Here is a 53,808-nt window from a genome sequence, read left to right as displayed (position 1 = left end):
ACCGGGTCGTCGTCGTCGAACGACTCCAGGTCGACCGGGGTGCCGACCTCGCTGACCATGACCACCCCGTCGAGCGGCTCCAGCTCCGGGATGTCCAGCGCGCCGAGCGAGCCGTCGCCGCTCTGCAGCAGCTCCAGCACCGCCTCGCCGACGCCCTCCACCGGGGCGGCCTCGTCCTCCTCGGGGGTGCCCTCCCGCCGGGCCACCTCGGCCACCCGGATCAGCGCCGAGACGCTCGGCACCCGGTAGTCCCGCCGCTGGCGCACCGAGATCACCCGCGGGTGCGGGTCGGTGGCCTCCACGCCCTCCGCGCCGCCGAAGCGCTGGTCGGCCTCGTCCGGGTCGATGGACTCGACGTCCCAGGGGGTGACCTCGCCGAAGGCGTCCAGGAGTTGCTCGTCGTACGCGTAGGACGCGTTGTTCAACGCCACGTACGCCTGCCAGACGTCGTCGTCGTCGATGCGGCCCTGCGCGGCGCGGACGGCGGCCAGGTGGTGGCGGGCCGCTTCGATCACGCGCTCGAGGGCGGCGTCCAGCTCACCGTGCTGGTCGGTCATGTGAGTGCAGTCCCTTCACGATGGGGAGGCCCGTGCCCGGCCGGGTGTGCACCGGACACGGCTAGCAGGTGCGGAGGAACCGGTCGAGAACCCGCACGCCGAACTGTAGTCCGTCCACCGGGACCCGCTCGTCGATGCCGTGGAACAGCGCGGAGAAGTTCAGGTCGGCCGGCAGCCGCAGCGGCGCGAAGCCGAAGCACCGGATGCCGAGCTGGGAGAACGCCTTGGCGTCGGTGCCGCCGGAGAGCATGTACGGCACCGGGCGGGCGCCCGGGTCCTCGGCGCGCAGCGCCGCGGACATCGCCTCGACCAGGTCGCCGTCGAAGGTGGTCTCCAGCGCCGGCTGGCGCTGGATGTACTCGATCGCGATGTCCGGGCCGATCAGCTCGCGCAGCTGCCGCTCCAGCAGCTCCGACTGCCCGGGCAGGCTGCGGCAGTCGATGGTCGCGGTGGCCCGGCCGGGGATGACGTTGTCCTTGTAGCCGGCGGCCAGCCGGGTCGGGTTGGCGGTGTTGCGGATGGTCGCGCCGATGATGTTGGCGATCGGGCCGAGCTTGGCGATGGCGGTCTCCGGGTCGTCCGGGTCCAGCTCGATGCCGAGCAGGTCGGAGACCTCCTCCAGGAACGCCCGCACGGTGTCGGTGACCACCACCGGGAAGCGGTGCCGGCCGATCCGGGCGACCGCCTCGGCGAGCGCGGTGACCGCGTTGTCGTCGTGCACCATCGAGCCGTGCCCGGGCCGGCCCTTGGCGTGCAGCCGCAGCCAGTCGATGCCCTTCTCGGCGGTCTCGATGAGGTAGAGCCGCTGGGTGTCGTTGACCGAGTACGAGAAGCCGCCGACCTCGCCGATCGCCTCGGTGCAGCCGTCGAAGAGGTCGCGGTGCCGCTGGACCAGGAAGTGCGCGCCGTAGTCGCTGCCCGCCTCCTCGTCGGCGGTGTAGGCCAGTACGATGTCGCGCGGCGGGCGGACCCCGGTGCGCTGCCAGTGCCGGACCACGGCCAGCACCATCGCGTCGAAGTCCTTCATGTCGATCGCGCCCCGGCCCCACAGGTAGCCGTCGCGCAGCTCGCCCGAGAACGGGTGCACCGACCACTCGTCGGGGTCGGCGGGCACCACGTCGAGGTGGCCGTGCACCAGCAGCGCCCCGCGCCCCGGGTCGGCGCCGGGGATGCGGGCCACCAGGTTGGCCCGACCCGGCGCGGACTCGTGGATCACCGGCTCGACGCCCACCTCGGCCAGCTTCTCCGCCACGTACTCGGCGGCGCGGCGTTCACCCACGCTGGTGTCGTTGTCCCCGGTGTTGGTGGTGTCGATCCGCAGCAGGTCGCGGCAGAGGTCGACGACCTCGGCGGCGGGATCGGGTCGGGCGGAGGCGGCGTCGCTCGTCATCGCATCTTCATACCAGCCGGCCGCGGTTTCGGCGGAGACGCCGCCGGGTACCGCCGGACGCGACCGCGCCCCCACCGCCGCCCGCCACCCGAGGAGGGCACCATGACCGTTCCGCTGCCGCCGCTGCCGCCCGCGCCCGAGGAGAGCTACCGGCCGGGCGGGCGCAGCATCGCCGACATCGTCTCCGGCGAGCATCGCCAGCTGCTGGAGCTGGTGGACCGGCTCACCGGAGCGCAGGACCCGCCGGCGGACGGGGTGCAGGTGCTCACCGCCGCGCTGTCCCGGCACCTGTCCGCCGAGGAGCAGTACCTGCTGCCCGCCGTGCGGGCGGCCCGGCCGGAGGCCGCGGCGCGGGTGGACCGCGAGATCGAGGCCGACGCCGGGCTGCTCACCGCGCTCAAGGAGGCGACCGGTCTGGCCGAGGTGGCCGAGCGGGTCCGCCGGCACGTTGCCGGGGTCGACGCGCTGGTCGCGGAGCTGCGCGAGGTGGCCACCACGGAGGAGCTGATCCGGCTCGGCAACCGGCTGGAGATCGCCGAGGAGGCCGCGCCGACCCGGCCGCACCCGGCCACCCCGGCGACGCCGCCGTGGAACCGGATCGTCGAGCCGGCGGTGGGTGTGGTGGACAAGGTGCGCGACGTGGTCTCCGGCCGGCCCACCTACCTGGCCGACCTGCCCGGGCCGCCCGAGGGATGACCGGCCGTCGGCCGCACCGTCCGGCCGGGCCCGCACATATCGGGAAGCGTTGATCCGTACGGGCCCTTCCCGCAGGCTGCCCGGTGGACCTACCGTCACTTCATGAATCTGGAGCTGCGACACCTGAGGGTGGTCTGCGCGATCGCGGAGACGGGGAGCGTGACCAAGGCGGCATCGACGCTCGGCCTGGCCCAGCCGGCGCTCACCGCCCAGCTCCAGCGCATCGAGCGGACCCTGGGCGGGCCGCTGTTCGAGCGGGACCGCCGCGGCGCCCGGCCCACCGCGCTCGGCGAGCTGGTGCTCGCCCGGGCCCGGGTGCTGCTGCCGGCGATGAAGGGCCTCCAGGACGAGGCGGCCCGGCTGGCCGGGGCCGGCGACGCGCCCCGGCGGTACCGCTTCGGCGGGGTGAACAGCCCGATCCTCGGCCGGCTGGTGCACCGGCTCGCCGCCGAGCAGCCGCAGGCGCAGATCAGCACGTACGCCTCCTGGTCGGTCGACGAGCTGGCCCAGCTGGTGGCCGGCGGCCGCCTCGACTACGCGCTGAGCGGGGTCTGCGGCGACTCCACGCCGTCGGCGGAGTTCGGGCTGAGCTGGCGGGAGGTGGCGGTGGACCCGGTGCTGGTGCTGCTGCCGGAGATCCACCCGCTGGCCGACCGGGACGAGGTGCGCCTGGTCGACCTGCGCCACGAGCAGTGGGTGGCCGCGCCGGGCGACGGGTGCTTCGGCGACTGCTTCGCCGCCGCCTGCGCCCGCGCCGGCTTCACCCCGCGCAAGGTGTACGAGGCCGACGTGCGCGGCTGCGTGGACCTGGTGGACGCCGGCGAGGCGGTGGCGCTGTGCCAGGCCACCTTCCGCCCGGTGGCCGGCCTGGTGACCCGGCGGCTGGCCGGGACCCCGCTGCGCTGGCGGCTGATGCTGGGCTGGCACCCGGACTCCCCCGCCGCGCTCGGCGCCGAACTGGTGCTGGAGACGGCGCTGGCGGCGTACACCGACGCGCTGGCGCCGCACCCGGCGTACCTGGCCTGGCTGCTGCGCAATCCGGACTTCGGGGTGCGCGGCCCGGCGGCGGCCCGGCCGGTCGCCGGGGCGCGCGGGGTGCGAACCGCCTGACGGCGGGTATCTGCCCGGCATGACCGACCTCGACCCCGCCGCCGACGACCGTGAGACGCTGCTCCGGGCGGCCGCCGCGCACACCGCCGCCGCCCAGGACGTGGAGTCCTTCCTGCGCCGCCTGCCGGACGTGCCCGCCGCGTCGGACATCACCGAGTACGCCAACCTGCTCACCCGCGAGCAGCGGCAGCGCGCCGACCGCGAGGCCGCCGCCGACGCCGTCGGTCTCACCATCGGCAGCCTCGAGTCCGACCAGGGCACCTGACCCCGGCCCGACCACGACACGTCGTCGTCACCCGCTCGGGGTGACGACGACGTCGTGCGGTGTCTCAGCGTTCGACGAGGACGTCGTGGCCGAGGTCGAGCAGGGCGTGCCGCCACTCGTCGTCGGCGTTGCCGCGCGGCGGCTTGGCCTCCAGCAGGTTCTGGATCTCGTCGATCGCGTCCTGCATCACCTTGATGTCTTCCGGGGTCAGGTCGACCTTGCGCTTGCTCAGCACCTTGAGGATCTGCCGGCCCGGCTCGGGCAGGTCGAGGTCCGGGTCCGGCCCGAACGACTCCTCCCCGGAGCCGCGGGTCAGCAGCCACTGTCGGAGCTTCTCGGACGGGACGTTCACCTGGGCGTGGAAGTCGTCCCAGAGCACCTCCACCTCGGGCTCGAGCCGCTGCTCTCGTACCATCAGCCCTCCTCTCCGGGCGGCGGCCCGGACGTACCCGGGTCCCCCTCCTCGTCGTCGTCGGTCCGCCGACCCAGCCCCTCCGGCGGCACCCGCACCCGGGCGGGGTTAGCCGTCGGCGGCGCCACGATCGGATCGGTGCGTTCGCTCTCGTCCCGGCTCTCCTCGGGTTCGGTCATGGTCCGCCCTTCGGTCATCGCGGGTGCGAGGTCGTCGCCGCGGTGTAGCCCCGCTCGCCGGCGGTCACGTCGAAGGCCAGCTGGCCGTCGCGGGCGTCCACGGTGACCTTCTGGCCCGGCGAGATCGCCGACTCCAGCAGCATCCGGGACAGGTGGTTGTCGACCTCCCGCTGGATGACCCGGCGCAGCGGGCGGGCGCCGAACTCCGGCTGGTAGCCGTGCTCGGCGAGCCAGTCGATGCCGGCGGTGGTGAACTCCACCTGGATGTCCTGGGCGTGCAGCCGGCGCCGGGTCTCCTCCAGCATCAGCTCGGTGATCTGGCGCAGCTGCGGCGCCTCGAGCCGGCGGAAGATGATCACCTCGTCGATCCGGTTCAGGAACTCCGGCCGGAAGTTCTCCTGGAGCCGGCGCATCAGCCGCTCGCGCAGCTCGTCCCGCTCCTGGTCACCGCCCTCGGCACCGGCGCCGAAGCCGACCGCGCGCTGGGTGCCGGTGATTAGCTCGGAGCCGAGGTTGCTCGTCATGATCAGGACGGTGTTCTTGAAGTTGACCGTCCGGCCCTGGCTGTCGGTGAGCCGGCCGTCGTCGAGCACCTGCAGCAGGATGTTGAACACGTCCGGGTGGGCCTTCTCGATCTCGTCGAGCAGCACCACCGCGTACGGGCGGCGGCGCACCGCCTCGGTGAGCTGGCCGGCCTCCTCGTACCCGACGTAACCGGGCGGGGCGCCGACCAGCCGGCTGACCGTGTGCCGCTCCTGGAACTCGCTCATGTCCACCCGGACCATCCGGTCGGACTCGCCGAAGAGCGCCTCGGCCAGCGCCCGGGCCAGCTCGGTCTTGCCCACGCCGGTCGGGCCGAGGAAGAGGAAGCTGCCCATCGGCCGGTTCGGGTCGGCCAGCCCGGTCCGCGAGCGGCGGACCGCCTCGGCCACCGCGGTCACCGCGTCGTCCTGACCGACCACCTTCTCGTGCAGCTGCCCCTCCAGCCGCAGCAGTCGGTCCCGTTCCTCCTCGGTGAGCTGGGCGACCGGGATCCCGGTGGCCCGGGAGACCACCTCGGCGATCTCCTGCGGCCCGACCGAGGGCACCTGCGAGGTGCCCTCGTCGCCACGGGCCCGCCGGATCTGGTCCTCCAGTTCGGAGATCCGGTCCCGCAGCGTGGACGCCCGCTCGTACTGCTCGTCGGTGACCGCCTGCTCCTTGTCCCGGCGCACGTCGTCGAGCTGCTGCTCCAGCTCGCGCACGTCCGCGGCGGGGGTGCGGGTGCGCAGCCGGACCCGCGCGCCGGCCTGGTCGATCAGGTCGATCGCCTTGTCCGGCAGGTACCGGTCGGTGACGTACCGGTCGGAGAGCTCGGCGGCGGCGACCAGCGCCTCGTCGGTGAACCGCACCTGGTGGTGCGCCTCGTAGCGGTCCCGCAGGCCGCGCAGGATGGCCACGGTGTCCTCGACGCTGGGCTCCGGCACGAACACCGGTTGGAAGCGACGGGCCAGCGCGGCGTCCTTCTCGATGCTCTTGCGGTACTCGTCCAGCGTGGTCGCGCCGATCACCCGCAGCTCGCCACGGGCCAGCGCCGGCTTGAGCATGTTGGACGCGTCCATGCCGCCCTCGCTGCCCGCCCCGCCCGCGCCGACCAGGGTGTGGATCTCGTCTAGGAAGATGATCAGCTCTTCCCGGTGCGCCCGGATCTCTTCGATCACCTTCTTCAGCCGTTCCTCGAAGTCGCCCCGGTAGCGGGTGCCGGCGACCAGGCCGGCCAGGTCGAGCTGGACGACCCGCTTGCCGAGCAGGGTCTGCGGCACGTCGCCGTCGCAGATCCGCTCGGCGAGGCCCTCGACGATCGCGGTCTTGCCGACGCCGGCCTCGCCGATCAGCACCGGGTTGTTCTTCGTCCGCCGAGACAGGATCTCCACGGCCTGCTCGATCTCGTCGGCCCGGCCGATCACCGGGTCGATCTGGTCGTTGCGGGCGAGGTCGGTGAGGTCCTGGCCGTACTGGTCGAGGGTGGGCGTGCCGCGGTCCGGCCTCGGCCCGGCCATCGGGCCGCGTTCGGCGTTGGCGGCCTGCAACGACTCCGGCTGGACCCGGCCGGCGGCCAGCATCCGCCCGGCCGGCGACTCCGGGTTCAGCGGCAGCGCCATCAGGATGTGCTCGGGGCCGATGTAGTTGGCGCCCATCGCCCGGGAGAGCTGGTGGGCGTCGAGCAGCGCCCGCTTGGCCGCCGGGGTGAGCGACAGGTTCGGCGGCACCTCCCCGCGCGGCGCGCCGTCCCCCCGCCCACCGAGCGCGTTGAGCAGGGTGTCCGGGTCCGCGCCGGCCCGGCGGACCAGGTCGCGCAGCGGCTCGCGCTGCAACGCCGCCCAGAGCAGGTGGTCGGTGTCCAGGTCGGTGCTGTGCCGCTGGGCGGCGCGCCGCGCGGCGTCGGCGAGCATCTCCCTGGCGTCGGCGGTCATCAGCCGGGTGATGTCGACCCGGTGCGCGGGTCGGCGCCCACCCTCACCCCGGCCGAAGTACCGGGCCAGGAATTCGTCCCACGGGTCGGAGCCGAAGTCACCGGGTCCCATCATGTCTGTCCTCCGCAGTCGGGCGCGCGGCACGGTCGCCAGGGGCTACCCGGCGGCCGGCCCGACAAACGCCGCACCCGTGCCACGGCGGGGCACCTGCCGGCCCGGGCGGGCCGGCGCCGGCGCACCGGCGGCGGGTGGCACGCTGGCGGCATGGACCCGACGCCGCTGCTGATCGTGGACGCCGCCAACGTGGTGGGCTCGCGCCCGGACGGGTGGTGGCGGGACCGGGCCGGCGCCACCGCCCGGCTGCGGGACGCGCTGGTCCCGGTGGCCGCGGCCGGGCTGCCCGACCGGTTGCCGCCGCCGGTGGAGGTGGTGCTGGTCGTCGAGGGCGCGGCGCGCGACGTGCCGTCCGTGGCCGGGGTGCGGGTGCTCGCCGCCGACCGGTCCGGCGACGACGCGATCGTCGACCTCGCCGCGGCCACCCCGGAGCGCCGCCGGCTGGTCGTCACCGCCGACCGTGAGCTGCGGGAACGGGTCACCACGCTGGGGGCCGAGGTGTACGGCCCGCGGTGGTTGCGGGACTGAGCCGCCGCCCGCCGCGGGTCTCACCAATCGGACTCCCGGCGCTCGCCGTCGACAACCGGTCAGGGAGGCAGGAACACTGACAGGGCGGTTGTTCTCTCACCCAACGGGATAGGCTCTAATGGAGACCTCCCCGCCCCCAGGAGGTTCCGCCGTGGCGAGCGTCGCCGAGCTCAAGGCAGCCATCGATGTCGCTTTGCAACAGATCGGCGACGGCCAGAGCGCCGTGCAGGCCGCCGGCGAGAAGCTGGCCGAGGCGCAGCAGACCCTGGCCGGGGCGCTGGAGGGCAGCGGGCACGAGACCGTCGAGGCGGCCCAGGCCTCGCTCACCCAGGCCAGCCAGGAGCTGGAGGAGTGTCTCGCCGCCACACTCGTCGCGGTCGAGCAGGCGCAGCTCTACGTCGCGGCCCTCTAGGTGCCCGCTATGTCCATTGTGGAGGACGTCGGCGCGCAGGTCCGGGCCGCCGCCGAGGAGCTGCCGCTCGGCCTGCTGGGCCAGGCGTTGGAGAAGTTCGGCCTGGCCGCCGAGCGGCTGCGCTGGGTGCGGCAGGAGTCGGCCAACCCGATGGGGGTGCCGGAACTCTCCGCGGCCACCGAGCACGCCGAGACAGCCAACTACGCGCTGCGCGTGGCCCAGGAACAGCTCGCCGCGTACCTGGCCGCGATCGGGCTGGCTGCCGACGGCGGGCCGCCGCCCCGGGAGGAGCCGCGCAGCCGCCCGCGGCACGACGCGCCCGGCGCGGCGCCGCCGGTGGCCGCCGGCCCCGAGCCGGCCGGCGAGGTGACCCTGCGCCGCTGGTGGGCGGTGCGGGTGGCGGAGCTGACCGGGGGGCGGGAGGGGCCGCCGGACGGGCCGGACGAGCGGGTCGGCGACTCCCGCGAACTGCTGCGCCGGGTGGTGCGCGGGGTCCGGGCCGGCGACCGGGACCGGCTGCACGCCGAGCTGCGCCGGGCGCACGCCGACGTCGGTCTCGGCCTGGCGGCGGTGGCCCCGCCGCTGCTCCGTGACCTGGCCGGCGAACTGCTCGGACACCCGCCCCGCGCGGACGACCTGGGCCGACTGCGCCGCGAGGTGGACGGGCGGGTCCGGGACCTGCTGCCCGGCCTGCCGACGCCGGTGCTGGACACCCTGCTGACCCGGGTCTGCCGGATGCCGCCGCCGCGGCGCGGCGAGCAGGACCAACCGCACGCCGCCGACCCGGCGGTCACCGCGGGGGTGTTGACCGGGGTGCTGCTGGCCCGGCTCGGCCGGGACCTGCCGGCCGGGACCGGGCGGGAGCCGGCCGCCGCCGCGCCGCCCGGGAACGCCCCGCACCGCAACGGCCCGGGCGCCGCGCACCGGTACACCTCGGACGCGCCGCGGCGGGGCGGCCCGGACGCCGCGACCGGCCGGGACCGGCGCCGGGGTACCGATGGCTGACCGGCGCGCCCAACTGGTCACCCGGGTCCGCGAGACGCTCGCCGAGGCGCTGGGCGCCACCCGCACCCGGCTCTCCGCCGCCCAGGCCGACCTGACCGCCGGCCGGGAGCGGCTGGCCCGGATCCAGCGCGCCGCGGCGGCCGTGCCGCAGCGGGTGGGCGCGGAACGGGACCGCCGGCTGGCCGAGATCGACGAACGGCACGCCGCCCGGATCGCCGAACTGGCCCGCCGGGCCGCGGCCGCCGCCGAGCGGGAGTCGCCCGGCGCCGCCTCCGCCGACTGGGCCGGATGGCGGCCGACCCCGCCCGGCCGGGCCGAGCCGCCGGGCGCGTTGCGGATCGGCACGCTGCGCATCCCCGGCGCGGGACCGGTGCCCGCGCTGGTGCCGCTGCTGGACGCCGGGCACGTGGAACTGACCGGCGGGGACCGGGACGGGTGCGAGGCGGTGGTGTCGGCGCTGCTGCTGCGCGCCGTCGGCCGGGCCGACCCGGGCAGCGTCCGGCTGGTCGGCTACGACCCGGAGCACCTCGGCGGCGGGCTGGCCGGGTTCGCCCCGCTCGGCACCGCCGGGCTACTCACCTTCGTCGGCCCGGGCGGGCTGGGCCGGCTGCTGGACGACCTGGTGGAGCAGATCCGCCGGATCAACGAGACCGTGCTGGCCGGCGAGTACGGCTCCCTGCGCGAACTGGCCGCGGCGACCGGCCGCCGCCCGGAGCCGTGGCGGGTGGCGGTGCTGCTCGGCGGGGACGAGCTGTCCCGGCACGAGCGCGGTCAGCTCGACCGGGTGGTCCGCACCGGGGCGGCGTGCGGGGTGCACCTGGTGGTCCGGGGCGTGTCGCTGCCGGACGACCCGACGGTGACCCGGGTGCTGGCCGAGCCGGACGGCGCCCGGGTCGGCGCCCCGCCCGGCCTGCCCGTACGGCTGGACCCGCCGCCGCCGGCGACGCTGGTCACCGAGACCTGCCGGCAGGTGGCGGCGCGGGTGAACGCCGGCCCGGCCCCGACCCCGTTCACCGACCTGCTGCCGCCGCCGGAGCGGATGTGGCAGGAGGACTCCGCGAGCGGGTTGACCGCGCCCGTCGGCGAGGGCCCGGACGGCCGGCCGGTGCTGCTGACCCTGGGCGACTACCCGCCGCACGCGCTGATCGGCGGACCGTCCGGCACCGGCAAGACCAACCTGATCTTCGCCTGGATCGGCGCGCTGGCCGCCCGCTACTCCCCCACCGAGCTGGAGTTCTACCTGCTCGACTTCAAGGAGGGGGTGTCCTTCGCCCGGTTCGCGCAGGGCCGGCGGGACCCGAGCTGGCTGCCGCACATGCGGCTGGTCGGGATCAACGTCAACACCGACCGCGAGTTCGGGTTGGCGCTGCTGCGCTTCCTCGCCGAGGAACTGCGCCGGCGGGCGGACGCGGCGAAGAAACACGAGGTGACCAAGCTGGCCGAGCTGCGCGCGGTGGACCCGACCGGGCGCTGGCCGCGGATCGTGGCGGTGGTGGACGAGTTCCAGATGCTGCTGGCGGGCCGCGACGTGGTGGCCCGGGAAGCGGCCGACCTGCTGGAGGACCTGGCCCGCCGAGGCCGGTCGCAGGGCATCCACCTGGTGCTCGCCTCGCAGGACGTGCGCGGCATCGAAGCGCTGTGGGGCCGGCCGGCGCTGGTCGCCCAGTTCACGCTCCGCATCGCGCTGCCCAAGGCGTTGCGGATCCTCGCCGAGCGCAACGACGCCGCGCAGTCGCTGCCGCGCCACCACGCGGTGGTCAACGCCGAGTCGGGGATGGCCGAGGGCAACCAGGTGGCCCGGATCCCGTCGGCCAGCGACTGGGAGACCTGGAGCGAGCTGCAGCACCGGCTGTGGCGGATGCGCCCGCAGGACGCCGCACCCGCCCGGCTCTTCGACGGCGACGCGATCCCCCGGCTGGCCGACGCGCCGGACTTCCGGGCCCTGACGGCGCCCGAGACCGGGACGCTGCGCAGCCCGGTGGCGCTGCTCGGCGAGATCATCGACGTGCAGGCGCGCTCGGCGACGCTGCGGCTGCCCCGCGCGCCGGGACGGAACCTGGCCGTGCTCGGCACCCGGGTGGACGAGGCGTGCGCCGTGCTGGACGCCGCCGCCCGGTCGCTGGCCCGCCAGCACCGGCCGGGCAGCGCCCGCTTCTCCATCGCCTGCCTGGACCCGGACGCCGACCCGGCGGCCCGGTCGCTCTACGAGGACCTGGCCGACGACGCGGCCTGGTACGACGAGGAGACGGTGGCCGAGCTGATGGCCGAGACGGCCGACGGCCTGGGTGCGCCGGGCGCCAGCGGCACCCCGCACTACCTGCTGCTCTTCGCCGTCGACGCGGCGGCCGGCTCGCTGGGCGCGCGGGTCGGCCGGCGGACCGGGCTGGAGCACCTGCGCCGGATCCTGCACGACGGCCCCGAGCGGCGTACCCACGTGCTGGCCTGGTGGCGGGGCGTGGCCCGGATGCGCGCCGACCTGGGCGGGCCGGCGGCGCGAACCGACCAGATCGGAGCCTGGGTGGCGCTGGACACGCACGGCGGCGAGCTGGGGTCCTCGCTCTACCCGGGCACCGGCGGGCCGGACTGGTACCCCCGCCCCTGGCGCGGGCTCTTCTTCGACCGGGCGGTGCACCGCACCGGCCAGGTGATCATCCCCTACGGACCGTCGCGGTGAACCAGCCGGTGAGCAGTGAGACGTACGCGGCACAGGTGCGGCGGCTGGCCGAGCTGACCGCACGGGTGCAGGGCCAGCGGGCCGAGGCGCACGCCTGGTACGACCAGCAGTGCGCGGCGGCCGATCGGGCCGTCGCCGAGGCCACCGAGCAGGTGCGGCGGGCCGAGCGGGAGCTGGTGGACGCGCGCGAGGCGCAGGAGCGGGTGGACGCCGAGGCGGCCCACCTGTGGCATCAGCTGCGGGACCGGCTCGGCCCCGGGGCGCGGCGGCTGGGCGGCCCACCCGCCCCGACGCCCGGCGCGACGGGCAACCCCGCGCGGCTGCTCGACGGGGTGCGGGAGCTGCTCAACCGCACCCGTCGACCGGGTGACCTGCCGGGCTCGGTGAACCCGCTGCTGGCGCTCTGCGGGGTGGCCGGCGCGACGCTGACGTACGCCCTTGGGGTGGCGGCCCGGACGGTGGGCGAGCGCAACGGCGGCGACCTCGCGGTCGGCATGCCGGTGCTGGCGCTGGTGGTGACGCTGCTCGGGCCGCTGGTCGGCCTGGTGCCGGCGAAGCTGCTGGCCGACCGCCGGCACGCGGTGCTCAGCCCGCGGCCGATGACCGTGGTGCTCGCCGCCGGGCTGGTCACCACCGTCGTGCTGCTGGTCGCCGGCCGCTGACCGGCGCGCGGCCGCCGGTGCCGGGTCACGCGGGGACGAGGACCGCCTCGCGCAGCAGCCGGCGGGCCAGCACCAGCCGGTCGGCGTCGTCGTCGAGGCCGGGCAGCTCACCGACCCGGCTGACCGCGCCGGTGAGCAGGGCACGCACCGCCGGCGCGCACTGCCCGGGCAGGGTGATGGTCCGGTCGAACAGCCGCAACGCGACCGTGTCGCCCTGCGGGACGAGCTGCCAGCGCAACCCGGGCCGCGGGGCGAGCCGGCTCTCCGCGTCCAGGGCGGCGAGCGCGGCCGCCTGGGCGAGCGGGCGGATCGGCGCGGGCCGGGCCGCGGGCCAGGCCCGCTGCCGCAGCCGACCGGCCACCGCAGCCGGGTCGGCGCGCAGCAGCCAGGCGCGCAACGCCTCCACCGTCTCGGTCAGTTCCGGCTCGATGGCGTCCGGGTCGGCCACGTCGACGCCGAACGGCAGGGTGGCGCGCAGCCGCTGGTCCTCGGCGGCGAGCGCGAGCAGCTCCTCGACGAGCGCGTAGCGGGTCAGCGCCCGGACCCCGGCGGTCAGATGCAGCGAGCTGGACTCCTGCGCCTGCGCGCTGTGCAGCCAGCCACGCGGCAGGTAGAGCGCGTCGCCGGGGGTGAGCACCACGTCCAGCGTGGGCGGTCCCTCGGCGGTGGCGGAGACCTCGTCGGCCCGGCCGCCCCAGGGCTGCTTCTCCAGCGGGTCGGGCAGCACCGGCGGGTGGACCCGCCAGTGCTTGCGGCCGTCGACCTGGAGCACGAAGACGTCGTGGGTGTCGTAGTGGGTGGCGAAGCCCTGGCTGCCGGCGGGGGTGAGGTAGGCGTTGACCTGCAACGGCTGCCCGACTGCGGCGCCGAGCTCGCGGGTGAAGTCGATCAGCGCCGGCCAGGTGCGGTGCAGGCCCTGCAGGACGAGGGTGGCGCCGCCGGCGTACAGCTCCAGCACCCGCTCGTCGAGGACCTGGTCGGCGATCTCGGCGCCGGCCCCGCCGCCGCCGGTGAACCGCGCCGCCGGCACCAGCTGACCGTCCTTGGCGATCCGCAGGAAGGGCGTACGAAGGCCACGCCGGCTGAGCAGCTCGTCGGCGTCGGCGGGGCTGAGCAGGTCGGTGAAACCGGCCGGGTTGGGCAGCTCGTCGGCGCGGGAGAGCAGCGGCGTCCGTCCCCAGTGCGCGGCGGCGAACTTGGCCGGCTCGACCGAGACACAGCGGGCCAGGGCGGCGGCGGCGGTCGCGGACGGAACCGCCGGACGGCCGTGGCCGCCCGGCGGGTCGAGGTTCGTCACGAGCGCTCCGTCACCCGGCGCTGCCGTCGGCGCCGCCGTCCTGCTGACCCGGGGTGGCCCCGCCGTCGGCCGGACCCTCCGCGCCGCCGTCGGCGCCGCCGTCCTGCTGGCCGGGGGTGGCGCCGCCGTCGGCCGGGCCCTCCGCGCCCTGGTCGGCACCCTGGTCGGCGCCCCGCTCGGCACCGCGGTCGGCACCACCGTCGGCGCCGCCGTCCTGCTGGCCGGGGGTCGCGCCGCCGTCGGCCGGGCCCTCGAGGCCGCCACCGCCGGTGGTCTGCATGTCGTCGTCGTTGAGTGCCATGGGTGCTCCCTCGGGTGTGCCGCCCCGCCGTGCGCCGGGGTCCGTCGTGCAGCGGGTGGTACCCCACGCTGGATCTTCTCTAACCACACGGTAGACGCCCGGCGCGGCCGGCAAGGGCGGTTCGCGGTCAGCCCGTGCGGCAGGCGGAGCCGTTGAAGGTGAAACCGGTGGGCGTCGGGTTGGCCCCGCCGTGGGTGCCCTGGAAACCGAAGCTGACCGTGCCCCCGGTGGGGACGGTGCCGTTCCAGCTGGCGTTGCGCGCGGTCACCTGGGCGCCGGACTGGTTGACGGTGGTGTTCCAGGCGTTGGTGATCCGCTGGTCGGCGCCGAAGGTGAAGCCGACGGTCCAGCCGCTGGCCGCGGCGCCGTCGTTGCGTACCCGCACGTCGGCGGTGAAGCCGGTGTTCCAGGTGTTCGGCACGTAGCTCACCGTGCAGCCGCCCGGGGGCGGGGTGGTGGGCGTCGGGGTCGGCGTGGTCGGGGTCGGGGTTACGCCGCCGCCGAGCGCCTCGGCCACCGCCTGGTGCGCCGGCTTCGGCGCGTAGTTCTCGTCCCAGATCAGCGCGGCGCCCTGCCCCGGGAAGACGTCGGGGATCCACGAGTAGCGGTCGGTGATGCCCCAGGTGGTGACGCCCGCGCACCGGGTCACCGCGAGGCAGGCGCTGACCACCTTGCGGTAGTCGGCGGCCTGGGTGGCGAGGTTGGCCGCGCTCGGCGGGGTGGGCATCCGGATGTCCAGCTCGGTGATCCGGACGTCCACCCCCAGGTCGGCGAAGCGCTGCAGGTTGCTCTGCAGGTCGCCGGGGACCTGACCGACGATCAGGTGCGCCTGGAAGCCGACGCAGTCGATCGGCACGCCGCGGGCCTTGAAGTCGCGGATCAGGTTCCAGATCGCGGTGCTCTTCGCGTTCACGCCGTCGGTGCTGTAGTCGTTGATGCAGAGCTTGGCCGTCGGGTCGGCGGCCCGGGCGGCCCGGAACGCCTCCTCGATCCAGCCGTCGCCGAGGCGCTGCTGGAAGACGCTGTCCCGGCGGCCGCCGGGGCCCCCGTCGGCGAACGCCTCGTTGACCACGTCCCAGGCGACCACCTTGCCGCGGTAGTGGCCGGCCACCTCGGCGATGTGGTTGCGCATCGCGGCGAGCAGGTCGGTCGCGGACAGGCCGCTGACCCAGCCGGGCAGTTGGGAGTGCCAGACCAGGGTGTGGCCGTAGAGCCGCTTGCCGCCGGCGGCGGCGTAGCTGGCGACCGCGTCGCCCTGGGTGAAGGTGAACTGCCCGCGGTTGGGCTCGGTGGCGTCCCACTTCATCGCGTTCTCGGCGACCACCAGGTTGAACTCGGCGTCGGCGATCTGCCGGTAGGCGGTCTCGGTCAGCCGGTTCGGGTCGATGGCGACGCCGATGTCCCGGCCCTTGGCGTCGGCGAGGGTCTTCAGGGTGGTGGCCGCGTCGGCGGCCTCGGGCCGGGTGACGCCGAGGCCGACGGCGACCACCGTGGCGAGGGCGAGCGCCCCGGCCAGCAGGGCCGGCCGGGTACGGAGACGGTGCGGGTGCATGCGGTCCCTGTCCTTCGTCGGGCCGCCCGAGGGCGGCGAAGTTACGACGTCGGTCGATGGGAGCGCTTCCACATGCTGGCATCCTGGCCGCCCCCCGTCAACCACGCCGCCGTCGCGCCGGACGGCGCGGCGCGGAACGTGGTGGCAGGATGGGCGGGCGGACGCGAGCAGGAGGTGTCGATGACCGAGCCGACCGCGGTGGCCCCGCTGGAACCGGTGACCGAGGACTGGCAGCGCGCGCTGGCGGTGGTGGCCCACCCCGACGACCTGGAGTTCGGCGCGGCGGCGGCGATCGCCCGCTGGACCGGGCAGGGCAAGCAGATCGCCTACTGCCTGGTCACCAGCGGCGAGGCGGGCATCGACGGGATGCCGCCGGAGCGGGCCCGGCAGGTGCGCGAGCAGGAGCAGCGCGCCTCGGCCGCACTGGTCGGGGTGGACACCGTGGAGTTCCTCGGGCTGCCCGACGGCATCCTGGAGTACGGCGTGCCGCTGCGCCGGGCGATCGCCGAGGCGGTGCGCCGGCACCGGCCCGAGATCGTGATCACCACCAACTTCCGCGACACCTGGGACGGCACCTACGCGCTGAACCAGGCCGACCACATCGCCACCGGTCGGGCGGTGCTGGACGCGGTGCGCGACGCCGGCAACCGGTGGATCTTCCCGGAGCAGCTGACCGACGGCGTCGAGCCGTGGACCGGCGTGCGGCAGGTCTGGGCCGCCGCCTCGCCCCGCTCCGCCCACGGGGTCGACGTGACCGCGACGTTCGCGCAGGGCGTGGCCTCGCTGCGGGCGCACGAGGCGTACCTGACCGGGCTGGGCGACGGCAGCTTCGACGCCGAGGAGTTCCTGGAGGGGCTCGGCCGGCCGACCGGCACCCGGCTCGGGGTGCGCTACGGCGTGGCCTTCGAGGTGTTCCGCTTCGACCTCTGGTAGCCGGCCGATGATCCTGCTCGGCACCTCAGGGTGGCAGTACCGCGACTGGCGGGGCCGGTTCTACCCGGCCGACCTGCCCCAGCGGCTCTGGCTGGAGCACTTCGCCGCCCGTTTCGCCACGGTGGAGGTCAACAACGCCTTCTACCGGCTGCCGGAACGGGACACCTTCGCCGCCTGGCGGGACCGCACCCCGGACGACTTCTGCGTCGCGGTGAAGATGAGCCGCTACCTGACCCACATCAAGCGGCTGCGCGAGCCGGCCGAGCCGGTGGCGCGGTTCCTGTCCCGAGCCACCGCGCTCGGCGACCGCCTCGGCCCGGTGCTGCTGCAACTGCCGCCGAACCTGCCGGCCGACCCCGCCGCCCTGGACGCCACGCTGGCGCTCTTCCCGGCCGACGTGCGGGTCGCGGTCGAGCCGCGTCACCGGTCGTGGTGGACCGACGCCACCCGGGCCGTGCTGGAGCGCCGGCGGGCGGCGCTGGTCTGGGCCGACCGACGCGGCCGGCCGGTCGCCCCGCTGTGGCGCACCACCGACTTCGGCTACCTGCGGCTGCACGAGGGGCGCGCCCGACCCTGGCCCAAATACGGACCGGCCGCGCTGGCCTCCTGGGTGCGCCGGCTGGCCGACACCTTCGCCGACGGGGAACCGGCGTACGTCTACTTCAACAACGACCCCGGCGGCGCGGCCGTGCGCGACGCGGTCGCCTTCGCCGCGCTGGCCGGCCGGGCCGGTCGGCGGGTGAGCCGGGTCCCGACAGCGGCGGAGGCCGCCGGCCCGGACGGCGGGCCGGGGCCGGCCGGGGCCTGAGCACGCGAGCGGCCCGCCCCACCGGGTGGAGCGAGCCGTCGTCGGGGCACCGGTCAGGGAATCATCCGGGCCATGTCCTTGGGCATCTGGTCCCTCACGTCATCCCACTGCCCCTGGGTCGTCACGTGCCGGCGCAGGGAATTCAGCACCACCTGCACCAGATTTTCGATGCCGCCCTCGATGTCGTACTGGAAGCGTTGCCGGACCTCCAGCAGGAAGTCGTCCCGGTTCAGCTTGACCGGCACGTCCATCGGCTTCCAGCCGTCGAAGTAGATCCCGCGCACCACCACCGGCAGCTGGGCGGCGAACTCCACGCTCTCCTGCACCGGCATCCGGTCCCGCAACAGGTGCAGCACCGTGCGCAGCGCGCAGTAGGACTGGTTGCGTTGCTCCTTCGGCCAGCCGTACGCCTTCTCGATGTCCTTGAGGATCAGGTTGGTCTTCTCCATCGAGGAATCGATTGCCGATTGCAGCTGCTCAGCCATCACTCCACCCCCGTACCTCGGTCTCCCAGCGTCGGTCGTCGTCGCGTCGCGGCGGCCCGACCGGGCCGCGCGGCTGCCGGGTCGGGCTGACCCGGCCGGCTCGCGGCACCCGCCGGGCGTCGCCGGCGGACCCGACGACGTGCAGCACGGCGCCGCGTCGTCGATCCGGTACCACCCGAACCGTCATCTCGAGCACCTCCGTGGTGTCGGTTCCGCGGCCGGCTCCGCGAGTCGACCGCACGCACCGTCGATGCTGCTCGGGGAAGGGGTGAGAGCACGTCACCCGGTCCGGATGAGCCGGGGGTCAGTCGCCCGTCTCGAGCAACCCGACCAGGGTGGCCGCGTTGGTCTGGGCGTAGTCGCGGTAGCAGTTGTTCATCAGCACGTGGGTCTGCTCGGTGGAGTCGGCCAGCTCGCGGAGCTTCGGCGCCCAGTCCTTGAGCTCCCGGTCCGAGTAGCGGTAGCCGAACTTCTCGTGGATGTCCTTGCTGGTCCATTTGTCGCTGTGGCCGTGGAAGCGCACCACCGCGAGGTCCGCGGTGGCGGCCAGCACCGGAGGCACCGACGAGCGGTGCCCCTGCGGCATGTCCACGCAGACGTACGCCAGCCGGTGCTGGCGCAGGAAGGCCAGGGTCTCGTCGGCGTTGGCCCCGTCGAACCAGGAGGCGTGCCGGAACTCGAAGACCGGCCGCAGCGGGGCACAGCGGCGCTCCACTTCGAGCAGGTACTGCTTGTTGTCCCGCTTGATGGTGAACCAGGGCGGGAACTGGAACAGCAGCGCGCCGAGCTTGCCCACCTCGACCAGCGGGTCCAGCGCGCTGAGGAACCGCGTCCAGACCTCCTCGTACGCCTGCGGCGGCAGGTCGTCCGGGTAGAGGTTGCGCTTGTCGGTCTCCGGGCGCAGGTCCTTGTAGAGCGCGGACGTCTTCGTCGGGTGCCCGGTCAGCAGGCTGAACGCCTTGACGTTGAAGGTGAAGCCCGCCGGGGTGCGCTCCGCCCAGAGCCGCGCCGTCCGCTCGGCGGGCGGCGAGTAGTAGGTGGCGTCCACTTCGACCAGCGGAAACTGCCGGGCGTAGTAGGCCAGCCGCTTCTCCGGCGTGTCGGCGCTCTGCGGGTACCAGCCGGAGTCCAACAGGGTCCGGTCGGTCCAGGACGCGGTGCCCACCTTGATGTCACCCATGGGTGGAGTCCACCGCGCCGCGGACCGACCGGCAACCGCTGGGTGCTCAGGCGGCCCGCCGCTCCCGGTTCTGCTTGCACGTCACGCAGGTGGTGGCGGACGGGAAGATCTCCAGCCGCTCGACGGGGATCGCCGCGGAGCACCCCTCGCAGAAGCCGTAGGTGCCCTCCTCGAGCCGGGCCAGCGCGTGCTCGTACTGGGCGCGGCGGTCGAGGATGGTCCGCAGCAGGGACTGCGCGGTGTCCCGCTCGGCCGTCTTGGTGCCGCTGTCGGCCTGGTCGTCGCCGGCCGTGTCACCCACCTCCACCAGCCGCAGCACCTGGCTCTGCAGCACCGCCTGCTCGTACTCCGCGGACAGCTCGTCGTAGCGGGCCTGCAGGGATCGCCGGATCTGGTCGATCTCCGCCTGGGATCGGCCCGTGTCGACCGTGTCGTGGACGAGCATCGCTGCCTGCCTTTCTGGCCTCGTGGTTCCGCCGGGACGCCGGTGCGGTCTGCCCCGGCAACGGTCCGTCTCGCGCGGGCGATCACCCGTGCTCTGTGAGCCGGGCGAATACCCACCCGCCCGAAGGACCAAACCGCCGATTTTCCCGGTGTCACGGCGAGCGTGCCGGACCGCCCGGGCCGCCGCGGCAGGCGTTCGGGACCGGTCAGGCGGACGGCGCCGGTTCCACCAGGGCGGGGCGGCGCGGGTCGTCGACCCGGACCACCACGTCGGCGAAGGTGGCCGGGGCGACCTCCTCGGCGTACCGGGCGAAGGCGGGCAGCGCCCACCGCCGCGCCGGGTCGGTGCGCCGGGACAGCGCGGCCGGGGAGAGCTCCAGGTGGACGGTGAGGTCGAACGGCAGCCCCCCACCGAGCAGCAGCGCGCCGCTGACCAGCACCACCCCGCCGGGCGGCAGCTCGACGTACCCGGCCCGGCTGGCCCGGTCGGTGCGGGCGTCCCAGAGCGACGGCAGCACCCGGCCGGAGCCGCCCGGGCCGGCCGGGTCGAGCACCTCGCGGCGCAGCCCCGCCTCGTCGACCCAGCCCTCGTAGTAGGCGTCCGGGTTGGTCCGACCGTGCTCCAGTCGCACCGAGGCGGGGCGGAGGAAGTCGGCGGCGCGTACGTGCAGCACCGGGCGGCCCAACGCGCGCAGCGGGTCGACCAGCGCGGCGGCCAGCTCGTCGGGGCCGGCCGCCGGGGCGCCGTCGACGGCCACGCGGAGCCGGCCCGGCGGGTCGCCGGCGGCGATCCGGTCGGCCAGCTCGGTCACGAGGCGCTCGGGTGAGATGGGACGGACGCGCACCCGCCCCATCATGCCCCGGCCGGTCAGCCGCTGCGGTCGATGGTGACCCGGGCGTCGTCGGCGAGCCGGTAGCCGACCCCGTAGACCGTGGTGACCAACGGAACGTCCACGCCGACCTTGCCGCGCAGCCGGCGCACGTGCACGTCGACCGTACGCACCCCGGCGTGTTCGTAGCCCCAGACCGCGTTGAGCAGTTGCAGCCGGGTGAACACCCGCCGCGGGTGGGCCACCAAGTGCAGCAGCAGGTCGAACTCGAGCCGGGTCAGCGGCAGCGGCTCGCCGTCGCGCAGCACCGACCGGGAGGAGGCGAGGATGTGCAGGGTGGGGATGGTGGGGATGGTGGGGGCGAGCGGACGGGCCGGCGAGCGGCCGGCCGGCACCGGGTCGGGGCGGCGCTCCACGGTGGTCGCGGCGGTGATCGTGCCCTCCCCGCGTTCGAGCATCTCCCGGGCCGCCTCGAGCAGCCGGCGGGCCGGTGGGGTCAGCGACTCCTCACAGGCCAGCGGGATGTTCAAGGTCACGGTGAGCATCGGCGCCGCGGTGTTGGCGGGGCGGCGCTGGCCGCCGGGGGGTCGACCGGGAACAGCGGGCTGGGACGTATGCCATCCGGCGCGCGACGAAGCGGGGCTGACCGACATGGTCCTCCTTGGCTGGTCCGGGTATCTCCCCACGGCCCGGGACGCCGCTTAATCGATGCTTCCCGGCGCCCGTGCGAGGGTCAAGGGGCGGCTGCGTTGCATGAATGTGACAATTGACGAACACATCGGAGCCGGATGCTCGCTCTGCGTACGAAGCCTGATGATTACAGCAGAGTCGCCAAGTTGACCCGATACGGGGGGTGCCCGCCCGGTTCACATCCGCCGCGAGTCGCCACGTACCGTGGCAACCGAGAGGGGCTCACGTCGTCGGGCACGCTCCCAGATGGACGGCCGCCGTCCCGGCGGTGGGACATGCCGGTCAGCGGGAGTGGTCGATCTCCACGCGGGCCTCGTCGGCGAGCCGGTAGCCGACGCCGTAGACCGTGGTCACCACGGGCGTACGCGCGCCGAGCTTGGCGCGCAGCCGGCGCACGTGCACGTCGACCGTGCGGGCCACCGCGTGCTGGTAGCCCCAGACGCCCCCGAGCAACTGCAGGCGGGTGAACACCCGGTGCGGCCGCTCGGCCAGGAACAGCAGCAGGTCGTACTCGATCCGGGTCAGCGGGACGACCCGGCCGCCCTGGCGGACCACCCGCGAGCCGGCCAGGACGCGCACCGTGTCGGGGTGGTCCGGGAGCGCCCGGGGCGCCGCGGGCGGGTCGTCGTCGGTGGCCGGAACGAGTCGCCCCTCCCCCGACTCGGCGAGTTCACCGAGCAGCTCCAGCAGCCGGGCCAGGCGGGGGCTCGGCGCGCCCGGGGTGAGGTCGACGGTGATGGTGAGCGTCGGCGTGGCGCGCGGGCGGGGCGGCGCGGACCGGTCGCTCCGGCCGGGCGGGTAGGGGCGCGGGGAGATGGCGACGACGGACATGGGGGCCTCCTGCGGCGGCTGGCGCCGGCACGCCCGGTGGGGCGTGCCGGTCAGGACGGCGCCGGCCCGGCGGTCACCGGGGGCGCGAGCGGGGACGGGCGGTGCGGCGGAGTGGGGCCGAGGACCGGCAGGCCGGCGATCTGCCAGGCGGCGAAACCGCCGACCACGTCGGTGGCGCGGTGCAGCCCGAGATCCTGCAGGGCGGCGGCGGCCAGCGAGGAGGTGTAGCCCTCCTGGCAGAGGATCATCACCCGCAGGTGGTAGCCGGTCGCCTCCGGCAACCGGGCCGGGCAGCGCGGGTCGAACCGCCACTCCAGCACGTTCCGCTCGACGGCCAGCGCGCCCGGCACGGTGCCGTACGCGGCCCGCTGGGCGGCCGGGCGGATGTCGACCAGCAGCGCACCGGTGCGGTGGGCCAGGTGTGCCCGCTCCGGGTCGAGCCGGTCGAGCCGGGCCCGGGCGGCGGCCAGGATCTCGTCGATGCCCCGGGAGCCGGCTGGCGGTGTCGGACACCCGGTCGGGTCGGTCTGCGGCATTGTCGTTCCCTCCGGTGGTTGCTGACCGTGCGGAGCGCGGATCGCGGCCGCGGGCCGCGGGCGGCTCACCATGCCACGCCCGCCTCGGCCACCTCGGCCATCACGAGCCGGCCGGCGGCGAGCCGGTAGCGGGTCATCCGGCGTAGCGCGGGACGGTACACGTGGATACTGACCGCCGGCTGGTCACCGCGGTTGGTGACCACGTGCACGTGGCGGGGACCGAAGCGACGGCCGGCCCCGGCGGCCAGGCGGTGTGCGCGCAACCCGGCGCCGCTGACCGTCTCCTCGGTGAGGACACCGGCGGCGACCAGGAACGCGCCGCTGGAGCCGCCGTGGTCGTGCAGGTCGGTGCCCTGCCCGGGCAGCCAGCTCAGCGCCCAGACCTCGTGCTCGGCGTCCCCGGCGAGCCGGGCGTACCACCGACTGAGCGGGTCGAAGCGCCGCGGCACCGGCCAGCCGGTCGGGTCGGCGGACCACCGCCGGGCGACGGCGAGCAGGTCGGCCTCGGGCGGGCGACGGATGGTCACGGCAGGTCCTCGCGGGCTGGGCGGCACGGTCGGGTCCAGCTTAGGCGTCAATCCCTATAGGTTTAGTAGGTTATCCCACTTGTCGGGACGGGGAGACAGCAGCCCGCCGGGCTCAGCGGCGGACCGGTGGGGCCGCCCGGTAGCCTGGGACCGAGGGCCAGCGCACGGTCAGCACGACCGACTCCCGCTCGGCGTACCAGGAATGGTCCACCCCGCGCCCCCACTGCACGTAGTCGCCGGGCTCGCCGAGCACCACCGTCCGGTCCGGCAGCTCCACCCGGAATCGTCCACTCACCAGTACCAGCAGCGCCGTCCGCCGCTCCCCGGTGGCCCACCGCGAGCGGGCCTCACCGGCCGGGTGCACGCCCCACTTCACCTCGACGTCGGTGCTGTGCCGCACCTCGCCCGGCGGCATGAAATGGCCGAGCAGCCAGCCGGCGTTGGTGGCGCCGTCGACGCCCGCGTTGCCCACGTACACCTGCTCGTCCATGCCTCTCCCCGCTCGCCGGGCGAGCAACCTATTAGGCGGCGGTCCGACTAACCTGGACCGGTGAGTGAGGAACTCGACGCCGAGACGCTGGCGTTCGCGCACCGGATGTTCGACCTGGCCCGGGACGGCGCCACCGAGGAGCTGGCCGGCTACGTCGACGCGGGCCTGCCGGTCAACCTGACCAACGACAAGGGCGACACGCTGCTGATCCTCGCGGCCTACCACGCCCACTCGGCGACCGTCGCCGCGCTGCTGGCCCGGGGCGCCGACCACTCCCGGACCAACGACCGGGGGCAGACCGCGCTCGCCGCGGCGGTCTTCCGCAGCAGTACGGAGGCGGTGCGCGCGCTGCTCGCCGCCGGCGCCGACCCGGACCACGGCAACCCGTCCGCGGTGGACACCGCCCGCTTCTTCGACCTGCCCCAGATGCTCGCGCTGCTCCGCCCGGGTGGCAGCCCGACCGCGGCCTGACGCCCACCCGAGGGTCGGACCAGGAGCCGCGGTCGTCGCCGGCGGCGGGGTGCGGCCGAGCCCCGGCAGGACCGGGCCCGGGCCGGTATACAGAGGCGGTGGAGGATCCGCTGCCCGAACAGATGCGCGCCGCCGGCACGGCGCTGCTCGCCGCGCTCGACGAGCCGGCCCGCGCCCGCGCGACCCACCGGTTCGACGACGACGCCGCCCGGCGCTGGTTGGAGTACCGGCCCCGTCCTCGGCCCGGGGTCAGCCTCGCCGACCTCGACACTGCCGGACGCAAGGCCACGCACCGGCTGCTCGCCACCGCGCTGAGCCCGACGGCGTACGCGCAGGCGATGACGATCGTCGCGCTGGAGGAGGTGCTGGACCGGGCGGAGGGCTGGCGCCGCGGCCGGCACCGCGACGACTACTGGGTGGCCGTCTTCGGCGACCCGGCCCGGGACGACCGCTGGGCGTGGCGGGTGGAGGGGCACCACCTCTCGGTGAACATGACGGTGGTGGACGACCAGGTCTCCCCCGCGCCGATCTTCTTCGGCGCCAATCCGGCGGCCGTGCGCTACGCGGGCCGCCCGGTGACCCGGCCGCTCGGCGTCGAGGAGGACCTCGCCCGGGCCCTGCTGGACGCCCTCGATCCGGCGGGGCGGGCCGCCGCGATCATCGCCGACGAGGCGCCCGGAGACATCATCAGCGCCACCCGCCCCCGGGTGGACGCGCCGCTGGTGCCGCTCGGCGTACCGGCCGAGCGGCTCGGGCCGACCGCCCGGGCGCTGCTGGACCAGCTGGTCGCGCTCTACCTGGACCGGCTCCCGCCCGAGCTGGCCGTCCGCGAGGCCCGCCGGCTCTCCGGCGGGCAGCTGCACTTCGCCTGGGCCGGTCCGACCCGACCGGGCCAGCGCCACTACTACCGGGTGCAGGGCGACGACCTGCTGATCGAGTACGACAACACCACCGACGACGGCAACCACGCGCACACCGTGCTGCGCCGCCCGGCCAGCGACTTCGGCACCGACGCCCTGGCCGCCCACCACACCCACTCCCACCCCACCCGCCCGCGGACAGGTTGATCATGAGGTTGACGGCGATGTCGATCTCCGTCGGTGCCGCCAACCTCATGATCAACGGGGCGACGGAGGGGGTCAGGAGGTGGGTTTGTGGGCTTCGATGAGGAAGCGGCGGGCGTGCGCGACGAACGGGCCCTCGGTGCGGATGCGGTGGTGGAGGCGGGCCAGCTGGGGACGGTGGCGCTCGACGGTGAAGCCCGGCACGGTCCAGACCACCTTGCGTAGGAACCAGACCACCGCGGCGATGTCGTGGAAGACCGTACGCAGGGTGGCCTGGCGCAGGTCCACCACCGTCAGGCCGGCCGCCCGGGCGGCGGCCACCGCCCGCTCCGGGTGGCGGGCGGCGGGCGGCGGCAGCGGCCCGAGGATCGCCTCGCTGAGCTCGCGGACCGTGCCGGGCCCGATCTGCTGGGACAGGTACGTGCCGCCGGGGCGCAGCACCCGGGCCGTCTCGGCCCAGTCGGTGCGCACCGGATGCCGGCTGACCACCAGGTCGAAGGCGCCGTCCCGGAACGGCAGCGGGGCGTCCGGCGTGACCGCGACGACGGTCGCCCCGACCGTGCGCAGCGTGCGGCGAGCCACCGGCACGTTCGGCGGCCAGCCCTCGGTGGCCACCAGCAGCCGGGGTGGCTGAGGCACCTCGGCCAGCACCTCGCCGCCACCGGTGTCCACGTCCAGGGCCGCGTCTGCGGCCGCCATCCGGGCGGCCACCAGACGGGCGTACCCCCACGGCGGGCGTTCCTCGGTGGCCCGGCCGGCCAGCCAGTCGAAGGCCCAGCCCTCGACCGGGGCGGCGGCCCCCTCGGCGAGCAGTTCGTCGAAGCTCGGGTCGGTGCTCATCCGGCCAGCCTGTCCGGCCGGTCCGCCCGGCGGCAACGCAATTGCCGCCGGCCGGCGCGGGCCGCAGGACGGAGCCCTACCGACGCCACGACCGCCGGACGGGCCGCCAGGACCGCCGGACGGGCCGTCGCCGGGGCAGAGACGTGGGCGGGCCGTCATGACCGCCGGGCGGGCCCGGTCGCCGGGTCAGGGGCACAGCCAGGTCAGGGGCGCGGGCGGACGATCTCCGCGGTGGAGCCGGCCACTCCGCCACCGAGCGCGTCGAACGTGGTCGCCTCGGCCCGCCGGCCGGCGTCGAACCGGCGCATCAGCCGGGCGCCGAGGCGTACCCCCAACCCGCCGACGGCGAGCGCGACCACCTCGGTCACCAGCAGCACCACCGAGGCGCCCCGCTGCGGGGCGTCCGCACGGATCAGGCAGCCGATCAGGAACAGCCCGGCCATCGCCGTGTTGACCAGGTGGAAGGCGACCGCGGTCCGGCGGGTCCGGTCGCCCGGCACGTCCCACAGGTCGACCATCCCGGCGACCGCGGTCAGACCGGCGGCCACCAGGGCGGCGACCGCCGACCAGTAGCCCACCTCACCGAGGAAGGCCGGGCCGCCGACGACGTCGGTGAGGTCGAAGACGGTCGCGCTGACGAAGAGCCCGTAGGGGAACGTCACCAGCATCGGTTGGATCGGATGTCCCTGCACCCGCAGCCGGCTCTGCATCGGTCCTCCCCTGGTCGGCTCAACCCATGAACCCAGGGTGCTACCCGGGCACCAGCCGGGTGAAACGACGCGCTCAGCCGCCCCGTTGCCGGGAGACCGTGCTGACCAGCCGCTCCGCCACCTCGCGCAGCGGGATGGCGAGCGACGAGGCGGCGGTGCGCAGCACCTCCAGCGCCTCCGGCGCCGGGCAGCCGCGCTGCGTCATGATCACCCCGATCGCCTGCCCGACCACCCCGTCGCCCAGCAGCGAGGCGTCCCGCTCGCCAGCCAGCGCCGCCTGCCGGGCCCGGTCCCGGACCGCGGCCAGCAGCAGGCCGGCGTGCTCGGCCAGCAGCATCGCGGTGAGCTGGTGGCCGGTGGTGAGCGCGTCCGAGGCCCCGGCGTAGAGGTTGATCGCGCCGATCACCTGCTCGTCGACGTCGACCGGGGCGGAGATCACTCCGTGCACCCCGAGGTCGCGCGCCCGGGCGGTCCAGGTCGGCCAGCGCCGCTCGCGGCCCAGGTGCTCGGAGCGGATCATCTCCCGGCGCCGGATGGCCTCCATCGCCGGGGTGTCCGGGCCGTGCCGCAGGTCGTCCAGGCCGGCCAGCCGGGCGTCGGAGGCCGCCACCCCGGCCGGCTCGCCGGCCCGCAGCGCGGTGAAGCCGCACCAGGTGACCCCGGCCACCGCGTCCCGGGCGATCCGGACCAGGGCCGCGAGGGCCTCGTCGAAGTCGTCCACGGCGATCAGCCCGGCGGTCAGTTCCCGCAGCAGCGCGGCGGTCTCCAGCACCCCCAGCGTCTCGACCGCCGGCGCCCGCGTGTCCAGGTTCACCGGTTCACAGCCCCTGCCGCCCCCGTCCGCGTACGCCCAGCCGGTGCTGCCATCACCCGTGTCATCCTCTTGATCTCCCGACTCGTCAGCCCCGGGCTACTACCCGGGCGAACACGGGTCGAAACGGCCTAAAGGGGGCCTGTCCCGGGCGCGTGGACGCGCCGGACGAGGCCCCCTGTCCTCAGCGGGAGGCGGCGCTGAGCCGGCGCCCGACCGAGGCGATCAACCGGTCGAGCTCGGAGCCGAACGGGTTGTCGTGCACCAGGTACGTCCAGGTGGCGCTCGGCCGGACCAGCTTCGACTCGTCCGGCTCCCAGTCCTCGTCGAACTCGGTCTCGGTGAAGGTGGCGATGGTCCGTGCCTCGATCTCCGGGACCAGCGCGTTGAACGCCGGCACGGCCGCGCGGTGGAACTCGTCCAGCGGGTCGAGCCGACCCAGCGCGCGCAGGTGTACGCCTTCGCGGACCTCCGAGAGCTCGGCCAGGTGCTCGGCCCAGAGCCGGTCGAGGTGGTAGAGGGCGATCGACCGGGCGACCCGGGCGAGCAGGTCCTCGTCCATCTCGCCGGCCTTGTCCGGCTCCTTGTCCAGCAGCATCAGCGCCGCCACGTCGGTGGTCAGCAGCCGCTCGCGCCGTTCGGCGAGCGCCTTGCGCTGCTGCTCGATCACCACGCTGTAGCGCCAGGTGTTGCGGTGGATCTCGTGGTTGACCCCCTCGGCGACGCGCTGGGCGTGCTCCACGGCGTAGTCCACCTGCTCGTCGGTGACCAGGCCGTCGGCGTTCATCCGCGGCGACGCCGGGACGGTGTCGCCGGCGTGCCGGACCACCAGGTCGTCCTCCAGGCTGACGAAGAAGACCGAGCCGCCCGGGTCGCCCTGCCGGCCGGCCCGGCCGCGCAGCTGGTCGTCGACCCGGCGGCTGTCGTGCCGGCCGCTGCCGATCACGTAGAGGCCGCCGAGCTCGGCGACCCGGTCCCGGTCGGCCTGGTCGCTGCCGCCGAGCCGGATGTCCACGCCCCGGCCGGCCATCTGGGTGGAGACGGTCACCGCGGCGTACGCGCCGGCCTCGGCGATGATCGCCGCCTCCTCGTCGTCGTTCTTGGCGTTGAGCACCACGCAGGGCACCCCGGCGGCGTTGAGGCCGGCGGCCAGCCCCTCGGACTCCTTGACGTCGAGGGTGCCGACCAGCACCGGCCGCCCGCGCTCGTGGTTGCGCTTGATCTCGTCGATCAGCGCCTCCTCCTTCTCGGCGCGGGTGGCGTAGATCCGGTCGGGCTCGTCCTCGCGGATGCAGGGGGTGTTCGGCGGGATCACCGCGACCTCGAGGCCGAAGAACTCGCGCAGCTGGTCGCCGACCAGCACCGCGGTCGCCGTCATCCCGCACACCTTCGGGTAGAGCGCGATGTACGCCTGCACGGCGATGGTGCCCAGCACCTCGCCCTCGGCGGTGGCGTCCAGGCCCTCCTTGGCCTCCACCGCCGCCTGGAGCCCGTCCGGCCAGCGGCGGCGCTGGGCTACCCGGCCCCGCATCTCGTCGATCAGCTCGACCGAGCCGTCCCGGACGATGTAGTCCACGTCGCGGTGCAGCAGGGCGTGCGCGTGCAGCGCCACGTTGACCGCGGAGAGCTGCTCGACGTGCTCCTCGTCGTACAGGTCGATGCCGAGCTTGGCCTCGACGGCGGCCAGGCCGGCCGAGGTGAAGGCCACGCTGCGGCCGTCCTCGGCCACCGTGTAGTGCTTGCCCTTGCGCAGGCCGCGCACCAGGGCGGCGGCGGTGTGCACCGGGTCCTGCTCGCCGGGCACCGCGCCGGCGAGGACCATCGGCACCCGGGCCTCGTCGATCAGGATCGAGTCGGCCTCGTCGACGATCGCGGTGCGCAGCGCCGGCTGCACCCGGTCGGCGAGGTCGGTGACCAGCTGGTCGCGCAGGTAGTCGAAGCCGGCCTCGCTGACCGAGATGTAGGTGACGTCGCAGGCGTACGCGTCGCGGCGCTCCTGCGGGGTGGACGCCTCGTTGACCCAGCCCACGCTCAGTCCGAGCAGGGTGTAGACCGGCTCCATCCACTGGGCGTCGCGGCGGGCCAGGTAGTCGTTGACGGTGAGCACGTGCACCGGGCCGTTGCCCACCCGGACGTGCCCGTACGCGGCGATGGCCGCGGTGAGCGTCTTGCCCTCACCGGTGGCCATCTCGGCGACCTTGCCGGAGAGCAGCGCCATCGCGCCGAGCAGCTGGACGTCGTACGGCCGCTGGTCGAGGCCGCGGCGGGCGGCCTCGCGGCCGATCGCGCAGATCTCCTCGTAGCCCTCGGCCTTGCCGGCGGCCTCGGTCAGCTCGACGTCGTCGAGCGCCGACAGCTCCTCCTCGCGGGCCTCGATGGCCGGCAGCAGCTTCTCCAGCGGCCCCAGGTCGACCGTGGTCCCCGGGCGCTGGAGGAACCGGCGGAACCTGGTCTTGAACCGTTGCGACACACCCATGAGCGGCAACGGTACGCGACCCGGCTGACCTTGGGCGGCCCGCCCGGCCGCGGGACACGCCGTCCAATTCCCGCGATCTTGCACCCGGTGCCCCGTCGAATGCCACCGAACTGCATGACAAGGGCCGAAACTGCAAGATCGCGGTGGCGGGCGGTCGACGGTCAGCCGGCCAGCACCACCTGGAGCTCCTGGCGGCGGCGCTCGGCGAGGGCGGTGAGCAGCGCGGGCGCCTCGTCGAACGGGACCACCACCGAGACCATGTGCTTGCGGATCAGATCCCCGTACGCGCGCAGCAGGTCGATCGTCTCGGCGGAGAGCCGCTCCCGGTCCCAGGTCGGGGCGAGCCCGCGAGGCACCCGGCCGATCTGCGCGCAGCGCAGCGACAGCCCGTTGTGGTGGAACTCCTCGCCGAGCCGGACCTCGTCCGCGCCGGCCTGGTAGAAGGCCAGGTCGATCACGGTGCCCTGCGGGCGGAGCAGGCGCAGCGCGAGATGCAGCGCCCAGGCCTGGCCCCGGCACTGGAACACCACGTCGGCGCCGCGGTCGCCGGCCGTGTGCGCCCAGCGGGTCTTGAGCACCACCGCCGGGTCGTCGGCCTCCGGGTCGAGGGTCTCCAGCCCGAGCGCCGCGGCGACCTCCCGGCGCTGCGGGGTCGGGTCGAGCACCACCACCGACGCGGCGCCGTGCCGGCGGGCGAACAGGGCGGTGAGCAGGGCGACCACCCCGCTGCCGACCACCGCCACCCGGCGCCCGCGGACCCCGTCGCCGAGCCCGCGCACGTCGGTGCCGTACAGGTCGGCGGCGGCGTGCAGCAGCCCGTTGGCGCAGATCGGTCCCATGTGCGCGACGTAGACGCCGAGCAGCGGGTCCAGGTCGTCGGGGATCGGGACGAACCGCTCGGCGAGCGGGTCGGCGACGTGCCCGGTGCGGTGGCCGTAGGTCATGGCGCCCACGGTGCCGACCCGGACCGCCGGGGTGGCGCTCTCCACCACCTCGGCCACCTGCATGTAGCCCAGCCGGGTCACCGGGTACGGCGTGCTCGCCTCCCCCGGCTGGAAGAGCCCGAGGTCGGCGTCCCAGGTGACGTTGAGGTACGGGTTGGTGCCCTTGACGTAGCTCAGCTCGGTGCCGGCGGAGACCCCGCTGTAGCGCGTCCGGACCCGGAAGGTGCCCGGGCGCAGCTCGGCGGCGTCCTGCTCGACCAGCTCCACCCGGCCGGGACCGGGCACCACCACGACCTTGTCACGCATCGACCGTCACCCCCGTGCTCAGGGTCGCCGGGGTCGCCGGCGCGGCCAGCCGCACCGGCGCTCCGGTGCGGGCCGAGTCGGCCACCGCGAGGGCCAGCCGCTGGGTGCCGAGCGCCTCGGCGTACGGGACCCGGACGTCGTCGCCGACGCCGCGCACCGCGTCGACGAAGGCCCGGTCGACGGCGATCCGCGCGGCGTCCGGGTCGGCCGGGATCCGCCGCTCCCCGTCGCCGTCGCGGACGACCAGACCGTCCTCGGTCAGCGCCAGGGCCAGCCCGTCGGCGAGGATCTCCAACCCGGCCCGGTGCTTCCAGCCGAGCACGCAGGCGGCGGTGAGCGTGCCCACCGCGCCGCTGGCGAAGCGCAGCGCGGCGGTGGTGACCGAGTCGATGTCCGCCCCGTCCACCGGGGGCGGTGTCCCGTCGGCGTACGCGGTCACCTCGCTCACCTCGCCGGCCAGCACCCGGATGAGGTCCAGCACGTGCGCAGCCTGCTCGACCACCGGTCCGCCGGAGCGGTCCCGCTGCGACCACCAGGCGACCGGCGGGACCTTGTCCAGCCAGGCGCCGGCCACCATCCGCACCGGCCGGTCGGCCAGCAGCTGGCGGGCCTGCTCCACCACTGGCAGGTACCGCCAGTGGTGCCCGACCGCGGTGAGCAGGCCGCGCCGGGCGACCAGCTCGGCGATCCGCTCGGCGGTGGCCAGGTCGACCGCGACCGGCTTCTCGACGAACATCGGCACCCCGGCGGCGATCACCGCCTCCTCCGCCGGGCCGTGCGCGAACGGCGGAACGCAGACGTAGACCGCGTCCGGCCCGGCGGCGAGCAGCTCCTCGACGTCGGCGAAGCTGCGTGCGCCGTACGCGCCGGCCAGTTCCGCCGCGGCCGCCGGCGCCACGTCGGTCACCCCCAACAGCTCGACGTCGGTGAATCCGCTCAGCACCCGGGCATGGCGTTGCGCCACCCCGCCGGCTCCCACCAGTCCCACCCGGCACGTGCGCATCCAAGCCTCCCGCCCCGCGGTTCACGTTTCGCCCACAGCACTCCCCCCGGGTGGGCGCAATCAAACGTTCACCGCACGGGAACCCGACGGTGTCCGCTTCGTGATCAGGCTGTCGGGGATGATCCGGTTAGCGCGTGCTGGGAAGTGGGAAAACCAGGCTTGGATTTTCCGCCTCGATCAGGGGGTGCCTGTGCGGAATACGGAATCGACGGTATCGCCGGTGGTGGAGGCGTGGGCCACCTACCGGACAACGTCGGCGGCCGACTGGCCGGCGCGGCTGCTGCTGCGCGCGAAGGGTGACACCCGGGTCAGCGTGGTGCTGCCCGCCCATAACGAGGAGGCCACCGTCGGCGCGATCGTGTCGACCATCCGGGAGCACCTGGTGCACCGGGTGCCGCTGGTCGACGAGCTGATCGTGGTCGACTCCCGGTCGACCGACCGCACCGCCCAGGTGGCCCGGGCCGCCGGCGCCGAGGTGGTCAGCCAGGACGAGATGACCCGGGGACTGCCCCGGCTGACCGGCAAGGGCGACGCGCTCTGGGCCGGGCTCGCCGCCGCCGACGGGGACGTGGTGGCGTTCATCGACGCCGACCTGCGGGAGTTCCGTCCGCACTTCGTGACCGGGCTGATCGGCCCGCTGCTGACCGACCCGTCGGTGGAGTTCGTCAAGGGCTTCTACCATCGCCCACTGGTCGGCACGGCCGGCGTCGAGGCCGACGGCGGCGGGCGGGTGACCGAACTGCTGGCCCGGCCGGTGCTCAACCTGTTCTGGCCCGAGCTGGCCGGCTTCGTGCAGCCGCTCGCCGGCGAGTACGCCGGCCGGCGGGAGGTGCTGGAGCAGGTGCCCTTCGTCTCCGGCTACGGGGTCGAGACGGCGATGCTCATCGACCTGCTGGAACTGATCGGGCTGGACGCGCTGGCCCAGGTCGACCTCGGCGAGCGCAAGCACCGCCACCAGGACACCGCGGCGCTGGGGCGGATGTCGGCCCAGATCCTGCTGACCGCGTGGTCGCGGCTGCAGCGGCGGGGCTGGGCCGTTCCCGGCGCGATGCCCGCCGCCCTGCTGACCCAGTTCCGCCGGGGCGGCTCGGAGGCGCTGCCGAACCTGGAGCGGGAGATCGTGGTCAGCGACGTCTCCATCGAGGAGCGCCCGCCGCTGGCCGAGCTGCGGCACCGGGTGCCGCGTCGACGGGTGGCGGCGGCGTGACGCCCCGACCGGCCGGCGGCCCGCCGGCGACGGTGACCGCCGGCCCCGAAACGGGACGGGGGGCGGCCCGATGAGTCTCACCGTGCTGATGAACGCCGGGCCGTGGTTGTCCGTGCCGCCTCCCGGCTACGGCGGGATCGAGAACGTGATCGCGACCCTGGTGCCGGAGCTGCGCCGGCTGGGCGTCCGGGTGGTGCTCGCCTCGGTCGAGACCAGCACCCTGCCGGTCGACGAGTTGGTCTCGGTCTTCCCCGACGGGCAGTTCTCGCAGCTGCAACGGCCGTACAACCAGGTCTGCGGCGTCGCCCAGGCGCACCTGGGCGGGGTGGTCCAGGCGCTGCGCTCGCGCGACGACATCGACCTGGTGCACGACCACGTGGAGGCGGTCGGGCTCGCCACCCTCGCCGCGATGGGCCCGGACGCCCCGCCGGCGCTGCACACCCTGCACTGGGACCTGGCCAAGCACCCGGCGCTCTACGGCAATCTCGACGGCGGCGACCGGGTCCGGGTCAACGGCGTCTCCGCCTCCCAACTGGCCCGGGCGCCCGAGGCGTTGCGGGCGTACTCGGTCGGGCACGTGCACCTGGCCACCCCGCTGGCCGTCGACGCCGACCGTCGGCCCGCGCCGGAGAAGGGCGACTACGCGCTCATCCTGGGCCGGATCAACCCGGGCAAGGGGCAGGACCTGGGCGCCCGGCTCGCCCGCCGGGTCGGGGTGCCGCTGGTGCTGGCCGGCCCGGTCGGCCCGTACCACCGGCCGGAGGACCTGGCCGCGGCGGGCGACGAGGCCCGGCAGAACCCGGACGTCCGGTTCTTCCTGGACGAGGTGGCCCCGCACGTGGACGGCGACCTGGTCCGCTGGGTCGGCACGGTGGCCGGGCAGGTGCGGGACGACCTGCTGGCCGGTGCCCGGGCCACGCTGTTCCCGCTGCGCTGGGAGGAACCGGGCGGCACGGCGGTGGTCGAGTCGCTCGCGCTCGGCACCCCGGTGGTGGCGACCGCCCGGGGCTGCCTGCCGGAGCTGATCGAGCACGGCCGGACCGGACTGCTCACCACCGACGAGGAGGAGCTGGGTGAGCTGCTGCTGGCGGCCAGCCTGCTCGAACCGGGCGAGTGCCGGCGCGAGGCGGCGACCCGGTTCACCCCGGCGGTGATGGCGCAGGTGTACGTGCGCCTCTACGACCAGGTTCGCCAGCTCACCGCGGCCCGCCGCCTGCAACCGGTCTGACCGGCGTCGCATCCACCGGCCGGGTCCCGCATCGCGGGGCCCGGCCGCGCGTTTGCCGGCACCGGGGGCGGGTAGCCGGGCAGGGCTCAGCCACCGCCGCTCAGGAGGGAGAAGACCTCGGTGACCGGTCCGATGGCGCACTCGCGCGCCCGCCGGAACCCGGCCGACGGCAAGGCCCCGGTGCGCCGGGCCGCCACCGTCGTGTCGTGGGTCTTCGTCCTCGTCGGCCTGCTCGGGTTCGTCCCGGGCATCACCTCGAACTACGGCGACTTGGGGTTCGCCGGCCACCAGTCGGAGGCGAAGCTGCTCGGGGTGTTCCAGGTCTCGGTGCTGCTCAACCTCGTGCACCTGCTGTACGGGCTGGTCGGGCTGGCCCTGGCCCGTACCGTCGCCGGCGCCCGCGCGTACCTGATCGGCGGCGGCGCGATCTACCTGGTGCTCTGGCTCTACGGCCTGGTGGTCGACCACGACAGCGGGGCGAACTTCCTCCCGGTCAACCACGCCGACGCCTGGCTGCACTTCTTCCTCGGCGTCGGCATGATCGCGCTGGGGCTGCTGACCACCCGCGGCCGGGCCCGCCGCTGACGCTTGCTCGTCCAGCGCCCGCCGCCGGCGGTGGTCGTCCCCGGTGACGGCGCCCCTGCCGGTTCCGCCGTGACGGCCGTCGCGCCGGCGGCCGGTCCCGTTTGACTCCGCCCCCGCCCGGGTAGTTCGCAGTCCTGCGGACGAGACTGGAGCGAGGGCGGAGATGTCGAGCCGGATCAGCTGCGAGGTGCGCGACGGGTCGCCGACCGTCGTCCGGCTCGCCGGCGACCTCGACCTGGCCACCATGCGCCCGGTGCACACCGTGCTGGACCGCTGCCTGGCCACCCAGCCCGACGCGCTGGTGGTCGACCTCGCCGACGTCACGGTCCACGACCGGCTCGCGTTGTCGGTCTTCGCCGCCGCCGCCCGGCAGGCCGCCGGCTGGCCGGCCGTGCCGCTGGTGCTCTGCGCACCGGCGCCCGAGGCCGCCGCCTGGCTGGCGGAGTCGACGACCTGCCGGGTGGTCCCGGTCCGCCGGGACTGCGCCGAGGCGGCCCGGGCGGCCGGCGCCGCCGCGTTGCCCCGGCTGCGGGCCCGGCTGGAACCGGCGGCGGGGGCCTGTCGGCGGGCCCGGGAACTGGTCGCCGACGCCTGCGCGCGGTGGAACCTGCCGGAGGCGGCCGGCCCGGCGTCGGTGGTGCTCAGCGAACTGGTCGGCAACGTGGTCCGGCACGCCGGCACCCCCATGCAGGTCACCCTCACCCTGCGCCGGCCCTGGCTGCACCTGGCCGTGGTCGACGGCAGCCGGGACGCGGCCCGGCCCGGCGCCCCGGACCTGCGGGCGGAGGGCGGCCGGGGACTGCTGCTGGTACGCGAGCTGACTCAGCGCTGGGGCAGCGTGCCGGCCGGCGAGGGCAAGGTCGTCTGGGCCACGCTGCCCGCGAATTGACCGTATTTACCGGCTTCGCCTGGTTACATGGGCGGAGGGGCGGGTAGCCACGCCCGTCCTTTGTCGTCATGACGGGGTGAAGAGTCAATGCCCAGACGGGTCACCACGGAACCCGGACGCGACCGGGGCCCGGCCATCCTGGCCCCGGCCCGCTTCGGCGGCTATCCCGGACCGCTGCGCAAGGCGGTCCCGGGCGGCAAGCTGATCCGGTTCCTGGCCACCACCGACCACAAGCAGATCGGGCTGCTCTACCTGATCACCTCGTTCGGCTTCTTCATCGCCGCCGGGATCGAGGCGATGCTGATCCGGGCCGAACTGGCCCGCCCGGGCCTGCAGTTTCTCTCCTCGGAGCAGTACAACCAGCTGTTCACCTCGCACGGCGCGGTGATGCTGCTGCTGTTCGCCACCCCGGCGGCGTTCGGGTTCGCCAACTACATCGTGCCGATCCAGATCGGCGCGCCCGACGTGTCGTTCCCCCGGCTCAACGCCCTGGCCTACTGGCTCTACCTCTTCGGCGGAGTCATGGTGCTGGCTGGCTTCCTCACCCCGGGCGGCTCAGCGGACTTCGGCTGGACCGCCTACTCCCCGCTGAGCAGCGCCGAGCACTCGCCCGGGGTCGGGGCCAACATGTGGGTGATGGGCCTGGTGATCTCCGGGCTGGGCACCATCCTCGGCGCGGTCAACCTGATCGCCACGATCCTGACCCTGCGCGCTCCCGGCATGACCATGTTCCGGATGTCGCTCTTCACCTGGAACATGCTCTTCACCAGCGTGCTGGTCCTCCTGGTGTTCCCGCTGCTCGCCGCAGCGCTGCTGGCGCTGCTGGCGGACCGGCTGCTCAACGCCCACGTCTACGACCCCGGGACCGGCGGGCCGATGCTCTTCCAGCACCTGTTCTGGTTCTTCGGCCACCCCGAGGTGTACATCATCGCGCTGCCGTTCTTCGGCATCATCAGCGAGATCATCCCGGTCTTCGCCCGCAAGCCGATCTTCGGCTACACCGGCATCGTGCTCGCCACCATGGCGATCACCTTTCTCTCGATGACGGTGTGGGCGCATCACATGTTCGCCACCGGCCAGGTGCTGCTGCCCTTCTTCAGCATCCTGAGCTACCTGATCGCGGTGCCCACCGGGGTGAAGTTCTTCAACTGGATCGGCACCATGTGGAAGGGCCAGCTCACCTTCGAGACGCCGATGCTGTTCGCGATCGGCTTCCTGGTGACGTTCCTGCTCGGCGGGCTCACCGGGGTGCTGCTGGCCAGCCCGCCGGCGGACTTCCACACCCACGACACCTACTTCGTGGTGGCGCACTTCCACTACGTGGTGTTCGGCACCGTGGTCTTCGCGCTCTTCGGCGCCTACTACTTCTGGTGGCCGAAGATGACCGGGCGGTTGCTCGACGACCGGCTCGGCAAGGCGCACTTCTGGACCATGTTCATCGGCTTCCACGGCACCTTCCTGGTCCACCACTGGCTGGGCAACGAGGGGTTCCCCCGGCGGTACGCCGACTACCTGCCGACCGACGGGTTCACCGCGCTGAACACCACCTCCAGCATCTTCGCCTTCATCCTCGGCATCTCCACGCTCTTCTTCATCTGGAACGCGTGGAAGTCCTGGCGGTACGGCGCGATGGTGACGGTGGACGACCCCTGGGGCTTCGGCAACTCACTGGAGTGGGCCACCACCTGCCCGCCCCCGCTACGCAACTTCGACCGGATACCCCGGATCCGCTCCGAGCGCCCCGCCTTCGACGCCAAGTACGGCCCGCTCGTCGCCGACCTCGGTCGGGACCTGCCGCAGCGCACCACCAAGCCGCCGCAGGAGTTCCGCGAGGAGCTGCGCCGGGAGGAGTACCTGCCCGAGTCGCCGGCCGCCGAGGGCGCGCACGGCGCGCGGGAGGCCGTCGCGTACCAGCCGGCGCCGCAGTCCGGGGCCCGGCCGGTGGACGTGCCAGAGCCGGAGGAGGTGCGCCGACCCAGCTTCGAACAGACCGACGCACCGGAGGAGCCGCCGCCCGGCGGCCCGCAGCGCCCAGGCACCCGGTGGCGACACCCGCGCGGGCACGGCGACGACAACCCCGAGGACTGACCGGCCGGGGCGTGCGCGAGCGGAGGGGGCCGGCGCATCCGCGCCGGCCCCCTCCGCTCGTTACGGGTGCGCCGGTCAGCCGTCGCGGCCCGGGGCCAGGCCGGCCGCGGTGAGCGAGCGGCGCACCGCGGGCTGCACCCGGGTCAGCCGCAGCGGCACCCCGGTGCGGGCGGCGGCCTCCCGGCCGGCCATCAGCGCGGCGATCCCACCGGCGTCGAAGCCGCCCGCGCCGACCAGGTCCACCACCACCTCGGCGGGCTGGCCGGTGACCGCCGCCAGCATGGCCCGGCGCAGCTGGTCGGCGCCGTCGCGGTCGACCTCCCCGCCGACCTCGACCACCACCCGGTCGCCGTTCTGCTTCACCGAGATCCGGGTACGCCCCGCCTCCGACTCGGCGGCGCCGTTCTGCCACGGCGGCGGCGCGTCGGCGAGCATCGCCTGGCGCAGCCAGGTCAGCGCCCGGGAGAGCAGCCGGGACACGTGCATCTGCGAGATACCGAACCGCGCCGCGATCTCGGCCTGCGTCTGGTTGCCGTAGAAGCGCATGGCCAGGATCCGCCGCTCCCGCCAGGGCAGGCGGTGCAGCAGCCCGCTCACCGTCACCCGGTCGTCGACGGATTCAAGCGCGTTGTCCGACTCCCCCACCAGGTCGCCGAACTCGGCGGAGCTCTCTCCACCGACCGGCGCGTTGAGCGAGGCCGGGCTGTAGCCGGCCGCCGACTCCAGCGCGGCGAGGATCTCCTCCTCCGGGGTCTCCAGCCGCTCGGCCAGCTCCGCCACGGTGGGCGCCCGGGACAGCTCGCTGGTCAGCGCCGCGGTGGCCTGCCCGACCTCGAGGATGAGGTCGCGCAGCCGTCGGGGTACGTGCACGCCCCAGGTGCGGTCCCGGAAGTGCCGCTTGATCTCGCCGACGATGGTGATCGCCGCGTAGGCGGTGAACGAGCCCCGTTCCGGGTCGTACCGGTCGACCGCGTTGACCAGTCCCAGCCGGGCGACCTGCTCCAGGTCCTCCAGCGGCTCCCCCCGCCCCCGGTACCGGCGGGCCAGCCGACCCGCGAAGGGCAGGGCGAACCGGACCAGGTCGTCGCGGGCCTCCTGCCGCCGCTCCGGTGGCAGTCCCTCGATCCGCGCCGCGTACGCCAGCGCCGCCGCGTCGAGGTCCTCAAGACCCCGGTCGGTGGGTGGTGGTGTGGTCGTGCCGGTCTGTCCGAACATCCGCGCCTCCCTCAGGAAGGTCCCCCGCCCGGATTTGGGAAACCGGTCGTGCGCGTGGTCGCACCACGCACCGGGCCGGAAGTGGGTTACGTGACTGGGGTGCCAGCGGGCGCCGCACTGCGCAGCGTGATCAGGCCGTCGCAGCCAGCAGTGTTCCCGCTCCGTAGGTACTCAATCACGGGATCCCGGGTTCGCGAGGATGTTTCGCCGGGCCGGCCTCAACAGACCAGTAGGCCCAGGTGGGTGCCGCTGTCGCGGAGCGCGGCGAGCGCCTCCGGCACGGCCAGTGGCGGCGGCGTCGGCAGGTCGTACGGCTGGGCCCGGAGCACCTCGGTGGCCCGCCGGGTGGGTACCGCGGTGACCGGGTAGCCGCGGGCGGTCGGGCGGTCCAGCGCCCGGCGGCGGAGGCCGAAGCCGGCGACCGCGAGCCACTGCGGCAGCCCGGCCAGCGCCGGCGAGCGCACCCCGGGCGGCTCGGGCAGCACGTCCACCGAGCTGAACCGCTCGCTGCCGGCCAGCCACCACTCCGCCCCCTCGACGCTGCGCCGGGTGGCGTTCTCGCACCAGTAGGGCACCAGCCCGGCCCGGAGCACCTGCCACGGGTCCAGCAGCCGACCGCACTCGACCACCAGCCGGTCGCCGGTCTTGCCGGCGGCGCGCAGCCAACGCCGGTACAGGTCGGCGGTGGCCGCGCTGAGCGCCTCCGGCCGGGGATAGAGCACCCGGTGCAGCGGATGCCCGTGCCGGCCGGTCCACTCCCGGGCATTGAGCTCGAAACCGGACTCCACGCCGTGTTCGGCGTAGCCGGTCGGCGAGGTGACCTCCGGCGGCTCCCAGTGCGCGCCGTCGCCCCCGGCCGACCGGAGCACCTGGCGCAGGGCGTGGCTGTCCGGGTGGAAGTCCACCGGGTCCAGGCCACTGGCCGGGCAACCGACCTGGAAGCTGTGTCCGGCGGCGGAGTCGAGCACCGGCCAGGTGCGCGCGTCGCGCAGCAGCAGCACCGGCGCGCCCGGCGCCAGCCGGTCGGCCAGGAACCGCCGGTACGCCGCCGGCAGGGCCTGCCAGCGGGCCGCCAGCGCCACCGTGGCGCCCGCCAGCGCGCCCCGGCTGGCCGGGCAGTGCACCTGGCGCACGTGCAGGTCTTGGTTGCCGGCGAGCAGCCGGGCGGCGAGCGCGGCGCCGTGGTCCAGCGCGGCCCGCGGCCGGTCCACCGCCCCCTGCGCCCAGTGCACGGTCATCTCGAACCCGGCGGGCAGCCACGGCACGCCCAGCGCGACCGCCAGGTGTGCCGCCGCGCCGTGCGGCGAGCCGATCAGCACGCCCGGGTAGCGGCGCCGCGGGTACTGCTCGACGAACCAGCGGGCCACCCGGGCGGCGTCGACCTCCGCGGTCTGCCCGCAGGTCAGCGCCACCCGCCCGACGGCCCGGTTCGCTGCCGCCCGCCGGATCGGCTCGGGGGCGCCGGCGAACCGGGACAGCGGCCCGACGTGGCCCAGGTCGGCGCAGTCCACCCCGCGCAGTGCCCGGGCGGTGGCGCCGACCAGGATCCGCGCGGCACTGCCGGCCGCCACGACCCGGTCGCCGGACAGACCGGCGCCCTCGGCCGTGAGCCCCTCGTGCACCTTGTGCACCGGCCCCACCTTGCCTCGATCGCTCACCACGCGGCCCGGCTTCCCGTCCCGATGCGGTTCAAACGGGGCATCCCCCACCGGGCGGGAGCAATCCGGTGATCTTCCGGCCCATCGCCGTCCCGGACGGTTGGCTCCGTCCCTGCCCGCGCGTCCCGGCTGGGCCGGCCGTCCCCACTGGGCCCGCCGTCCCGGCCCGGTCGGGCGGGGGTCGTCCGCGGTGGTAGGCCGTGCCGCAGGGTTTCGCGCTGCCCGGGAGGGGCACTCGACGCACCATGCGCGAGGACCACGACACTCCCCCGGCTGCCACCATCACTCCGTACCAGGACGGCCCGTTGCTGGTGCGGGGCGATTTCGCCCTGGTCACCCCGGACGGGCGGACCATCGACGCACGGCGCGGCACGGTGGCGCTGTGCCGGTGCGGCAAGTCGGCGCTCAAGCCCTTCTGCGACGGCACGCACAAGGCCGTCGGCTTCCGGGCCGGCACCGACCGGGAGGGGTGAACCCGGCCGGCAGGATCAGGCGACGGCGGGCAGCGCGGGCGACGCGGCCTGGGCGGGCCCCGCGGCCGGCACCGTGCGCGTCGGCGCCGCCCCGGTGACCGGAGCCCGCAGCGAACTACGACCCGCCGCCCAACGGTCCAGCAGGTGCGCGGCGAAGCGCCGGTCCACCGCCAGCGCGGCGGCCGCGCCGAAGACCACGTCGGGCGCGAGGGCGGGCTCGACCCGGACCAGCCCGCCGCACAGGTCGTGCGCGGCGATCTGCTCGTGCACCGCGTCCGCCTCGACGTGCTCGTCGTAGAACCGGGTAGCCACCTCGTCCAGGCCCAGCCGGCGCAGGCCGTTGCCGTAGCGGCGGTTCGGCAGCGAGGAGGTCATCTCGTAGGCGGCCAGGTGCCCGAGCAGCGCCCCGCGCAGCCGGCGGTGCAGGCCGAACAGCGACATCAGGTTGTTGGTGGCCAGGGTGACCGCCGGCACCACGTCCAGGTGGGCGCCGTACCCGGTGTCCAGGCCGAGCCGACCCATGGTGGTGCGGAACAGCTCCGCGTGCATCCGGTCCAGCCGCCCGTTGCCGTACTCGTCCATCTGGATCTCCACCAGGGCGGCCTTGGCCGGGCCGCCAAGGCGAGGCAGCGCCCAGCTGTGCGGGTCCGCCTCCCGCAGGTGATAGATCGAGCGGTGGATGACGAACTCGCGGAACTGCGCCAGCGTCGCCCGCCGCTGCAACTGCACGGCGAGCGACGGCCCGTCGTCCGCGGCGACCACGTCGGCCAGCGCCGCCGGCACCCCGGCGGGCAGCACCGCCGGCAGCGGGCCGACCAGCCGTCGCACCGCCGCCTCGAACACGCCTTCGGCGTACGACCGCAGCGCCAGCAGCGACGGCTGCCACTCCCAGTCGTCGGCGACGTCGCGCCAGCCCCGGTAGTGCATCTCGTAGCAGAGGAAGAGGGTGAGCTGGAGGTCCTCGTCGGTGAGCGGGTCGGCCGGTTCGAGCAGCGCGGCGAGGGAGTCCGGCAGGTCGTGCGGCGGTCGCCGCAGCGCGTCGAGCACCGTGGCCGAGACGGGACCGCGCGGGTGCGGCAGGGGCGCGGGACCGTACCGGCGATCGGTGGGCTCGGACAACGTGACCTCCAGCGTCGACTGACGATCTCTGTTGCCCTGGGCGCCCGCCGCTAAACGAGATCCTCCGCCTCGACGGCCACCCCGGCCTCCAGCATCCGGTCGCGCACCCGGCGCGCGGCATCGCCGGAGGCGAAGAGGCCGCGCAGGTCGGCGAAGGCCGGCTCGGGCGGGGCCAGCGGCACCGTCGGATCGACCACCGCCTCCAGCACGCAGGGCCGGTCGGCGGCGAGCGCCTCGTCCCAGGCCGCGCCGACCAGCTCCGGCCGGTCGACCCGGACGCCGTGCAGGCCGAGCAGCCGGGCCCAGCCGGCGTACGGCACGTCCGGCCGGCGCCGGGACGGATCGACGTCGGGCTCCCGGCCGCCGCCCATGCCGGACTGGTCGCGGTTGTTGAGCACGAGGACCACCAGCCGGGGATCCCGCCACTGCGGCCAGTGGTGTGCCACGGTGATCAGCTCGGCCAGGCCGTTGAGCTGCATGGCCCCGTCGCCGAGCAGCGCGATGACCGGCTGGTCGGGGGCGGCGAGCTTGGCGGCCACCGCATACGGCAGGGCGCAGCCCATCGAGCCGAGGGTGCCGCAGAGCTGGGCGTTGACCCCGGGAGGCAGCTCCAGGTGCCGGGCGTACCAGTAGATGACCGAGCCGACGTCGACGGCGATCGCCCCGGAGCGCGGCACCCGGGTGGAGAGTTCGTGCAGGACCAGCCGCGGGTTGACCGGTTCGGCCGGCGCACGGGCCCGGTCCGCCGCCTCTGCCCGCCAGCGGTCGACCGAGCTCTCCACGGTGGCCCGCCACCCCTCGTTGGGGTTGTTCGGCACCCGGGCGAGCAGGGCGCGCAGGGTCTCCTCGGCGTCGCCGACCAACGGCACGTCCACCGGGTAACGGGTGCCGATCTTGCGGCCGTCGATGTCGATCTGCACGGTGCGGACCTGACCGGCGATCGGGAAGTAGTCGGTCCACGGGTCGTTCGTGCCGACCAGCAGCAGGGTGTCGCAGCCGCCCATCAGCTCGGTGCTGGCCCGGGTGCCGACCTCGCCGAGCACACCGGTGTGGAAGGGCAGCCGCTCGTCGAGCACCGGCTTGCCGAGCAGCGAGGTGGCCACCCCGGCACCGAGCCGGTCGGCGAGCGCCACGATCTCGTCCGCCGCGCCGCGGCCGCCCTGGCCGACCAGGATGGCGGTGCGCTGCCCGCTGGCGAGCAGTTGGGCGGCGGCGTCCAGATCCACCTCGTGCGGCAGGACCCGGGCCAGCGGCTCGCCGGGCGTGGCCGTGATCACCCCGGCCGCGTTCGGCTGCAGGTCCGGCACGACGGCCTCCTGCAACTGCCGGGCCAGCACCACGCAGACCGGGCTGCGGGTCGCCGCGGCGGTACGGAACGCCTGGTCCAGCACGGCCGGCACATGGTCGGGTGTGCGGGCGTACCGGACGAACTGGTTGCACACGTCGCCGAAGAGCCGGCTCAGGCCGATCTCCTGGTGCGCGCCGCCGAGCGGGCCGGTGATGTCCTCCCCGACGATCGCCACCACCGGCTTGCTGTCGAGCTTCGCGTCGTAGAGCCCGTTGAGCAGCTGCACCGCGCTGGGGCCCTGGGTGGCCAGGCAGACGCCGATGCCGCCGGTGAACTTGGCGTGCCCGGTGGCCATGAAGGAGGCGGTCTCCTCGTGCCGGGCCGGCACGAACGCGGGGTCCCCGCCGGAGGCGTCCAGCGCCTCGATCACCGGCGCGATCGCCTCCCCGGGGTAGCCGAAGGCGCGCGGCACCCGCCACGCCCGTAGCCGCTCGACCACCAGGTCGGCGACGGTGCGCTCAGCCATTGCCCCGCCCCGGGGTGCTCGCGTCGGCGTAGCGGAGCACCGCGCCCACGCCGTCGACCAGCTCGGGGGCCTCGTCCGGGCCGAGCACGGTCAGCTCGGCATCGGTGCCGACCAGGGCGCGCACCAGCGCCGCATCGGCGCGGACCTGCTCCGGATCGGTGACCGACATGGCGGCCAGCTCGCGCGGGTCGGTGGCGATCGCGGTCGGCTCGGGGCCGATCCACAGCTTCCCGTTCGCCGACGGGTCGTCGACGATGAGCATGTTCTCGACCTGGTTGCGCTGCAGGGCGGAGACCACGGCGTCCAGCCCGGCGCCCACGTCCTCCTGCATGCCGAACCGGTCCAGCGTGGCGCTGATCCGCTGGTCGGCCACCTCCGCGATGGTCTGCACGGTGATGTCGTCCAGCAGCGTCTGGTCGGCCCCGCCGGCCCGGGAGCCGGCGTCGGTGCGCACCACCACGTCCTGCCACCGGTCCGGCATCTGCGCGGCGATCATCCCGGTGGCCCGGACGTCGCCGGCCACCACCACCACCTCGGCGCCGACCTTCTCGGCCAGCTGCACGGTCGCCGCGGTGACGTCGCCGGCGTTGTGGTGCCAGGCCTCCATCGCCGCCCGCTGGTAGCGGGACTGGGACCAGCCGCCCGGGTTCACCCGGCGCAGCTGATGGCTCTCCCGCCCCTTGACGTGTGCCCGGCGCGGCACGCCGCCGGCGCTGATCGCCATCGCGTCCGCGCCGGTCCGGTCGGCCAGTACCCGCACCCAGGCGACCTGCTCGCCGCGCTGGGCGAGCAGCGGCATCACGTGCGGCAGCGCGGAGAACGCGGCCAGGTCCCGCAGCGGCGGGGCGGACAGGAACTCGGAGAGCACCACCCGGCCCCGGGTGGCGAAGACGGCCAGCCCGTAGTCGCCGGCCATCGGATCGTGCCCCCGGACCACCCGTTCCACGGCCTCGATGCTCGCCAGGTCGGCGCGCTGCTGCTGGAGCGCGTCGCGCAGCGCGCGCCAGCGCAGGTCGAGCGCCGGGTGGGCGTCCTCGGTGTTGGCCGAGGCGTCCAGGTAGACCGAGCACCACGGCCCGGGTTGGTCGTAGAGCGGGCGCAGGAAGGACAGCTGCATGCTCGACCCCTTTCCAGCTCGGCCCTGCGCTTACCCGCGCCGCTGCGGTTGTCACCTGGCGCAGGAGCGGGGCGTGAGCAGGTTTCATTCACGTCGTTCAACCCCCACGCGCCGATACGATGAGTGAACGGAACCGGACTCTGGGTGGTGGGCATGGACAGCGACCTGCATATCCGGCGGATCGTCCACCCGACGGACCGGATCGTCACCGGGCGAGTCGTCCGCCTGCTGGACGGGTACCCCCGGGAGCTGAAGGTCGGCCAGCCGGTGCTGGTCGCCGTGCTGGCCGCGGCCGGGGTGGCCGGCCTGCTGGTGGCGCTGGTCCGCGCGCTGCTCTCGGTCGGCGCAGGCGGCGCGCGGCGGCGGTTCAAGGAGCTGCGCAAGGGCCCGGAGTACCTGGTCACGCCGGTGCGGATCCGCGACGCGGCCGGTCAGCTCTGCGAGGTGGAGCTGCACGGGCACCTGCCGCAGAGCGCGCTGCACCCGGCCGACCACGTGCAGCTGACCCTGCGCCGCCAGCGCGACCCCGACCTGCCACCGAAGGTGGAGCGGATCGTCAACCTCACCACCGGGCAGTTACTCACCCCGCGTACCGCGACGCTCTGGTCGCACCTCGGCCCGCCGCTGCTGCTCCAGGCGGCGCTCGGCGCGCTGCTGGTCGCCGCGCTGGTGGCGTGGTCCGCGCTGGGCTGAGGTCGCGGCAGCGACGTTTCGGCCCGGCGGCGCCCGGGCACGGCAGGCGCCATGTTCCCCGGATTCGCCCTCGAGGAGATCGACGTCGGGCCGGTGCGGCTGCGGGTGCGCCACGGCGGCTCCGGGCCGCCGGTGGTGCTCCTGCACGGCCACCCGCGCACCCACGCCACCTGGCACCGGGTGGCGCCGCTGCTGGCCGGCACGCACACCGTGATCTGCCCGGACCTGCGCGGCTACGGCGGCTCGGGCAAGCCGCCGAGCACACCCGACCACACCCCGTACTCGAAGCGGGCGATGGCCGCCGACATCATGGCGCTGCTCGACGTGCTCGGCCACCGGCGGGCCGCGGTGGTCGGCCACGACCGCGGGGCGTACGTGGCGATGCGGGCCGCGCTGGACCACCCGGACCGGGTGCGCCGCCTCGCCGTGCTCGACGGGGTGCCCATCGGCGCGGCCCTGGCCCGCGCCGACGCCCGGTTCGCCGCCCGGTGGTGGCACTGGTTCTTCCTCGGCCAGCTGGACAAGCCGGCCGAGCGGGTGATCAACGCCGATCCGGACGCCTGGTACGGCGGCTCTCCGGCGCAGATGGGCGAGGAGGCGTACGCCGACTACCGGCGGGCGATCCACGACCCGGCCACGGTGCACGCGATGTGCGAGGACTACCGGGCCGGGCTGGGCCCGGACCGGGCCGCGGACGACGCCGACCGGGCGGCCGGGCGGAAGATCCGCTGCCCGGTGCTCTTCGTCTGGTCGACCCGGGACGACATGGTCGAGCTCTACGGTGACCCGGCCGCGATCTGGCGGGACTGGGCCGACGACGTGCGGGCGGCGGCGGTCGAGTCGGGGCACCACCTGGCCGAGGAGGCGCCGGAGCAGCTCGCCGCCGTGCTCGCCGACTTCCTCGCGGACTGACCGCTTAATCGGTGCGGGGCCGGTCCGGGGGCGCAGGGCCAGGGCGGCGGACCGGCCGGCTCAGCCGACCGGGGTCGGGGTGCGGGTCGGCTCGGCGGCCGTGCGCAGCATCCCCCGGCGGTGCGCCCAGCGCTCGAAGACGAGCGTGGCGAACGGCGGCACGGCGCAGGCCAGCGCGACCAGGGTGGCCGGCCAGCTCCAGCGGTGCAGGCGGGAGACGACGGCGACCAGGGCCAGGTAGGCGATGAACAGCCCGCCATGGATCGGCCCGAAGATCTGCACGCCGATCTCGTTGCCGGGCGGGCCGTACTTGACCGCCATGCCGGCCAGCAGGCCCGCCCAGGAACACGCTTCGGCGATCGCCGCGGCCACGTACAGCCGGGTCAGCCGGGTACGCAGGGTGGGGTCAACGGTCACGGCGAGCCATCCTACCCGCCGTGCCGGTCAGCAGAACCAGCCGTCCTGCACCCAGCCCCGGCGGTTGATGTGCCCGTAGGCGAAGCCGTAGACGTACCCGCCCGAGCGCGGCCCCTCGACCAGGAAGGTCTGGCCCTGGTAGAGGGTGCCCATCCAGGCGCCGTTGGGCTGGGTACGGACGAACAGCGACTGGGCGCAGACGGTCTCGCGTACCCCGATCCGGCCGTCGGCGGCCCCGGCGGCGGTTGGCGCGGTGAGCAGCGCGGCGGCGACGGCCGCCGCCAGCACGCCGGCGCGGCGGGCGGTCACCATGAGTCGTACCCTCCGATGCACTCGATGCGCAGGTAGCCCCAGTCGTTGGGGCCGAAGTCGAAGGTGGCGGCCCAGCCGTTGTAGACCGGGTGGGCGCCCGGGGTGTGGCCGATCTTGTTGCCGTAGGGCAGCGTCCGCTTCAGATTGTGCGGCCCGCTGGCCGAGTCGTAGTTGTCGTAGAAGCTGGCGGTCTGGCAGATCACGATCGCGTGCCGGGGCACCACCGGATCCGCCCGCGCGGCCGGCGCGCCGAGCGCCAGCACCAGTGCGGTCGTGCCGAGCGTGGCCGTCGCGGTCCTCGTCCTCCGTCGCGCCGTGGCCTCCCTCACCGTCGCGGATGCCGTCACATTAATCAATCTCGATGAACGACGGGAGCCCTCGTGCCGGATTAACACCCTTGCGGCACGGGAAAGGAGCCTGCGGGGTCTTCCCCGGCTCGTCACCTCCGTGCGAGTTTGGTTGGACCAGCGGTGACAGGGTGGTGACCATGGGCGAGGACGTCGGCGTACGGCACTTCAGCCGCGAGGATCGGGCCCGCTACCGGGAGAAGGTCCGCCGCTGCCTGGACGTCTTCGCGGAGATGCTGCGCGAGTCCCGCTTCGACGTCGACCGGCCGATGACCGGCCTGGAGATCGAGCTGAACCTGGTCGACGACGACTCGATGCCCACCATGCGCAACGCCGACGTGCTGGCCGCCGTGTCGGACCCGAGCTTCCAGACCGAGCTGGGCCAGTTCAACGTGGAGATCAACGTCGAGCCCCGCCGACTGACCGGCACCGGCACCGCCGAGTTCGAGCGGCACGTCCGGGCCAGCCTGAACGCGGCGGAGGAGAAGGCCCGCACCGTCGGCGCGCACATGGTGATGATCGGCATCCTGCCCACGCTGCGCCCCGAGCACCTGACCGCGGAGACGCTCTCCGCCAACCCCCGCTACCGGCTGCTCAACGAGCAGATCTTCGCGGCCCGGGGCGAGGACCTGCGCATCTCGATCAACGGGGTGGAGCGGCTGGCGGTCACCGCCGACACCATCACCCCGGAGGCGGCCTGCACCAGCACCCAGTTCCACCTCCAGGTCAGCCCGGCCCAGTTCGCCGACTACTGGAACGCCGCGCAGGCCATCGCCGGCATCCAGGTGGCCCTCGGCGCCAACTCGCCGCTGTTCTTCGGCCGGGAACTGTGGCGGGAGACCCGGATCCCGCTGTTCCAGCAGGCGACGGACACCCGCTCCGAGGAGATCAAGGCCCAGGGCGTACGGCCCCGGGTGTGGTTCGGCGAACGCTGGATCACCACGGTGTTCGACCTGTTCGAGGAGAACGTGCGCTACTTCCCGGCGCTGCTGCCGGTCTGCGAGCCGGAGGACCCGGCCGAGACGCTCGCCGCGGGCGGGGTGCCCAAGCTGGCCGAGCTGCGGCTGCACAACGGCACCATCTACCGGTGGAACCGGCCGGTCTACGACGTGCTGCGGGGCCGCCCGCACCTGCGGGTGGAGAACCGGGTGCTGCCCGCCGGGCCGACCGTGCTCGACACCATCGCCAACGGCGCCTTCTACTTCGGCCTGGTCCGGGCGCTGGCCGAGGCCGACCGGCCGCTGTGGTCACAGATGTCGTTCAGCGCCGCCGAGGAGAACTTCACCAGCTGCGCCCGGCACGGCATCGACGCGCAGGTGTACTGGCCCGGCCTGGGTTACCTGCCGGTGACCGAACTGGTGCTGCGCCGGCTGCTGCCGCTGGCCCACCACGGGCTGGACCGGTGGGGACTGGACCCGGAGGAGCGCGACCGGCTGCTCGGCATCATCGAGCAGCGCTGCCTGACCGGGCGCAACGGGGCCAGCTGGCAGGTGGAGACGCTGCACCGGCTGGAGTCCGCCGACCACCTGGACCGGCCGGCGGCGCTGCGCGAGGTGGTCCGGCACTACGTCGACCTGATGCACAGCAACCGCCCCGTGCACGAGTGGCCCATACCCTGACCGGGGCTCATCCCGCCGGCCGCGCCCACGGGGAGGGGTCGTCGCGGAGTCTGCTGTAGAGGTACCCGTCGCGCCACCGGCCGGCGCGGAACTCGCAGGCCCGGACCACGCCCTCGAACTGGAAGCCGGCCTTCTCCAGCGACCGCTGCTCGGCGACGTTCTCCGGGTGGGTGCCGGCCTGGATCCGCTGCGCCGGGGTGTGCGCGAAGAGGTAGTCGCAGAGCAGGGCCTGCGCCCGCCAGCCGATGCCCCGCCCGCGCCACTCCGGCACCAGCACGATGCCGATCTCCCAGAATCCGGCCAGCCCGCCGTAACGCCCGGCCCGGTAGCTGACGAAGCCGACGGACCGCTCCGGGTCGACCTCCACGACGAGGCGACCGTCCTGCTCGCCGAGGTAGCCGTCGGCGGCGAAGCGGCGCGCCGGCCCGGCCGCGTCCCGGTACCCGCTCCAGTCCAGCCCGACCAGGCCCGGCTCGGTGGCGAACCGCCGGAACATCGCCAGATCGGGCTCGGCCACCGGGCGCAGCCGGACGGTGAGGCCGTCGGTCTCGTGCACGATGCCGGCGAGCGATTCCTCCATCCGCGACACGCTAGCCGCCCACCGGCCCGCGCGCCGGCCCGGGTGGACCCGCCGCCCGGGTCAGACCTTGAGCAGCACCTTGGTGCAGTCGTCCTGCTTCTTCTGGAAGATCTTGTAGCCCTTCGGGGCGTCCTTGAGGGGCATCCGGTGGCTGACGATGAAGCTCGGGTCGATCTCACCGCGCTGGATGCGCTCCAGCAGCGGGCGGGTGTAGCGCTGGACGTGGCACTGCCCGGTCCGCATGATCAGCGACCGGTTCATGAACGCGCCGATCGGGAACTTGTCGACCACGCCGCCGTACGCGCCGATCACCGAGACCACGCCGCCGCTGCGGCAGGACAGGATCGCCTCGCGCAGCGCGAACGGCCGCTCGGTCTCCAGCCGTACCGCCTGCTTGGCCCGGTCGTACGCGTAGATCGCGGTGTTGCCGTGGTGCCCCTCCAGGCCGACCGCGTCGATGCACGCGTCCGGGCCCCGGCCGGCGGTCAGCTCGTTGAGCGTTTCCAGGACGTCGACCTCTTCGTAGTTGAGCGTCTCGGCGCCGGTGTGCTCGCGGGCCAGCCCCAGCCGGTACGGGTACCGGTCGATGACGATCACCCGCTCGGCGCCGAGCAGCCGGGCGCTGGCGGCGGCGAGCAGCCCGACCGGGCCGGCGCCCCAGATGGCGATCACGTCGCCCGGCTTGATGTCGCACATCTCGGCGCCCATGTAGGCGGTCGGGAACACGTCGGCGAGCATCACCGCCTGGTCGTCGGGGACCTCGTCGGGCACCTTGATCGGCCCGACGTCGGCGAACGGCACCCGCGCGTACTCGGCCTGGCCGCCGGCGTAGCCGCCGAGCAGGTGCGAGTAGCCGAAGATGCCGCCCGGCGAGTGACCCAGGATCTTCTCGGCGATACCGGCGTTGGGGTTGGAGTTCTCGCAGACGGAGTAGAGCCCTCGCTGGCAGGAGTTGCAGTGCCCGCAGGAGATCGGGAACGGCACCACCACCCGGTCGCCGGGCCGGAGGTTGCGCACCTGCGGGCCGACCTCGACCACCTCGCCCATGAACTCGTGGCCGAGGATGTCGCCCTTGCGCATCGCCGGGATGTAGCCGTGGTAGAGGTGCAGGTCGGAGCCGCAGATGGCGGTCGTGGTGATCCGCACGATCGCGTCCCGGGCGTTCATGATCGTCGGGTCCGGCACGTCGACGACCTTGACGCTGTCCGTGCCCGTCCACGTGGTGGCCTTCATCGGCTCTCCTCTCCGGGTCGATCCGTCATCGGCCGGCGGCCGGCAGCGGCTGGGCGGGGCGTTGCATGACCTGCTGGCGCACCGAGATGCCGTCCGGGCTGCCCTCGGAGCGCACCACCTCGCCGGTCTCCAGCACCTGCTTGAACCGGCGCAGGTCGTCGCGCACCTGCTGCTCCGGCTCCTCGCCGAAGAGCTTGGCCACCGCCCGGCCGAGCGCGCCGGCCGGCGGGGCGTAGCGCAGCTGGACCCGCACCTCGGTGCCCCGGTCGCCCGGGGCGGGCACGAACCGGACCCAGCCGGCGTTGGGCACCCGCGCGCCGGGCAGCGACCGCCAGGCCAGCGACCGGTTCGGCTGGTCGTCGATGATCTCCGCGTCCCACTCGACCATCCGGCTGGCGGGCCCGCGGGCGATCCAGTGCGAGCGGCGCAGGTCCACGGCGCGCACCGACTCCAGGTGGGACATGAACCGGGGCAGGTTCTCCACGTCGCGCCAGAACCGGTACGCCTCGGCCGGCGTGCGGTTGACGGTGACCGCCAGCTCCATCCGGATCAGCCGCTGCCGGGCCCGGCGGGCGCGGGCGGCCCGCACGGCGGTGACCAGGTCGACGGCGGTGACGCCGGCGACCACGGCGGTGGTCAGGGCCACCCGTCGGCGCCGATCCCCGCAGCGGTCGGCCCAGGCCCGGCCGAGCAGGGTCAGATCCATAACGTCGCCGGCCACCCGGGTCCACGCCCAGCCGGCCGGCCGGCGGCCTCTGATCAGGCCCACCGCGTGCCCCAGCTCCCGGGTGCCGACGCCCGGGATCACCGCGCGGGCCGCGGGCGAGTCGTCCACTCCGGTCAGCCGCGCGAGAGGGCCCGGCGCGGCGAGCGCGCCCGCACCGAGCGCGAGGCTGAGCCAACCCAGCGCCCGGGGCAGCAGGGCTTTCCGCTCCGGCCCGTCCAGCTCGGGCAGTAGCACCTCGTCGGACCTGTCCACGGTCGGCCTCCTCGATCAGCACAGGGCCACCCGGTCGGTCCGCGGGTGGCCCGGCGGTGAATCCGCCACCGTGACGCTATGCCCCGGAAACGGTCCTTGAACCCGATTCCGGCGAGGTGGTGGCGTCCGTCCGGGCTGATCGACTCCGCATCGGCGATCTGGGGGTGTCCGGGCGGGGTGGACACCCCCATTCCGGCGACGTGGTGTGGCAGCCTTACCGAGTGAACGCGGCCTTGAGTGAACCGGAACCGGTCGGGTTCGAGATCGACGGTGCCGAGATCGCGGTCCGCTTGGCGGGCGATCGGCAGAGACCGGCGCTGCTCCTGATCCACGGGTTTCCGGCCTCCTCGACGTCGTTCCGGAACGTGATCGACACCCTCGCGCGGACCTGCTTCGTGATCGCTCCCGACCTTCCGGGGTTCGGTACTTCCGAGCCGATCGACCGGCCCTCGTTCGCTCGGTTCGCGGATGTGATCGACGGACTGCTCGCGCGACTCGACGCCCGGTCCTTCCACCTCTACCTGCACGACTACGGAGCCGCGGTGGGGCTCCAGCTCGCCACCCGCGCTCCGCACCGGATCCGCAGCCTCATCGTCCAGAACGCCAACGCCCACGAGAGCGGGATCGGACCGCAGTGGTCGGCCACCCGGGCCTACTGGGACGACCCCACACCGGAGCGGGAGGCCGAGGCGACCGCGCACCTGACCTTCGAGGGGGTGCGCGACCAGTACGTGGGCGGCATACCCGGGGACCTCGCAGAGCGCATCGATCCCCGGCTGTGGGAGGAGGACTGGCGGATCATGTCGCTCCCCGGCCGGCTGGAGACGAACCGTGCGCTGGTGCTCGACTATCGCCACCACGTGGCGCGCTTCGGGGAGATCGCCGACTACCTCGATCGCTGGCAGCCCCCCGCCCTGATGCTGTGGGGACGGCACGACATCTTCTTCGACCTCGCCGAGACCCTCTCCTGGCTGAAGGCACTCCCGCGGATGGAGGCGCACATCCTCGACGGACCACACTTCCTGCTGGAGACCCATCCGGCCGAGTGCGCCGCCTTGATGGACGCCTTCGTCACGCGGGTGGAGGGATAGCATCGCCGCTGAACGGCCCTGCCGTTGGCGCGACGAGAGCAGCCGGCGGCCGCCGGATCACCGGGCTGGGCCTACCAGCGTCGCAGCCTCCCGGAGCGCGGCGACCGCCGTCCGCACCGCCGGCGCGTGCTCGACCGCGTCGTGCACCACCGCGTGGATCGACCGGATCGGTGTCGGGCGGACGAGCCGGACGCAGGTCACGCCGTGGGGCAGGTGGGCCGCGCCGAGCGCGGGGAGCACCGTCAG

At 74.6% G+C, this 53,808-nt stretch carries 58 protein-coding genes (2 of these 58 only partly in view); 22 read left to right on the top strand and 36 right to left on the bottom strand.

Annotation, left to right across the window (positions count from 1 at the left end; all coding sequences use genetic code 11):
* Both ACVCAH_RS23405 and ACVCAH_RS23400 read right to left on the bottom strand, forming a co-directional pair.
* A protein-coding gene (locus tag ACVCAH_RS23405) for a hypothetical protein (protein ID WP_447138331.1) crosses the window boundary here: on the bottom strand, positions 1 to 557 show its 5' portion. The gene continues 97 nt to the left of window position 1, outside the view; only the first 557 of its 654 coding nucleotides appear in the window; it begins with the start codon at positions 555 to 557; the stop codon falls past the left edge of the window.
* Positions 558 to 618: 61 nt separating this feature from the next.
* Positions 619 to 1,947, bottom strand: coding sequence for a M20/M25/M40 family metallo-hydrolase (locus ACVCAH_RS23400; protein ID WP_447138330.1), 1,329 nt, complete (start codon positions 1,945 to 1,947; stop codon positions 619 to 621).
* 102 nt (positions 1,948 to 2,049) lie between these two features.
* Between ACVCAH_RS23400 and ACVCAH_RS23395 the strand changes: the two genes are divergently transcribed.
* The 3 genes from ACVCAH_RS23395 (at position 2,050) to ACVCAH_RS23385 (ending at position 4,018) form a co-directional block, all read left to right on the top strand.
* Positions 2,050 to 2,643, top strand: coding sequence for a hemerythrin domain-containing protein (locus ACVCAH_RS23395; RefSeq protein WP_447138329.1), 594 nt, complete (start codon positions 2,050 to 2,052; stop codon positions 2,641 to 2,643).
* Positions 2,644 to 2,745: 102 nt separating this feature from the next.
* On the top strand, positions 2,746 to 3,753 hold the full coding sequence (locus ACVCAH_RS23390) for a LysR family transcriptional regulator (protein WP_447138328.1): 1,008 nt from the start codon (positions 2,746 to 2,748) through the stop codon (positions 3,751 to 3,753).
* Between the two features lie 19 nt (positions 3,754 to 3,772).
* Entirely contained in the window at positions 3,773 to 4,018 is a 246-nt protein-coding gene (locus ACVCAH_RS23385; protein WP_447138327.1) for a hypothetical protein, read from the top strand.
* 64 nt (positions 4,019 to 4,082) lie between these two features.
* Here ACVCAH_RS23385 and ACVCAH_RS23380 read toward each other — a convergent pair whose 3' ends face one another.
* Genes ACVCAH_RS23380 through ACVCAH_RS23370 form a run of 3 tightly spaced genes read right to left on the bottom strand, consistent with a single transcriptional unit; the run spans position 4,083 to position 7,176 of the window.
* Positions 4,083 to 4,433, bottom strand: coding sequence for a DUF3140 domain-containing protein (locus tag ACVCAH_RS23380; RefSeq protein ID WP_447138326.1), 351 nt, complete (start codon positions 4,431 to 4,433; stop codon positions 4,083 to 4,085).
* A complete protein-coding gene (locus tag ACVCAH_RS23375) occupies positions 4,433 to 4,609 on the bottom strand; it encodes a hypothetical protein (protein WP_447138325.1) in 177 nt (58 codons plus the stop codon). The genes ACVCAH_RS23380 and ACVCAH_RS23375 overlap by 1 nt, the downstream gene beginning before the upstream one ends.
* Positions 4,610 to 4,623: 14 nt before the next feature.
* Positions 4,624 to 7,176 carry an ATP-dependent Clp protease ATP-binding subunit gene (locus ACVCAH_RS23370; RefSeq protein WP_447138324.1) on the bottom strand — a complete coding sequence of 851 codons (2,553 nt, stop codon included), beginning with the start codon at positions 7,174 to 7,176 and terminating at the stop codon, positions 4,624 to 4,626.
* 150 nt (positions 7,177 to 7,326) lie between these two features.
* Between ACVCAH_RS23370 and ACVCAH_RS23365 the strand changes: the two genes are divergently transcribed.
* The 5 genes from ACVCAH_RS23365 (at position 7,327) to ACVCAH_RS23345 (ending at position 12,457) form a co-directional block, all read left to right on the top strand.
* Positions 7,327 to 7,704, top strand: a complete 378-nt coding sequence (locus tag ACVCAH_RS23365; RefSeq protein WP_447138323.1) for a hypothetical protein — start codon at positions 7,327 to 7,329, stop codon at positions 7,702 to 7,704.
* A gap of 151 nt (positions 7,705 to 7,855) precedes the next feature.
* A complete protein-coding gene (locus ACVCAH_RS23360; RefSeq protein WP_088993708.1) occupies positions 7,856 to 8,116 on the top strand; it encodes a hypothetical protein in 261 nt (86 codons plus the stop codon).
* A gap of 9 nt (positions 8,117 to 8,125) precedes the next feature.
* Positions 8,126 to 9,121 (top strand): hypothetical protein, encoded by a 996-nt coding sequence (locus ACVCAH_RS23355; protein WP_447138322.1) that lies wholly within the window; start codon positions 8,126 to 8,128, stop codon positions 9,119 to 9,121.
* Entirely contained in the window at positions 9,114 to 11,795 is a 2,682-nt protein-coding gene (locus tag ACVCAH_RS23350; RefSeq protein ID WP_447138321.1) for an FtsK/SpoIIIE domain-containing protein, read from the top strand. The genes ACVCAH_RS23355 and ACVCAH_RS23350 overlap by 8 nt, the downstream gene beginning before the upstream one ends.
* Positions 11,792 to 12,457 carry a hypothetical protein gene (locus ACVCAH_RS23345; RefSeq protein ID WP_447138320.1) on the top strand — a complete coding sequence of 222 codons (666 nt, stop codon included), beginning with the start codon at positions 11,792 to 11,794 and terminating at the stop codon, positions 12,455 to 12,457. Before ACVCAH_RS23350 ends, ACVCAH_RS23345 begins: the two co-directional genes overlap by 4 nt.
* A 25-nt stretch (positions 12,458 to 12,482) precedes the next feature.
* Here ACVCAH_RS23345 and ACVCAH_RS23340 read toward each other — a convergent pair whose 3' ends face one another.
* The 3 genes from ACVCAH_RS23340 to ACVCAH_RS23330 all read right to left on the bottom strand — a co-directional run bounded on the left by ACVCAH_RS23340 (position 12,483) and on the right by ACVCAH_RS23330 (position 15,607).
* Complete coding sequence (locus ACVCAH_RS23340; RefSeq protein WP_447138319.1) at positions 12,483 to 13,754, bottom strand: cupin domain-containing protein; 1,272 nt, start codon at positions 13,752 to 13,754, stop codon at positions 12,483 to 12,485.
* A 10-nt stretch (positions 13,755 to 13,764) separates the two neighbouring features.
* Positions 13,765 to 14,055, bottom strand: a complete 291-nt coding sequence (locus tag ACVCAH_RS23335; protein WP_447138318.1) for a hypothetical protein — start codon at positions 14,053 to 14,055, stop codon at positions 13,765 to 13,767.
* Positions 14,056 to 14,182: 127 nt separating this feature from the next.
* On the bottom strand, positions 14,183 to 15,607 hold the full coding sequence (locus ACVCAH_RS23330) for an endo-1,4-beta-xylanase (RefSeq protein WP_447138317.1): 1,425 nt from the start codon (positions 15,605 to 15,607) through the stop codon (positions 14,183 to 14,185).
* Between the two features lie 180 nt (positions 15,608 to 15,787).
* Here ACVCAH_RS23330 and ACVCAH_RS23325 point away from each other — a divergent pair, with 180 nt between their 5' ends.
* Both ACVCAH_RS23325 and ACVCAH_RS23320 read left to right on the top strand, forming a co-directional pair.
* Positions 15,788 to 16,540, top strand: a complete 753-nt coding sequence (locus ACVCAH_RS23325) for a PIG-L deacetylase family protein (protein WP_447138345.1) — start codon at positions 15,788 to 15,790, stop codon at positions 16,538 to 16,540.
* A 7-nt stretch (positions 16,541 to 16,547) separates the two neighbouring features.
* Positions 16,548 to 17,348: a DUF72 domain-containing protein gene (locus tag ACVCAH_RS23320; RefSeq protein WP_447138316.1), complete on the top strand. Its 801-nt coding sequence runs from the start codon at positions 16,548 to 16,550 to the stop codon at positions 17,346 to 17,348.
* Between the two features lie 53 nt (positions 17,349 to 17,401).
* Here ACVCAH_RS23320 and ACVCAH_RS23315 read toward each other — a convergent pair whose 3' ends face one another.
* The 10 genes from ACVCAH_RS23315 to ACVCAH_RS23270 form a co-directional block, all read right to left on the bottom strand.
* Complete coding sequence (locus ACVCAH_RS23315; protein WP_447138315.1) at positions 17,402 to 17,833, bottom strand: DUF2267 domain-containing protein; 432 nt, start codon at positions 17,831 to 17,833, stop codon at positions 17,402 to 17,404.
* On the bottom strand, positions 17,826 to 18,020 hold the full coding sequence (locus tag ACVCAH_RS23310; protein ID WP_447138314.1) for a hypothetical protein: 195 nt from the start codon (positions 18,018 to 18,020) through the stop codon (positions 17,826 to 17,828). The genes ACVCAH_RS23315 and ACVCAH_RS23310 overlap by 8 nt, the downstream gene beginning before the upstream one ends.
* 117 nt (positions 18,021 to 18,137) lie before the next feature.
* A complete protein-coding gene (locus ACVCAH_RS23305) occupies positions 18,138 to 19,013 on the bottom strand; it encodes a DUF72 domain-containing protein (RefSeq protein ID WP_447138313.1) in 876 nt (291 codons plus the stop codon).
* 46 nt (positions 19,014 to 19,059) lie between these two features.
* Positions 19,060 to 19,458, bottom strand: coding sequence for a TraR/DksA family transcriptional regulator (locus tag ACVCAH_RS23300; protein ID WP_447138312.1), 399 nt, complete (start codon positions 19,456 to 19,458; stop codon positions 19,060 to 19,062).
* A gap of 205 nt (positions 19,459 to 19,663) precedes the next feature.
* Positions 19,664 to 20,302 carry a uridine kinase gene (locus ACVCAH_RS23295; protein WP_447138311.1) on the bottom strand — a complete coding sequence of 213 codons (639 nt, stop codon included), beginning with the start codon at positions 20,300 to 20,302 and terminating at the stop codon, positions 19,664 to 19,666.
* A 23-nt stretch (positions 20,303 to 20,325) separates the two neighbouring features.
* Positions 20,326 to 20,940: a winged helix-turn-helix domain-containing protein gene (locus ACVCAH_RS23290; RefSeq protein ID WP_447138310.1), complete on the bottom strand. Its 615-nt coding sequence runs from the start codon at positions 20,938 to 20,940 to the stop codon at positions 20,326 to 20,328.
* A gap of 319 nt (positions 20,941 to 21,259) precedes the next feature.
* Complete coding sequence (locus ACVCAH_RS23285) at positions 21,260 to 21,808, bottom strand: winged helix-turn-helix domain-containing protein (protein WP_447138309.1); 549 nt, start codon at positions 21,806 to 21,808, stop codon at positions 21,260 to 21,262.
* Positions 21,809 to 21,858: 50 nt separating this feature from the next.
* Complete coding sequence (locus ACVCAH_RS23280) at positions 21,859 to 22,344, bottom strand: rhodanese-like domain-containing protein (protein ID WP_447138308.1); 486 nt, start codon at positions 22,342 to 22,344, stop codon at positions 21,859 to 21,861.
* Between the two features lie 65 nt (positions 22,345 to 22,409).
* Positions 22,410 to 22,871 (bottom strand): cysteine dioxygenase, encoded by a 462-nt coding sequence (locus ACVCAH_RS23275; RefSeq protein WP_447138307.1) that lies wholly within the window; start codon positions 22,869 to 22,871, stop codon positions 22,410 to 22,412.
* Positions 22,872 to 22,983: 112 nt separating this feature from the next.
* Complete coding sequence (locus tag ACVCAH_RS23270) at positions 22,984 to 23,361, bottom strand: signal peptidase I (RefSeq protein ID WP_447138306.1); 378 nt, start codon at positions 23,359 to 23,361, stop codon at positions 22,984 to 22,986.
* Between the two features lie 105 nt (positions 23,362 to 23,466).
* Here ACVCAH_RS23270 and ACVCAH_RS23265 point away from each other — a divergent pair, with 105 nt between their 5' ends.
* Positions 23,467 to 23,832, top strand: a complete 366-nt coding sequence (locus ACVCAH_RS23265) for an ankyrin repeat domain-containing protein (protein ID WP_447138344.1) — start codon at positions 23,467 to 23,469, stop codon at positions 23,830 to 23,832.
* A 98-nt stretch (positions 23,833 to 23,930) separates the two neighbouring features.
* Positions 23,931 to 24,899, top strand: coding sequence for a DUF3500 domain-containing protein (locus ACVCAH_RS23260; RefSeq protein WP_447138305.1), 969 nt, complete (start codon positions 23,931 to 23,933; stop codon positions 24,897 to 24,899).
* Between the two features lie 72 nt (positions 24,900 to 24,971).
* On the opposite strand, the gene ACVCAH_RS23255 is transcribed toward ACVCAH_RS23260, so the two are convergent.
* From ACVCAH_RS23255 to ACVCAH_RS23230, 6 genes are all read right to left on the bottom strand, one after another.
* A complete protein-coding gene (locus ACVCAH_RS23255) occupies positions 24,972 to 25,736 on the bottom strand; it encodes a class I SAM-dependent methyltransferase (protein ID WP_447138304.1) in 765 nt (254 codons plus the stop codon).
* Between the two features lie 203 nt (positions 25,737 to 25,939).
* On the bottom strand, positions 25,940 to 26,446 hold the full coding sequence (locus ACVCAH_RS23250) for a DUF2231 domain-containing protein (protein ID WP_447138303.1): 507 nt from the start codon (positions 26,444 to 26,446) through the stop codon (positions 25,940 to 25,942).
* Positions 26,447 to 26,519: 73 nt separating this feature from the next.
* A complete protein-coding gene (locus ACVCAH_RS23245; protein ID WP_447138302.1) occupies positions 26,520 to 27,260 on the bottom strand; it encodes a GAF domain-containing protein in 741 nt (246 codons plus the stop codon).
* Positions 27,261 to 27,441: 181 nt separating this feature from the next.
* Positions 27,442 to 29,733, bottom strand: coding sequence for an accessory Sec system translocase SecA2 (gene secA2 / locus ACVCAH_RS23240; protein ID WP_447138301.1), 2,292 nt, complete (start codon positions 29,731 to 29,733; stop codon positions 27,442 to 27,444).
* A 161-nt stretch (positions 29,734 to 29,894) separates the two neighbouring features.
* Positions 29,895 to 30,983 (bottom strand): zinc-dependent alcohol dehydrogenase, encoded by a 1,089-nt coding sequence (locus tag ACVCAH_RS23235; protein WP_447138300.1) that lies wholly within the window; start codon positions 30,981 to 30,983, stop codon positions 29,895 to 29,897.
* Positions 30,976 to 31,986: a Gfo/Idh/MocA family protein gene (locus tag ACVCAH_RS23230; protein WP_447138299.1), complete on the bottom strand. Its 1,011-nt coding sequence runs from the start codon at positions 31,984 to 31,986 to the stop codon at positions 30,976 to 30,978. The genes ACVCAH_RS23235 and ACVCAH_RS23230 overlap by 8 nt, the downstream gene beginning before the upstream one ends.
* 223 nt (positions 31,987 to 32,209) lie before the next feature.
* Between ACVCAH_RS23230 and ACVCAH_RS23225 the strand changes: the two genes are divergently transcribed.
* The 5 genes from ACVCAH_RS23225 (at position 32,210) to ctaD (ending at position 37,983) form a co-directional block, all read left to right on the top strand.
* Positions 32,210 to 33,193, top strand: coding sequence for a glucosyl-3-phosphoglycerate synthase (locus ACVCAH_RS23225; RefSeq protein ID WP_447138343.1), 984 nt, complete (start codon positions 32,210 to 32,212; stop codon positions 33,191 to 33,193).
* A 70-nt stretch (positions 33,194 to 33,263) separates the two neighbouring features.
* Positions 33,264 to 34,421, top strand: coding sequence for a glycosyltransferase (locus ACVCAH_RS23220; protein ID WP_447138298.1), 1,158 nt, complete (start codon positions 33,264 to 33,266; stop codon positions 34,419 to 34,421).
* A gap of 120 nt (positions 34,422 to 34,541) precedes the next feature.
* Entirely contained in the window at positions 34,542 to 35,006 is a 465-nt protein-coding gene (locus ACVCAH_RS23215; protein ID WP_447138297.1) for a DUF4383 domain-containing protein, read from the top strand.
* A 163-nt stretch (positions 35,007 to 35,169) separates the two neighbouring features.
* Positions 35,170 to 35,895, top strand: a complete 726-nt coding sequence (locus ACVCAH_RS23210; RefSeq protein WP_447138296.1) for an ATP-binding protein — start codon at positions 35,170 to 35,172, stop codon at positions 35,893 to 35,895.
* Positions 35,896 to 35,982: 87 nt separating this feature from the next.
* Positions 35,983 to 37,983 carry an aa3-type cytochrome oxidase subunit I gene (gene ctaD, locus ACVCAH_RS23205; RefSeq protein WP_447138295.1) on the top strand — a complete coding sequence of 667 codons (2,001 nt, stop codon included), beginning with the start codon at positions 35,983 to 35,985 and terminating at the stop codon, positions 37,981 to 37,983.
* A gap of 75 nt (positions 37,984 to 38,058) precedes the next feature.
* On the opposite strand, the gene ACVCAH_RS23200 is transcribed toward ctaD, so the two are convergent.
* Together ACVCAH_RS23200 and ACVCAH_RS23195 are read right to left on the bottom strand one after the other, a co-directional pair.
* Positions 38,059 to 39,198 (bottom strand): SigB/SigF/SigG family RNA polymerase sigma factor, encoded by a 1,140-nt coding sequence (locus ACVCAH_RS23200; RefSeq protein WP_447138294.1) that lies wholly within the window; start codon positions 39,196 to 39,198, stop codon positions 38,059 to 38,061.
* A 218-nt stretch (positions 39,199 to 39,416) separates the two neighbouring features.
* Positions 39,417 to 40,820: a hypothetical protein gene (locus ACVCAH_RS23195; RefSeq protein WP_447138342.1), complete on the bottom strand. Its 1,404-nt coding sequence runs from the start codon at positions 40,818 to 40,820 to the stop codon at positions 39,417 to 39,419.
* A gap of 236 nt (positions 40,821 to 41,056) precedes the next feature.
* Here ACVCAH_RS23195 and ACVCAH_RS23190 point away from each other — a divergent pair, with 236 nt between their 5' ends.
* On the top strand, positions 41,057 to 41,329 hold the full coding sequence (locus tag ACVCAH_RS23190; RefSeq protein WP_447138293.1) for a CDGSH iron-sulfur domain-containing protein: 273 nt from the start codon (positions 41,057 to 41,059) through the stop codon (positions 41,327 to 41,329).
* 15 nt (positions 41,330 to 41,344) lie between these two features.
* On the opposite strand, the gene ACVCAH_RS23185 is transcribed toward ACVCAH_RS23190, so the two are convergent.
* Genes ACVCAH_RS23185 through ACVCAH_RS23175 form a run of 3 tightly spaced genes read right to left on the bottom strand, consistent with a single transcriptional unit; the run spans position 41,345 to position 45,379 of the window.
* Complete coding sequence (locus tag ACVCAH_RS23185; RefSeq protein ID WP_447138292.1) at positions 41,345 to 42,448, bottom strand: iron-containing redox enzyme family protein; 1,104 nt, start codon at positions 42,446 to 42,448, stop codon at positions 41,345 to 41,347.
* Positions 42,449 to 42,498: 50 nt separating this feature from the next.
* On the bottom strand, positions 42,499 to 44,262 hold the full coding sequence (locus ACVCAH_RS23180) for a thiamine pyrophosphate-binding protein (RefSeq protein WP_447138291.1): 1,764 nt from the start codon (positions 44,260 to 44,262) through the stop codon (positions 42,499 to 42,501).
* Complete coding sequence (locus ACVCAH_RS23175) at positions 44,255 to 45,379, bottom strand: baeRF2 domain-containing protein (RefSeq protein WP_447138290.1); 1,125 nt, start codon at positions 45,377 to 45,379, stop codon at positions 44,255 to 44,257. The genes ACVCAH_RS23180 and ACVCAH_RS23175 overlap by 8 nt, the downstream gene beginning before the upstream one ends.
* 144 nt (positions 45,380 to 45,523) lie before the next feature.
* On the opposite strand from ACVCAH_RS23175, the gene ACVCAH_RS23170 reads away from it, so the two are divergent.
* Positions 45,524 to 46,072 carry a hypothetical protein gene (locus tag ACVCAH_RS23170; RefSeq protein ID WP_447138341.1) on the top strand — a complete coding sequence of 183 codons (549 nt, stop codon included), beginning with the start codon at positions 45,524 to 45,526 and terminating at the stop codon, positions 46,070 to 46,072.
* Between the two features lie 51 nt (positions 46,073 to 46,123).
* Entirely contained in the window at positions 46,124 to 46,984 is an 861-nt protein-coding gene (locus ACVCAH_RS23165) for an alpha/beta fold hydrolase (RefSeq protein ID WP_447138289.1), read from the top strand.
* Positions 46,985 to 47,044: 60 nt separating this feature from the next.
* On the opposite strand, the gene ACVCAH_RS23160 is transcribed toward ACVCAH_RS23165, so the two are convergent.
* The 3 genes from ACVCAH_RS23160 to ACVCAH_RS23150 are packed head-to-tail and all read right to left on the bottom strand — an operon-like array spanning position 47,045 to position 48,042.
* Entirely contained in the window at positions 47,045 to 47,401 is a 357-nt protein-coding gene (locus tag ACVCAH_RS23160) for a DUF3817 domain-containing protein (RefSeq protein ID WP_447138288.1), read from the bottom strand.
* A 27-nt stretch (positions 47,402 to 47,428) separates the two neighbouring features.
* Positions 47,429 to 47,713 (bottom strand): hypothetical protein, encoded by a 285-nt coding sequence (locus ACVCAH_RS23155; protein WP_447138287.1) that lies wholly within the window; start codon positions 47,711 to 47,713, stop codon positions 47,429 to 47,431.
* Entirely contained in the window at positions 47,707 to 48,042 is a 336-nt protein-coding gene (locus ACVCAH_RS23150; protein ID WP_447138286.1) for a hypothetical protein, read from the bottom strand. Before ACVCAH_RS23150 ends, ACVCAH_RS23155 begins: the two co-directional genes overlap by 7 nt.
* A gap of 158 nt (positions 48,043 to 48,200) precedes the next feature.
* Here ACVCAH_RS23150 and ACVCAH_RS23145 point away from each other — a divergent pair, with 158 nt between their 5' ends.
* Positions 48,201 to 49,679 carry a glutamate--cysteine ligase gene (locus ACVCAH_RS23145; RefSeq protein ID WP_447138285.1) on the top strand — a complete coding sequence of 493 codons (1,479 nt, stop codon included), beginning with the start codon at positions 48,201 to 48,203 and terminating at the stop codon, positions 49,677 to 49,679.
* A 7-nt stretch (positions 49,680 to 49,686) separates the two neighbouring features.
* Here ACVCAH_RS23145 and ACVCAH_RS23140 read toward each other — a convergent pair whose 3' ends face one another.
* From ACVCAH_RS23140 to ACVCAH_RS23130, 3 genes are read right to left on the bottom strand one after another with little or no spacing between them, the layout of a single operon-like run.
* Positions 49,687 to 50,259, bottom strand: coding sequence for a GNAT family N-acetyltransferase (locus ACVCAH_RS23140; protein ID WP_447138284.1), 573 nt, complete (start codon positions 50,257 to 50,259; stop codon positions 49,687 to 49,689).
* 60 nt (positions 50,260 to 50,319) lie between these two features.
* Positions 50,320 to 51,492, bottom strand: a complete 1,173-nt coding sequence (locus tag ACVCAH_RS23135) for a zinc-dependent alcohol dehydrogenase (RefSeq protein ID WP_447138283.1) — start codon at positions 51,490 to 51,492, stop codon at positions 50,320 to 50,322.
* A gap of 25 nt (positions 51,493 to 51,517) precedes the next feature.
* Positions 51,518 to 52,471 (bottom strand): SRPBCC family protein, encoded by a 954-nt coding sequence (locus tag ACVCAH_RS23130; protein ID WP_447138282.1) that lies wholly within the window; start codon positions 52,469 to 52,471, stop codon positions 51,518 to 51,520.
* Positions 52,472 to 52,692: 221 nt separating this feature from the next.
* On the opposite strand from ACVCAH_RS23130, the gene ACVCAH_RS23125 reads away from it, so the two are divergent.
* Positions 52,693 to 53,562, top strand: a complete 870-nt coding sequence (locus ACVCAH_RS23125) for an alpha/beta fold hydrolase (protein WP_447138281.1) — start codon at positions 52,693 to 52,695, stop codon at positions 53,560 to 53,562.
* Positions 53,563 to 53,619: 57 nt separating this feature from the next.
* On the opposite strand, the gene ACVCAH_RS23120 is transcribed toward ACVCAH_RS23125, so the two are convergent.
* Positions 53,620 to 53,808, bottom strand: the final stretch of a protein-coding gene (locus ACVCAH_RS23120; RefSeq protein WP_447138280.1) for a LysR family transcriptional regulator. It continues 714 nt past the right edge of the window; only the last 189 of its 903 coding nucleotides appear in the window; its start codon lies off the right edge, out of view; its stop codon occupies positions 53,620 to 53,622.

This window comes from Micromonospora sp. LZ34, from assembly GCF_052981855.1.
This window is presented reverse-complemented; position numbering and strand designations above follow the sequence as displayed.

Coding starts and splice junctions, on each gene's coding strand:
- ACVCAH_RS23400 (WP_447138330.1), bottom strand. CDS start 1,947: ATGACGAGCGACGCCGCCTCCGCCCGACCCGATCCCGCCGCCGAGGTC.
- ACVCAH_RS23395 (WP_447138329.1), top strand. CDS start 2,050: ATGACCGTTCCGCTGCCGCCGCTGCCGCCCGCGCCCGAGGAGAGCTAC.
- ACVCAH_RS23390 (WP_447138328.1), top strand. CDS start 2,746: ATGAATCTGGAGCTGCGACACCTGAGGGTGGTCTGCGCGATCGCGGAG.
- ACVCAH_RS23385 (WP_447138327.1), top strand. CDS start 3,773: ATGACCGACCTCGACCCCGCCGCCGACGACCGTGAGACGCTGCTCCGG.
- ACVCAH_RS23380 (WP_447138326.1), bottom strand. CDS start 4,433: ATGGTACGAGAGCAGCGGCTCGAGCCCGAGGTGGAGGTGCTCTGGGAC.
- ACVCAH_RS23375 (WP_447138325.1), bottom strand. CDS start 4,609: ATGACCGAACCCGAGGAGAGCCGGGACGAGAGCGAACGCACCGATCCG.
- ACVCAH_RS23370 (WP_447138324.1), bottom strand. CDS start 7,176: ATGATGGGACCCGGTGACTTCGGCTCCGACCCGTGGGACGAATTCCTG.
- ACVCAH_RS23365 (WP_447138323.1), top strand. CDS start 7,327: ATGGACCCGACGCCGCTGCTGATCGTGGACGCCGCCAACGTGGTGGGC.
- ACVCAH_RS23355 (WP_447138322.1), top strand. CDS start 8,126: ATGTCCATTGTGGAGGACGTCGGCGCGCAGGTCCGGGCCGCCGCCGAG.
- ACVCAH_RS23350 (WP_447138321.1), top strand. CDS start 9,114: ATGGCTGACCGGCGCGCCCAACTGGTCACCCGGGTCCGCGAGACGCTC.
- ACVCAH_RS23335 (WP_447138318.1), bottom strand. CDS start 14,055: ATGGCACTCAACGACGACGACATGCAGACCACCGGCGGTGGCGGCCTC.
- ACVCAH_RS23330 (WP_447138317.1), bottom strand. CDS start 15,607: ATGCACCCGCACCGTCTCCGTACCCGGCCGGCCCTGCTGGCCGGGGCG.
- ACVCAH_RS23325 (WP_447138345.1), top strand. CDS start 15,788: ATGACCGAGCCGACCGCGGTGGCCCCGCTGGAACCGGTGACCGAGGAC.
- ACVCAH_RS23320 (WP_447138316.1), top strand. CDS start 16,548: ATGATCCTGCTCGGCACCTCAGGGTGGCAGTACCGCGACTGGCGGGGC.
- ACVCAH_RS23315 (WP_447138315.1), bottom strand. CDS start 17,833: ATGGCTGAGCAGCTGCAATCGGCAATCGATTCCTCGATGGAGAAGACC.
- ACVCAH_RS23310 (WP_447138314.1), bottom strand. CDS start 18,020: ATGACGGTTCGGGTGGTACCGGATCGACGACGCGGCGCCGTGCTGCAC.
- ACVCAH_RS23305 (WP_447138313.1), bottom strand. CDS start 19,013: ATGGGTGACATCAAGGTGGGCACCGCGTCCTGGACCGACCGGACCCTG.
- ACVCAH_RS23300 (WP_447138312.1), bottom strand. CDS start 19,458: ATGCTCGTCCACGACACGGTCGACACGGGCCGATCCCAGGCGGAGATC.
- ACVCAH_RS23290 (WP_447138310.1), bottom strand. CDS start 20,940: ATGTCGGTCAGCCCCGCTTCGTCGCGCGCCGGATGGCATACGTCCCAG.
- ACVCAH_RS23285 (WP_447138309.1), bottom strand. CDS start 21,808: ATGTCCGTCGTCGCCATCTCCCCGCGCCCCTACCCGCCCGGCCGGAGC.
- ACVCAH_RS23280 (WP_447138308.1), bottom strand. CDS start 22,344: ATGCCGCAGACCGACCCGACCGGGTGTCCGACACCGCCAGCCGGCTCC.
- ACVCAH_RS23270 (WP_447138306.1), bottom strand. CDS start 23,361: ATGGACGAGCAGGTGTACGTGGGCAACGCGGGCGTCGACGGCGCCACC.
- ACVCAH_RS23265 (WP_447138344.1), top strand. CDS start 23,467: ATGTTCGACCTGGCCCGGGACGGCGCCACCGAGGAGCTGGCCGGCTAC.
- ACVCAH_RS23255 (WP_447138304.1), bottom strand. CDS start 25,736: ATGAGCACCGACCCGAGCTTCGACGAACTGCTCGCCGAGGGGGCCGCC.
- ACVCAH_RS23250 (WP_447138303.1), bottom strand. CDS start 26,446: ATGCAGAGCCGGCTGCGGGTGCAGGGACATCCGATCCAACCGATGCTG.
- secA2 (WP_447138301.1), bottom strand. CDS start 29,733: ATGGGTGTGTCGCAACGGTTCAAGACCAGGTTCCGCCGGTTCCTCCAG.
- ACVCAH_RS23235 (WP_447138300.1), bottom strand. CDS start 30,983: ATGCGTGACAAGGTCGTGGTGGTGCCCGGTCCCGGCCGGGTGGAGCTG.
- ACVCAH_RS23230 (WP_447138299.1), bottom strand. CDS start 31,986: ATGCGCACGTGCCGGGTGGGACTGGTGGGAGCCGGCGGGGTGGCGCAA.
- ACVCAH_RS23220 (WP_447138298.1), top strand. CDS start 33,264: ATGAGTCTCACCGTGCTGATGAACGCCGGGCCGTGGTTGTCCGTGCCG.
- ACVCAH_RS23210 (WP_447138296.1), top strand. CDS start 35,170: ATGTCGAGCCGGATCAGCTGCGAGGTGCGCGACGGGTCGCCGACCGTC.
- ctaD (WP_447138295.1), top strand. CDS start 35,983: ATGCCCAGACGGGTCACCACGGAACCCGGACGCGACCGGGGCCCGGCC.
- ACVCAH_RS23200 (WP_447138294.1), bottom strand. CDS start 39,198: ATGTTCGGACAGACCGGCACGACCACACCACCACCCACCGACCGGGGT.
- ACVCAH_RS23180 (WP_447138291.1), bottom strand. CDS start 44,262: ATGGCTGAGCGCACCGTCGCCGACCTGGTGGTCGAGCGGCTACGGGCG.
- ACVCAH_RS23175 (WP_447138290.1), bottom strand. CDS start 45,379: ATGCAGCTGTCCTTCCTGCGCCCGCTCTACGACCAACCCGGGCCGTGG.
- ACVCAH_RS23165 (WP_447138289.1), top strand. CDS start 46,124: ATGTTCCCCGGATTCGCCCTCGAGGAGATCGACGTCGGGCCGGTGCGG.
- ACVCAH_RS23155 (WP_447138287.1), bottom strand. CDS start 47,713: ATGGTGACCGCCCGCCGCGCCGGCGTGCTGGCGGCGGCCGTCGCCGCC.
- ACVCAH_RS23145 (WP_447138285.1), top strand. CDS start 48,201: ATGGGCGAGGACGTCGGCGTACGGCACTTCAGCCGCGAGGATCGGGCC.
- ACVCAH_RS23140 (WP_447138284.1), bottom strand. CDS start 50,259: ATGGAGGAATCGCTCGCCGGCATCGTGCACGAGACCGACGGCCTCACC.
- ACVCAH_RS23135 (WP_447138283.1), bottom strand. CDS start 51,492: ATGAAGGCCACCACGTGGACGGGCACGGACAGCGTCAAGGTCGTCGAC.